The sequence below is a fragment of the Sphingopyxis sp. LC363 genome (genome assembly GCF_000756385.1).
Taxonomy (GTDB): domain Bacteria; phylum Pseudomonadota; class Alphaproteobacteria; order Sphingomonadales; family Sphingomonadaceae; genus Sphingopyxis.
Map to the genome: position 1 here is coordinate 1 of NZ_JNFC01000020.1, position 57,671 is coordinate 57,671.

The following is a 57,671-nucleotide window of genomic DNA, read 5'->3' on the forward strand; positions in this document are numbered from 1 at the left end:
CTCCCCTTCAGGGGAGGGGTTGGGGGTGGGGTCTATCGGCCTTGCGCAAGGCCGATAGACCCCACCCCACTACGACTAGGCAGCAAGCTGCCAAGTCTGCGTTGCCCCTCCCCTGAAGGGGAGGGGCCAAATTGCCGCAACGTCCGCTCCCCACCCCTATGCCGCCGGTCACACCGGGCGCGGGGCCCGGGCGCGGATGAAGTTTTCGAGGGCGACGAAGAGCATCTCGCGCGCGTCGCTGTCGAGCATCTCGGCAGTCAGCCAGTCGAAATGGACGCGGTCGCGGCGCGACGATGCGTCGACCATCGCGGCGAGCAGCGCTTCGTCGAAGCTGACCCGCGGGCAGCAGGGCGGGGCGACGGCGAAGGGTTCGGGCCAGACATGGCCGATCGCCTCGACGACGAGGCGATAGCGGCGCGCCGCGAGGATATTGCCCCAGCGGCGTTCGAGTTCGGGCATCGGGTCGCGCTCGCTGCGGCGGCAGAGGATGCAATAGCGCAGCGCAAGCACCGCCTGCGCGGCTTCGACCGTAAGGTCGCGCACCAGCGGCTGTTCGGTGAGTTGGCGGATCAGCTCGCTGCTTTGCATGAGGTTCGTTTCTCCCGGCCCTTGCAGTTCCCCGGTCCGCTTCGCCTCTTGGGGAAAAAGATGCCGGCCGCTTTGGTGCAGCTTGAAGTTGCAGCGGCCGGCAGGAGGGGACTGCCTCACCTTGCTATTGCGAATTATTCGCAAATACAAGCGAAAAAAGAGGCGCCCGAAAGCGCCCCTGAAAACCGTGGTTTTTTGTTTCGTCATCCCGGCGAAAGCCGGGATCTCGACCTAGCATCATAACGCACCGGCGAGATCGTGTTTCAGAGTCGCGTGCCTCTGAACGCCCTTCGCCGGGATGACGGATTCGGTTCAGTCGTCGCCCGCGGGCTTCGACTGGAGCTGGATATAATTTTCGATGCCCATGCGCTCGATCATCTCGAACTGCTTTTCGAGCTCGTCGACATGATGTTCCTCGCTTTCGAGGATGTCGGCGAAGAGGTCGCGGCTGACATAGTCGCGCACGCTTTCACAGTGCGCAATGGCGTCCTTGAGCAGCGGGATCGCTTCTTCCTCGACCGCGAGGTCGGCCTTGAGGATCTCCTCGACCGTTTCGCCGACGCGCAGGCGGCCGAGCAACTGGAAATTGGGGAGGCCGCCAAGGAAGAGAATGCGGTCGGCGAGCTTGTCGGCGTGCTTCATCTCGTCGATCGACTCTTCGCGCTCGAACGCGGCGAGGCGCGCGACGCCCCAATTGTCGAGCATCCGGTAATGCAGCCAGTATTGGTTGATCGCGGTCAGCTCGTTCTTGAGCGCCTCGTTGAGGAAATCGATGACTTTTTCGTCGCCCTTCATGGTGTCTATCCTGTCATTTTATCTTGGAATGGAGTGGGCGCATTATACGCGCCCCGGCCCCATCAGGCCAAGGTCAAAAATGGCGGAAAACCAAGAAAAATCAGGCAGTCGCGGCGGCGTCGCTGATGATATTGCGAGCGAATGACAGGCATTGTCCGCACTTGGGTTTGCGACCCAATTGCGCATAGGCCGCCTTCGCGCACCGCAATTGACCGCTCCGCGCGACATCGCGCAGCTGGCTTTCCCTAATTGCGTTGCAGACACAGACGACCATGTGCGAATCCTTCTCAACAATGCTGATTTAGGGATAGTGCGAAGGATTCGCAACAGGAAAGATGCGATTGGTTCGCAATCCGGACAGCCGCATTTTTGGCGCCGCGACCGCCGCCCACCCCCTTGCCCCCGAAGTGATTCGCGGGCATAGGCGCGCCCATCTTCCCCCGCCCTTCCAGCAAAGGTCCGCCCCGATGAAAGTGAATGTCTATGTGACGCTCAAGCCGGGGGTGCTCGACCCGCAGGGCAAGGCGATCCATCATGCGCTCGAAGGGCTGGGTTTCGGCGGGGTATCGGACGTGCGCGCGGGCCGTTTCATCGAGCTCGACGTCGCCGACGGCACGAGCGACGCCGATCTCGACGCCATGTGCGCCAAGCTGCTCGCCAATACGGTGATCGAAAACTACCGCATCGAACGGCCGTAAAGGAGCAGGCCCATGAAGACCGCCGTCATCGTCTTTCCGGGTTCGAACTGCGACCGCGACATGGCGGTCGCGCTCGAGGCTGTCACGGGCAAGGCGCCCGCGATGGTCTGGCACCGCGAGAGCGAATTGCCGGACGGGGTCGACTTCATCGCGCTGCCCGGCGGCTTTTCCTATGGCGATTATCTGCGTTCGGGCGCGATGGCGGCGCGGTCGCCGATCCTGCGCGCGGTGGCGGACGCCGCGGGGCGCGGCGTGCCGGTGCTCGGCGTGTGCAATGGCTTTCAGGTGCTGACCGAGGCGCTGCTGCTGCCCGGCGCGCTGATGCGCAATGCGGGGCTCAACTTCGTCTGCCGCACCGTGCCGCTGACGGTCGAGAACAGCCAGTCGCTGTTCACCGCGGGCTATCGGGCGGGCGAGGAAATCGACATCCCCGTCGCGCATCACGACGGCAATTATTTCGCCGACGCGGCGACGCTCGACCGGATCGAGGGCGAGGGGCGCGTGGCGTTTCGTTACGCCGACGGCGTCAACGGATCGGCGCGGGGTATCGCGGGCGTGCTCAACGATGCGGGCAATGTGCTCGGCATGATGCCGCACCCCGAACGCGCGATCGACCGCGCGCATGGCGGCATCGACGGGCTACGCCTGTTCGAGGCGGCGCTCGGCGTTATCGCCTAGATCGGCTGCGCCGCGCTGCGGCTGCAGCCAGCGCCCGACGAGCAGCAGCACCGTCGGCCAGAACATCGTGTTCCAGATGTCGTGCCAGTGCGCCGCGTCGGGCTGGATCGCCGAACGGCTGTATTCGGCGGTCAGGTCGAGCCATTCGCCGCCGCAGGCCATGACGAGCACCGCGAGCCACGCCGCGACCCATCCGCCGCGGCCGCGCCACGCGAGGCGCACCGCGAGGAACAGCGCCATGCCGAAATAGATGTGCAGCGCATCCTTGCCGAGGCCGGTCGCCGCGATCACCGACAGCTTGCGGGCTTCGAACAGCGACGCGATTTCGATCAGGGTCATGCGCGGTCAGACTTTGGCGCCAAAGGGGTTGAAGTCGGTGCCTTCGTCGAACACGTCGACACCTTCGCGGCGCTTCAACGCGCCGACGACGACATAGGTTGCGGGGGTCAGCACGGCTTCCCACGCGACTTTCATCGCCCAGTTGGTGGTGAGGACGAGGAACACCTGTTCGGTTTCCCAGATGCCGAGAAAGGCGATGGGGTAGAAGATCAGGCTGTCGACGCCCTGGCCGAAAATCGTCGAGCCGATCGTGCGCATCCACAGGTGGCGCCCTTCGGTCGCGAGCTTCATCCGCGCGAGGACATAGGAGTTGACGAACTCGCCCGCCCAGAAAGCGACCATGGATGCGAGCACGATGCGCCAGGCGGCGCCGAACACGCTTTCATAGGTTTGCTGGCAGACCGCGCCGGGGCCCGCCGCCTCGACGCCCGATTTCAGCGCCAGCGTCTCGGTCCCGCTGCACCACCAGTCGGCGGCAGGCGGCATTGCGAGCACGATCCAGCTCATCACCGCCATGAACAGAAGCGCGGCGAAACCCGTCCAGATCACCCGGCGCGCGCGCGCATAGCCATAAACCTCGGTCAGCACGTCGCCAATGACATAGCTGATCGGAAAGAAGAGGATGCCCGCGCCGAAGGTCAGCCCGCCAACCATCGACAGTTTCGACGCGCCGATGATGTTCGAGAGCAGCAGCACCGCGACGAACGCGGCCATGACGAGGTCGTAATAGCGAAAATGCCGGATGCTTCCGGCGCTGACATGCGCGGGTTCGGCGGGGGGCGCGACGGAATCGGTCATCGGCCGCTGCTTAACCTGCTTTGCGGCGGACGCAAACCGCGCTATTCGCGGCGCCGCACAGCCGTGCCGCGCGCCCGTAGCTCAGCTGGATAGAGCACCCGCCTTCTAAGCGGGTGGCCGCAGGTTCGAATCCTGCCGGGCGCGCCAACATCCTTCGACGATTGTCGGGACAATTTTGCCCTGTCTTTACGATACGGTGCGCACGCTTTCGCGCAGAATATCTTATGCCGGCGGCGCGGCGAAGGGTTCGAGCGTGCCGAACCAGGCAACCAGCGCGAGGATGGCGAGCGCCGCCGACGCTTCGACGATCAGGCTCCTGCGCAGGGCCGAAAGCACGGCTTCGGGGTTGGCATCTGCGGCGGTCGCGGCGGTCGCGAGCGCCGGCGTCAGCCGCCAGCGATTGGCGCCCGCGAGCGCGAGCATCAGCGCGAACAGCGCGAGCTTGGCAAGGAGCAACTGCCCATAGGCCGACCCGAGCGACCGGCCGAGATTCTGGACGCCGACGATCATCTGGCCGTTGATGAGGCCGGTCGCGGCGACGACGAGGACGCATATCGTTCCGACGCGCGAAAACCGGTCGAGACTCCGCAGCGCGATCCGGAGCCCGTCCGGCCGTTCGCGAAGGCGGTGCGGCGCGATCAGGAGAAGGAAGGCCCCGATCGCGCCGAGCCACACCGCGGCCGCGATCAGGTGCAGGATGTCGCTGATCCGGTGCACGGTGCCTGCGGCGCCCCCGGTCGCGCCCGCGTGCCCGGACCAGACGAGCGTCGCGGTGGCCACCGAGCCGGCGGTCGCGAGCGCCGCGGCCGCGGCCGTCGGCCAGCGCGTCATCCGGAGCGCGACGGCGAGCGCGAGCAGGAGCGCGGCGCTCCGGCAGAGCCAGGCCATCCCGACATCGGTCTCGCGCACCAGATCCAGCAAAGGCCGAAGCTCCAGCGAGAGGAGCCCCACGCCCTGCATCGAAGCCGCGAGCACGGCCATTCCGAGGGTGGAGAGAAGCAGCCCGGCGGCGCACAGCCATCGCTCCGCACGCCAGATCGCGGCCATCGCGGTCCGTGGTTCGAGACGTTCGCTTGATGTCAGCGCATAGAGCGGGAATGCGGCAAGACCGGCAACCAGCATCAGGTCCGCGTAAAGTGCGAACCTGATGCCGATCAGAACAGGGTCGGCCACCGCCCTATTTTACCGTGAAGCTGAACTCGCTGCCCATGCGGTGCGTATCGGCGCCCGCCGCCGACCATTTGACCTTGTAGGTGCCGGGGACGAGCGCGCGTTTCGGGGTGAGCGTCATCGACTTGCCGTCCTTGCCCATCGCGGATCCGATCGCGATCTTCATCGGCGGGGGGTCGGTCATCCCCGGCATCGCGGTCATCACCAGTTCGGCGCGCACCGTCGATGCGATCAGCTTTTCGCTGAATTTGAGCTGCACCGACGTCACTTTCGCGACCTTGGCGTTGGCGGCGGGGGTCGATGCGACCAGCTTGGCATGCGCCAGCGCCGCGGCGGGCGACAGCGCCAGCGCGGCCGCGGCGAAAAGCGCGAGAGGGGAGAGAGGGAATTTGTGCATAAAAAGCTCCAACAGCATGTCTGTGCTGCTAATACGCATCGCAGGGCGCCGTCCCTCGTACGAAAAGGTCGCGGCCCGAACGGGATAGGATGAGGGGTGATGCGCGCCGCTGCGTATGATCCCGATGAAAGGACCGGAGCAACGGTGATGGACGACGAATTTCGGAAACTGCACGCGGCCGCAATGCCGTCGGCGCTCGACGCGCTCGACGACCGCGTCCTCGCCGCGCTCGCCGTCCGGAAACGCGAAGCCGCAGCGACGCGCCGGCTGATGGCGGTCGCCGCGCTGGTATCGCTCGGCGGCGGAATGGTCGGGGGCAGCATTTTCGTGCCGACCGCGGTCGAGGCAAAGCCGCTGATGCCGCTGATTCCCGCGAGCCCGCTCGCGCCGTCGACGATATTGGACGCGCGCTGATGACGTCTGCACGCCGGCTCGCGATCGTCGGGCTCATCGCTTTTCTCGCCGCGATCGCGGGCGTCTTCCTCGGCCGCCTGCTCGTCGACGCGCCGAAGCAGGACGAGACCGAATTGCACGCGCTGCTGCACCGCGAACTGACGCTGTCGGCGGACCAGGAAAAGCGCATCCACGCGATCGAGGCGAAATTCGCCGCGCGCCGCACCGCGCTCGAGCTCGAGATGCGCGCCGCCAATATCCGGCTCGCGCAGGCGATCGAGGCCGAGCACGGCTATGGCCCGCGGGTCACCAAGGCGATCGACGAGACGCATGAAGTGATGGGCGAACTTCAGAAGGAAACATTGCAGCATCTTTTTGCGATGCGCGCGGTTCTCGACCGCGAACAGGCGGCGATGTTCGACAAGGTTGTGGTCAAGGCGCTGACCGCCGATGCGAGGTGACGCCCGACCTGTCGCAATGCCCCGACCGCGACCTCGCGGCGCTCGCCCTGTCGGGGCGGCAGGACGCCTATCGCGAATTTCTGGTGCGCTACAAGGCGCCGGTCTTCCGCTTGATCCGGGGTCATGTCGGCGACGAGGGCGAGGCGATGGACCTGACGCAGGAGGCCTTTGTCGCGGGGTTCGCCGCGCTCGCCCGTTATGATGGCGAGCGGCCCTTTCGCACATGGATTTCGCGCATTGCGCTCAACAAATGCCGCGACTGGGGCCGTCGCCGCGCGGTCCGCGCCTTCTTCACGCGCGCGTTGCCGCTCGAAAGCGCTTATGACGTCGCCGGCGACAGCCCGCCGCTCGACGTCGATGCGGCCGACCGCGCCGAACTGGCGCGGGTGCAGCTCGCGATCGCGGACCTGCCGGCCAATCTGCGCGAGGTGGTCGTGCTGCGCGGAGTCGAGGAATATAGCCAGGCCGAGACGGCCGAACTGCTGAACGTCAGCGAAAAGACCGTCGAAACGAGGCTCTATCGCGCGCGCGCCAAACTCCGCGCGATATTGGGGACGGCGGGGAGGTGAGGGGCGCGCCGCCGCGGCGCGTATGGGGTTCGAAGCATTTGGAAAAATGAGAAGGCGGATATGACAATCGATCGGCGGCGTTTCATCGGTGCGGCAGCGGGGGGAGGGGCGACGGCCGCGCTGGCCGCTTGGTTCCCTGCCTGGGCGCAGCCGGTTTCGGCCGGTATCGCCGCGCCCCTTCCGACCGTGTCGGGCAACGACATCACGCTGCGCATCGCGCGCCAGACGATGCGCATCGACGGCAAGCTCAGCCGGGCGATCGGGATCAACGGCACCGTTCCCGCGCCGCTGGTCCGGCTGAAGGAGGGGCAACAGGCGCGCCTGACGGTTGTCAACGATCTGGACGAGGACAGTTCGATCCACTGGCACGGGCTGATCCTGCCCTTTCACATGGACGGGGTGCCGGGGGTCAGCTTTCCCGGGATCAAGCCGGGCAAGCGCTTCGTCTACGAGTTTCCCGTCGTCCAGTCGGGCACCTATTGGTATCACAGCCATTCGGGGCTGCAGGAACAGCTTGGCCATTATGGTCCGATCGTGATCGATCCGAAGGATGCCGATCCGGTCGCCTATGACCGCGAACATGTGATCGTGCTGTCCGACCACAGCCAGCTCGCGCCCGAAGAAATCTTTCGCAAGATGAAGGTCAATCCGGGGCATTTCAACATGCAGCGCCAGACGCTGTCGGGGCTGCTCGCCGGCAAGGACCAGACGCTCAAGGACCGCGTCGAATGGGGCCGGATGCGGATGGATCCGACCGACATCGCCGACGTCAACGGTTCGACATACACTTTCCTCGTCAACGGCCATGGACCGCGCGACAACTGGACCGCGTTGTTCGCGCCCGGCGAGCGCGTGCGGCTGCGCATTATCAATGCGTCGGCGATGTCGATCTTCAACGTCCGCATTCCGGGGCTCCGTATGACCGTCGTGCAGGCCGACGGGCTCAACGTCCGGCCGGTCGCGATCGACGAATTCCAGATCGGCGTGGCCGAAACCTATGACGTCGTCGTCACCCCGGCCGAGGACCGCGCCTATACATTCGTCGCCGAAGCGAACGACCGGTCGGGCATGGCGCGCGCGACGCTCGCGCCGCGTGCGGGCATGGCCGCGCCGGTTCCGGCGCTGCGCCCGCGCCCGCTCGCGACGATGAAGGACATGGGGATGGGGGGGATGGGCGACATGCCGGGCGGCGGCGACGCGACCTGCGCACCCGAACATGCCGCGATGGGGCACTGCACCCCCGCCGGCGCCGCGCCCGCCACCGATCATGCCGCAATGGGGCATGGCGCGGGCGGCATGGAGCACAGCATGCGCGATTTCAGCGTCGCGCCGCAGGTCAAGCGCGACCCCAGCGTCCAGTCGATTTCGCCGATGCCGGTCGACCGGATGGCCGAACCTGGGCAGGGGCTGGAGGATGTGGGGCACGAGGTGCTGACCTATCATCACCTCGCCGCGCTCGACCGCAATCCCGACGTGCGCGCGCCCGGACGCGCGCTCGACATCCACCTGACCGGCAATATGGAACGCTTCATGTGGTCGTTCGACGGCGTGAAGATGTCCGACCATCACGAACCCATCCCCTTTATCGAGGGCGAGCGGGTGCGCGTGAACCTGATCAACGATTCGATGATGAGCCACCCCATCCACCTGCACGGCCATTTCTTTGAACTGGTGACGGGCAAGGGCGATCACGCGCCGCGCAAGCATACGGTGATCGTCCAGCCGGGCGGAATCGCGACATTCGACTTTACCGCCGACGCGCTCGGCGACTGGGCGTTCCACTGCCATCTTCTCTATCACATGCACGCCGGCATGATGCGCGTCGTCAGCGTCCGCCCGAAGGGAGAGGCGGCATGAGGCGCGCGTCGATGCTGCTCGCCGGCCTGTCGGCCCTCGCGCTCGCCGGTCCCGCCGTCGCGCAGTCGGACCCCCATGCGGGGCATGGTGCGCCGCAACCGTCCATGCAGGAAGCTCCGGCGCCCGAAGCAGAGAAGCAGGGCATGAACGGCGGCTGCACCGCCGAACATGCGGCGATGGGCCATTGCACCATGGCCGACGACGACCCCGATCATGGCGCGCACGGCGACCATGCCGAGCCAGCCGGGCCTGCCCCGGCCGAAGCCGATCCCCATGCCGGCCATGCGATGGCGCCGGCCGCGCAAGCCGCGGCGGGCGATCCCGCCTGTCCGCCCGAACATGCCGCCATGGGGCATTGCACGCCCGACGTCGCACCGCCGCCGCAGTCCCCCGGCGGTGCGACGGGCACCGACCTGCCGCCGGGCGACGCGCCAGCGCCGCCGCCGCCGGACGACTGGTATGCCGACCGCGTCTTTTCCAAGGCCGCGATGGATCATTCGCGGCACGAGATGATGAGGGAGAACGGCGGTCAGACCTTCGGCTTCGTCACCGCCGACCTCGAATATCAGGCGCGCAAGGGCCGTGACGGCTTCAGCTGGGAGGGAGAGGCCTGGTACGGCGGCGACATCGACCGGCTGACGATCAAGAGCGAAGGCGAAAGCGCGATCGGCGAAGGGCTGGAGGAGGGCGAGGCGCAATTGCTCTACAGCCGCGCCATCGGCCCCTATTTCAATGCGCAGGCCGGTGTCCGCCATGATTTCGGCCCCGGTCCCGACCGGAGCTATGCCACCGTCGCGATCGAAGGGCTCGCCCCCTATTGGTTCGAGGTGGGCGGCGCGCTTTTCCTGTCGGACAAGGGCGACCTTCTTGCCCGGATCGAGGGCGAATATGACCAGCGCATCACGCAGCGGCTGGTGCTCCAGCCCGCCGTCGAAGCGAATTTCGCGCTGCAGGACGTGCCCGCGAACGGCATCGGATCGGGCCTGTCGGACGTCGAGCTGGGCCTCCGCCTGCGCTATGAGATCGTCCGCGAATTCGCGCCCTATATCGGCGTCGAATGGACGCGCCAGTTCGGCGACACCGCCCGCTTCGCGCGCGCGGCGGGCGAGGATCCCAGCAGTGTCGCGCTTGTCATGGGGGTGCGCGCCTGGTTCTAGGGTCAGGACCCATTAATTCCACGTTCGAGGTTTGAAGCGATTTTGCTCAGGGCGAGAAGGAAAGGCGGAGGAATATGAATATATTTCAAGGCTTTTCGACGAAGCCATGGGCAAAATCGGTCAAATCCCGAAGGGACGTCGAAATGGCTTCGATCTCAGGTTCGCGCGGGCTTACGGGTAGCGATGCTACCCGCTGCGCCCGCCCAAGCCCGATATCTTCGCCATTTCGACGCCTCGATCGCGGAATTAATGGGTCCTGACCCTAGGGTCAGGACCCCAGGGTCCCGACCCTGAGCGCCTCCCCCGGGGCACGCTCCGGACAAGCCAATCGACAAGCCGGTTCGCCGCCGCGACTCGGGGGTTTCCGCCTGCGGGCGCCCCGGCGCTTGCGTGCTGCATCGCCCCCTTCCCGACAAGCTCGCGTAATTTAATTGCGCCGATTTCCCGTGCGGGCAAAAAAATCGTGCGACTTTGAGGGGTGGGGCTTTCGCCTGCGTATATCGACTGGCAATGCGTCCTGCGAAAGCGTCAATAAGATATTGAAATAAAAACGAAATTTCCGTTGACCTGTATATACAATTGATGCTTTCTGCCGCCATGCACAAAACCAGATGGGGGTTTGCCATGACGATCAGGACAGTTTTGCTCGCCAGCGCCGCGCTCGCCGCCGGCCTTTCCACGCCCGCCTTCGCGCAGGCCGAAGCGCCGGCCGACGGCGGCGCCGAAAGCGCGGCGAGCCCCGACGACATCGTCGTCACCGGGTCGCGCATCCGGCGGCAGGACCTTGCGGGCGTCGGGCCCGCGACCGTCGTCTCGGCCGAACAGATCGAGAATACCGGCCTCGTGAATATCGAAACCGTGTTGCAGCGGTTGCCCGCCAACGCGGGCTTCGCGGGCAACCAGACCTCGGCCTATTGGGCGAACAACGGTTATGGCACGGCGCAGGTCAACCTTCGCGGCCTCGGCATCAAGCGCACGCTGGTGCTGCTGAACGGCCGCCGCCTCGTCGCGGGCGGCACCGGGGCGAACTCCTCGCCCGACCTCAACATGATCCCGGTCGCGGCGCTCGCGCGCACCGACGTGCTCAAGGACGGCGCCTCGGCGATCTACGGCGCCGACGCGATGGCGGGCGTGGTCAACCTCGTGACCCGCACCGACTATGAAGGTCTGGGCCTGAGCGTGCGCCAGGGCATCACCGAAAGGGGCGACGGGTCCGACTTTACCGCCGATCTCCTGTGGGGCGTCCGGGGTGATCGCGGCGGCTTCATGGCCGCGGTCACCTATCAAAAGACGCGGGCGGTCAACATGGCGACGCGCGCGCCCTGTTCGCTTGCCGAAACGACCCCGGGCGCGCTGAGCTGCGTCAACAGCGCCTCGACGATCGGCGGGCGCGCCGTGCTCCCGAACGGGCAGCAGATCAATTTCAACCAGCAGCCCGGCGGCGACGGCGATTTCTTCGAGCCCTACAGCCCCGCCAAGCATAATTTCAATTCGAACCCGTTCCTCAACGCGGTGAGCCCGGTCGAGCGCGTCAGCACGGCCTTCTTCGCCGACTATGACCTCAGCGACAATATCGAGGCGTTCGGCGAGTTCCTCTATACCTTCCGCAAGTCGAACCAGATCGCGACCCCGGGAACGCTGCGCAACCTGTCGATCGCCGCGAGCAACCCCACCAACCCGACGGGCGAGAATATCGTGCTCATCCAGCGCCGCCTCGCCGAACCGGGGCCGCGCCAGTTTTTTCAGGAAACCGACACCTGGCAGGGCACGTTCGGGCTGCGCGGGAAATTGTCGAACGATTGGGCGTGGGAAGTCGCGGGCGCGTTCGGGCGCAACACGGCGGTCGACGGCTCGACCAATATCGCCAATCTCGAGCGCGTCGCCAATACGCTCGACACGAGCAAGTGCAGCCTGGCGGCGGGCGCCTCGATCCCGTGTGCCGATTATCTGGGCTTCGGCGATCTGACGCCCGAGGTTCTCGACTATATCCTCTTCACCTCGCGCGATCGCGGCGGCAACGAGCTGGCGACGGTCACCGCCGATTTGAACGGCAACCTGTTCAACCTGCCCGCCGGCCCGGTGTCGTTCGCGACCGGGCTTGTCTACCGCAAGGAAAAGGGCTGGCGCGACCCCGATCCCCTGACCGTGCTCGGCATCGCCAACACCAACCAGCAGGATCCGATCTCGGGTTCGACCACGGCGAAGGAGGCCTATCTCGAGCTGTCGGTCCCGATCCTCGCCGACACGCCCTTTTTCGAAGCGCTGACCGCGGGCGGTGCGGTGCGGTTTTCCGATTATGACCTGTTCGGCAGCGACTGGAACTACAAGGCGAGCCTCGACTGGATGATCAGCGACAGCTTCCGCCTGCGCGGCACCTATGGCACGGGCTTCCGCATCCCGAACGTGCCCGAACTTTACGGCGGCGTTTCGGAAGGCAATCTGACGACGACCGATCCCTGCTCGCGCTATTCGACCAGCGGCGATGCGACGCTGATCGCCAATTGCCAGGCCTCGGGGGTGCCCGCCAATTACGTCCAGCTCGGCACGACGATCCTGACGACGGTCGGCGGCAACGAGAATCTGAAGCCCGAAAGCTCGACGACCTGGACCGTCGGGACGGTCATCTCGCCCAAGAGCATCGTGCCCGGCCTGTCGCTGACCGCCGACTGGTTCGACATCAAGATCAAGGACGCGATCCGCGCGATTCCCGGCTCGACCAAATTGTCGATCTGTTACGCGAGCCAGAATCTGTCGCATCCCTTCTGCGACGATTTCACGCGCAGCACGCTGACCGGCGAAGTGACCTTCCTCTCCGCGCAGCCGATCAACACCGGCCGCGAGGAAATGAACGGGCTCGATCTGGGGCTCGTCTATGCCGGTGGCATCGGCAGCGTGAACCTCTCGCTCGACGTCAACCTGACCTACCTCAACAAATATGTCGTGCTGCCCTTCCCCGGCGGCGCCCCGATCGATTTCGACGGTTTCATCGGCGGCGGCAACGGCGGCTATGCGAAGTGGCGCGGTTATGGCGTGCTGACGGCCGAGAAGGACGGGGTCAGCGCGACCTGGTCGACGCAGTGGATCGGCAAGGCGACCGATTTCAACGCCGCGCCCGGCGAGATCGGCTATCGCACCCCGAATGTCTTCTATCACAATCTCCAGCTCGCCTACGAGATCGACGAGAAGACGCGTTTCCAGCTCGGCGTCGACAATTTGTTCGATCGCAAGGCGCCCTATATCCAGAGCTTCACCGATGCGAACACCGACACGATGACCTATGATCTGCTCGGCCGGCGCTTCTATGTCGGCTTCCGTACCGCCTTTTAAAGGGGCAGGGGAGCATGGCAATTCGTTGGCCGCTGGTCGTTCGCCGGACGCATAAATGGCTGGCCCTCGTGGTCGGGGTCCAGGCTTTGCTCTGGACGCTGACCGGCTTTTACATGGTGGCGGTGCATATCGACATCATCCACGGCGACGATCTGGTGCGCGCGCCGGTTGCCCAGCCGTTCGACCTCGACGGGCTTGCCGCGCCGTCGAAGATCGTCGCGGCGGCGCCGGGCGTCTCGGAAATGCGCCTCCAGCGGTTTTCCGGCCGGCCGGTCTGGCGCGCCGAGACGCCCGACGGCGCGCGCCTGTTCGATGCGCGCACCGGAGCGCCGCTGCCCGCGCTGACCGAGACGCAGGTGCGCGAACAGGCGCGGCGCATCTATACGGGCGACGGCAAGATCGTTTCGGTTCGGCTGCTGACCGAGGCGCCCCAGGAAATGCAGGCGCGCAAGCTACCCTATTGGCAGGTCGTTTTCGAAGGCTGGAACCGGCCGACGCTCTATCTGTCGCCGGCGACGGGCGAGCTCATCTCGCGCCGCCACGCGCTGTGGCGTGTCTTTGACTTCGCGTGGATGCTGCACATCATGGATTATGACGAGCGCACCGACGTCAACAATCCGCTGCTTCGCGTCGCGACCTGGAGCACCTTTGCCATGGCGGCGACCGGCGCCTGGCTGCTGATCTGGTCCTTCCCGCGCCGCAAGAGGAAAAAGGCATGAAAAAGCTTCGCCTGTCGCCGCTGCTGTTCCGGCGCATCCACAAATGGGTCGGGCTGATCCTCGGCCTTCAATTCCTCCTCTGGGCGCTCAGCGGTTCGGTGATGGCGCTGCTCGACAAGGACAAGGTCGGCGGCCACGGCGGCGGCATGTCGCATTCGCACCCCTTGCCGCCGGGCGAATATTATGATGTCGCCGCCTTGCCCGACGGCGAGCCGGTGACGGGAGTGGTGCTGCGCGATCTCGGCGCGCGGCCGGTCTATGAGGTCGAGAGCGCGAAGGGCACCCGCCTTGTCGATGCGACGACGGGCGAGGATATCCGCGTCGATCAGGACATGGCGCGCGCGGTCGCGATGATGATGAACGAGGCGCCGGTCCGCAAGGTGAGCGCGATCGCCAAGCCCAATCTCGAATCGCGCGACCATGAAGGCGCGATGTGGCGTGTCGATTTCGCCGATGCCGAAAACAGCAGCGCTTATGTCACGCTCGATACCGCGCGCTTCCTCGTGATGCGCGGCGACACCTGGCGCACCTGGGACTTCTTCTGGATGCTCCACAATATGGACTATCTGAACCGCAAGAGCTTTAACCACCCGCTGATCATCCTCGTCGGCTTCGGCGCGCTCTGGCTGTCGGGGACGGGCTTTTACCTGCTGTTCAAAAGCTTCAGCCGCGCCGATTTTCGCTGGCTTCGCCGCCGCCGCAAGCCCGTGGTGACGCGCAGCACGTCCTGACGCGTCAGTCGTCGACCGAGAAGGCGGCCGAAAGCTCGAAACGCGTGCCGGGATGGGAAAGCCAGGCGTGCGACACCAGCCGCCCGCGGCTCCAGGTTCGCCGGGTCATTCGCAGGACCGGCTCATTCTCGTCGAGGCCGAGCATGCCGCGGGTGCGCGCGTCGGGCATCGTCGCGCAAACGCGGTGCTCGACCCGTTCGAGCGGCGCGGTGCGCGTCAGATACTCGTTCGGCGTCATCTGCGTAAAATCGATCCGGCCGTAGTCGGGCGCCACCGAGGCGAGGACGAAGCGTTCCTCGAGCTGAATCGGGAACTCGGCTTCGTGGTGGACGATGATCGAGTGGAAGATTTTCGTGCCCACCGGCACCTCCAGCAACACGGCGGTTTCGGCGCCCGCCTTTTCCTCGATATTCTGGATGACCCTTGCGCGGTAGTCATGGCCGCGCCCGCGGATTTCCTCGGCGATGTTCCGGATTTCGATCATATGTCCGATCGGCTTCGGTTCGGCGATGAACGAGCCGCTGCCGGCGCGGCGGACAATGATGCCCGCGGCCTGCAACTCGCGGAGCGCGCGGTTTGCCGTCATGCGCGAAACGTCGAACTGTCCGACCAGATCGGCCTCCGACGGCACGCGGTCGCCCGGTTTCAAGCGCCCGTCGCGGATGGCATCATGGATGCTTTGCTTGATCGCCGCGTAGCGCGGAGGGGTGTCCGGGGAAGCGCGGCCGGAAGACCGCCTGGTGTTGTTCGAGCTTCGTCGAGGCATAAGATCCATCACCCGTCTATACAGGTGAAACCATCCCGATTCCAATCGTTCCAATCGCTTCGCCGTCAAGATTGGCGTTGCCGCCGCGCGCGTTACCCGACTTCCGGGGCGCTATCGCTCGCGCGCCGCCGTCGTGCGGATCTCGTCGATCGGGCTCAGCAGATAGGAGGCGAGCGAGCGTCGGCCGGTGCGGATGTCGGCGGTAACCGCCATGCCGGGGGTGAGAGGAATCGCCCTGCCATCGCGCACGATCGTCGCGCGGTCCAGCGTCACCCGCGCCGTGTAGATCAGTCCGCGCTTTTCGTCCTGTACCGCGTCCGAGCTGATATGCTCGAGCTTGCCCGGTACCGCGCCGTAGCGCGTGAAGGGAAAGGCCTCTACCTTGAGCGCGACGGGCTGGCCGGCGGCGATGAAGCCGACATCCTTGTTGGCGATCGTCACCTCGGCGATCAGCTTCCCGCGCGCGGGCACGATCACCATGATCGGTTTGGCCGCTTCGACGACGCCGCCGACGGTGTGGACCGCCAGCTGCGTGACCGTGCCGTCGACCGGGCTGACCAGCCGCTGGAGGCTGCTGCGTTTCGCCGCCTTGGTCAGCTCCTCCTTGCGCAGCCGTGCGTCGCTTTCGGCCCTCGCAAGGTCGGCGAGGATACGGGCGCGGGCCTCTGCGGCGGACTGGCTGAAACTGCCGCCCGCCGCGGCGATCTGCGCGTCGGCCTTGCGGGCGGTGGCGAGGGCGGCGTCGCGGTCGCGCGCCGCGGCGATGCGCTGACGGCGCATCTCTATCACGCGCAGCTTCGAGACATAGCCCTTCTCCAGCAGCTTCTCGTTGGCGGCGATCTGCTCGTCGAGCAGGGGGAGGGTTTCGTCGAGCTTGTCCGCCTGAATCTGCGCTTCGGCCCGGCTCGCGCGCGCGGCCCGGGTGTCGGCGGCGCGCGTCTGGCTGCCCGCCCGGATCTCGGCGAGCTGGGCGCGGGCGAGCGCGACCTGGGTGTCGGCGACCTCGGAGGAGGTTCCGGCGGGCGGCGTGAAGCGCAGGCCCCGGCCGTCGAGCGCGGAGAGGATGGCGCGAAGCCGCGCGGCGTCGAGTTCGGCGGTCTCGAGCGCCTTGCGGGCTTGCGCCGCGTCGGCATCGGAGACGGTGGGATCGAGTTCGACCAGCGGCTGGCCCGCGCGCACCGTCTGCCCGTCGCGGACCAATATCGCGTGGACGATCCCCGCCGCGCCGGGCTGGATCAGCTTGACGTCGTCGGCGGGAACCAGCTTGCCCGGCGCCGAGGCGACGACGTCGACCCGGCCCAGCACGAGCCAGAGCAGCGCGGCCGCCAGCAGCCCGAGCAAGAGCCAGGCGGTGACCCGCGCGGTCGGCGACACCGGGCGCTCGACCACCTCCAGCGCGGCGGGAAGGAAGTCGGTCTCTTCGGTGCGCAGAACCGCGCGCGAGCGCACGCGTTCATTGTCGAGCGCGTCGCGGACGGCGGTCCAGTGGCGGGGGGTCGCGTTCATGCCGCCCCCCCCGCCTGGACGCCGATCTGGCGGTGATGGAGCGCCGCATAGCGCCCGCCGAGGCGGAGCAGCTCGTCGTGCGTGCCGCTCTCGACGATGCGCCCCTTGTCGAGCGTCAGGATGCGGTCGCACTGGCGGATCGCCGAAAGGCGGTGCGCGATGATCAGCACGGTGCGGCCCGCGGCGATCGCCTTCAGATTGCGCTGGACGATCTCCTCGCTCTCGGCATCGAGCGCGGAGGTCGCCTCGTCGAGGATCAGGATGCGCGGATTGGTGATCAGCGCGCGAGCGATGGCGAGGCGCTGGCGCTGGCCGCCCGAGAAGTTGACGCCGCGCTCTTCGACGATCGTGTCATATCCGTGCGGGAGCGCGAGGATGAAATCATGCGCGCCCGCGAGCCGCGCGGCGGTCATCACCCGCTCGATCGGCATCGCGGGATCGGCGAGCGCGATATTCTCGCGGATCGAGCGGTTGAACAGGATATTCTCCTGCAGCACCACGCCGATCTGGCGGCGCAGCCAGGCGGGGTCGATCTGGGCGATGTCGGCGCCGTCGACAAGCACCCGGCCGCTGGCGGGCAGATAGAGGCGCTGGAGCAATTTGGTGAGCGTCGATTTGCCCGAGCCCGAGGCGCCGGCAATGCCGAGCTTGGCGCCGGCGGGCAGGTCGATGTCGATGTCGTCGAGCGTCCAGGGACCGTCGGCGGCATAGCGGAAACGGACATTTTCGAAACGGATATGGCCGGCGAGCGCGGGCAGTGCGGTCCGCGATCCGGCACCGGGCTCGCCGCCGGTGTTGAGGATGTCGCCCATCCGCGCGATCGAGAGGCGGACCTGCTGGAAGTCCTGCCAGAGCTGCGCCATGCGGATGACCGGGCCCGAGACGCGCTGCGCGAACATGTTGAACGCGACCAGCCCGCCGATCGTCAGTGCGCCCGCGATCACCTGTTGCGCGCCGAAAAACAGGATCGCGGCGAGGCTGAGTTTCGAGATGAGCTGGACCGCCTGGCTGCCCGAATTGCCGAGGTTGATCACGCGCTGGTTGGCGGCGCTGTAGGCGGCGAGCTGGCGTTCCCAGCGCTCCTGCCATTGCGGCTCGACCGCGGCGGCCTTGAGGGTCTGCATGCCCGAGACGCTTTCGACGAGCAGCGCGTTGTTCGCGGCGCCGCGCGCGAATTTTTCGTCGAGCCGGCGGCGCAGCGGCCCGGTGACGAGCAGCGACACGATCACATAGGCGGGGAGCGTCAGCGCGACGATGACAAAGAGGAGCGGCGAATAGAGCCACATCGCGACGAGGAAGACGATCGTGAACAGCGGATCGATCAGGACGGTGAGCGAGGCATTGGTCATGAACTCGCGCACCGTTTCCAGCTCGCGGACGCGGGTGACGGTGTCGCCGACGCGGCGATTCTCGAAATAGGCGAGCGGCAGGCGGAGCAGGTGGCGGAAGAGGCGGCTGCCCAGTTCGACGTCGAGTTTCTGGCTGGTCTCCGAATAGAGCCGGGTGCGCAGCCAGCCGAAGGCGACTTCCCAGAGCGAGACGATCACCAGACCGATGCTGAGCACCTGGAGGGTGGCGAGGCTGTTGTGGGCGAGCACCTTGTCGACGACGTTCTGGAAGAAGAGCGGCGCCGCGAGCCCGAGCAGGTTGAGCGCGAGGGTGATCAGCAGCACCTCGCCGATCAGCTTTCGATATTTGACGATCTGGGGGACGAACCAGGTCATGTCGAAGGCGGGCGCGGCGACCTGCGCGGCATCGCGCGTCGCGACGAGGAGCAAGGCGCCCGACCAGCGGGCTTCCAGCGCGCTGCGATCCCAGCGCTCGATCTCGGCGCCGGGGCGCTGGACGGCCACGGCGTCCTCGCCGACGCGGCCGATCACGAACCAGCCCTCGGGCCCGCCGGCCAGCACCGGCATGGGAAGGCGCTGCAATCGCTCGAAATCGCCGGTGGTGGCGCGGGCGCGGACGCCTTCGATGCGCTTTGCCAGGCGTAACAGGTCGGATTCGGTGACGGGGTTGGCATGACCCAGATCGTGGCGCAGCTCGACGGGGTCGGCGGCGATGCGGTGCATGGCGAGGATCAGCGCGAAGGCGGCGAGCCCGTTGTCCGCGGGCGGCTGCGACGTCCCGGGGGACAGGTCCTGCTGCACGGTGGGTCTCCGATCGGATTCTTGAGGCGGTGATAATCTGCGGGGTGCGGCAAGCTGAATCGTCCGGCACGGTCCTTGGTAGCGGCCAAATCCCGGCGAGCGAAGGCGCCGAGCCTCCGGTCGTCGGAGCAAAGGGGCGATTCGCCTTTCGCAGGCGCAGCATATGGTTGACCCGGATGCCGTCGCGGGCTGTCTGCTCGCGATTGCGGGGGGTCGCTTTTCAAGCTTGTGACGGGAGCCCTGCCATGCCGACCCTCTACATCTCTCCCACCGGCAGCGGCTCGGGCGACGGCTCCAGCGCGGCGAACGCCGCGACGCTGGAGGATCTGCCGCAACTGATCGCGGCGGCCGGGCCGGGCGGCGAGGTGCTGCTGCTCGCCGACCAGGGCGCTTATACCGCGCCGGCCGGCGCGCTGGCGATCGTCGCGGGCGGGACGGCGAGCGCGCCGGTGACGGTCCGCGGCGTCGACAGCGCGGGCAATGCGATGGCGGCGACGATCACCGGCACGCGGAGCGAGCCCTTCGACCCGGCCATGCCGCCGGGCGAGGAGATATTCCGGCTGCTCGACGGCGCGGACAATCTGCGCTTCAGCGATCTGGCTTTCCAGAATGTCGGCACGGCCTTTCGCGTCGGCGCGGACGTCGGCAACCTGGCGATCGAGCATGTCGAGGCGACGAACGTCGCCCGCTTCTTCGACAATATGGTCTCGGGCGCCAACGCCAGCGCGACGATCACCGGCCTCACGATCCGCGACGTCGCCGTGAACGGCTATTCCAAGGGCGCGATCCGCATCCAGTACAACAGCAATGACATTCTGATCGAGGATGTGCGCGGCGACAGCCGGTTTCAGGACGGCGACAATTTCGCGATCGGCGTGCATCTCACCGACACCGTGCACGATGTGACGATCGATCGCGTCGCGATGCGCAACGCGCTCGACACGGTGAACGACTATCGCAACGGCGATGGGTTTGCGACCGAGCGCGGCACCTATGACATCACGCTGCGCGACGTGATCGCCACGGGCAACAGCGACGGCGGGCTCGACCTCAAGAGCGACAATATCGTGATCGACGGCGCGATCGTTTCGGGCAACGGCCGCAATATCCGGCTGTGGGGCACGGGCGCTGTGCTGAGCAATATCGTCAGCCTCGACGCGGGCGCGCCGCTGGCGGGCGGCAACCGCGAGCATATCTGGCTGGCCGAAGGTGCGAGCGCGACGATCGACGGGGCGTTTTTTTCCGACCCGGGCTCGCCGACCCTGTTCAACCTCGCCGAGCGGAACGGCCAGCTGGCGGTCGAGGATTTCGGATTCGTCACCGGATCCGGCACGACCCAGTCGGTGCGCGGCTCCGGATCGGTGCTGACGCTGACCGGCGAGCGTATCGCGGTGACGGCGGGGACCGCGGGCGACGACCTGCTGGCGGGCACTGCCGCCGCCGATGCGCTGGCGGGGGGCGCCGGGCGCGACATGCTGAGCGGCGGGGCGGGCGATGATCTGCTCGCGGGCGGCGCGGGCGACGACATGCTGGTCGGCGATTCGGGCGACGACCGCGTCGAAGGCGGCGCCGGGCGCGACATCATGGTCGGCGGCGCGGGGAGCGACCTGCTGAGCTATGTGGGCAGCGCCGCGGGCGTGCGGATCGACCTGTTGCGCCTCGCCGCCGGTGGCGGCGATGCCGAAGGCGATCTGTTCGACGGGTTCGAGGGGGTCGAAGGATCGGCCTTTGCCGATGTCCTTGCGGGCGACGCGGGCGCGAACCGGCTGTTCGGCGGCGCGGGCGACGACGCGCTTTCGGGCGGATCGGGCGACGACATGCTCGACGGCGGCGCGGGCGCGGACCTGCTCGACGGCGGCGCCGGGTTCGATTGCGTCGATTATGGCAGCAGCGCCGCGGCGGTGGTCGTCGATCTCGCCAATGGCGCGGCGAGCGGCGGCGAGGCGGCGGGCGACCGGCTGGAGAGCATCGAGGCGGTGCGCGGGTCGGGCTTTGCCGATACGCTGTCGGGGGGCGACGGCGCGGACTGGATCGAGGGCGGCGCGGGCGACGACCGCATCGACGGGCGCGGCGGCGACGACCTGCTTCTCGGCGGGGCGGGTGCCGATACGCTGATCGGCGGCGCGGGGATCGACCGCGCGGATTATTCGGCGAGCGGCGGGGCGGTCACCATCGACCTTGTCGCGGGCACGGGAAGCGGCGGCGATGCCGAGGGCGACCGGATCGAGGGGATCGAGCAACTGATCGGTTCGGGTTTCGGCGATGTGCTCACCGGCGACGGTTTCGACAATATATTGACCGGCGGCGGAGGCGCGGACCAGCTGACCGGCGGCGCCGGAATTGACACCGCCGATTATTCGGCGAGCGATGCAGCGGTGACCGCGGTGCTGGGCGGCACCGGCAGCGGCGGCGATGCCGAGGGCGACGTGCTGGGGGGAATCGAGAATCTGGTCGGCGGCGCGTTTGACGACGTGTTGGTCGGCGACGGCGCGGTCAATGTCCTGTCGGGCGGTGCCGGCGACGACCGGCTGGCCGGTGATGGCGGGGCGGACCGGCTCGACGGCGGAGCGGGGTTCGACGTGGCCGACTTTTCGGCCAGCGCGAACATGGTGACGGCGGACCTTGCGGCGGGCACGGTTTCGGGCGGGGTCAGCCTGACCGCGATCGAGGGCCTGACCGGATCGGCGTTCGACGATGCGCTGAACGGCGACGCCGGCGACAACCTGCTGATCGGCGGCCGGGGTGCGGACTTGCTCGACGGGCGCGACGGCTTCGACACCGCCGACTATTCGGGTTCGGCCGCGTCGGTGCGAGTCGACCTTGCCTTGTCGGTACAGGGCGGCACCGGCGATGCGGCGGGCGACCGGCTGGTAAGCATCGAGGCGCTGGTGGGTTCGGCGTTCGACGATTCGCTGACAGGCGTGGATGGCGCCGAAGCGCTGTATGGCGGCGCGGGAGCGGACCGGCTCGAAGGGCGCGGCGGCGACGACCGGCTCGAGGGCGGGGCGGGCGCCGATATGCTGATCGGCGGCGCCGGTATCGACACGGTCGACTATAGCGCCAATGCAAGCGCCGTCTCGATCAACCTCCAGACCGGCGCGAGCGGCGGCGGCGATGCCGAGGGCGACCGGTTCGACGGGGTCGAGCATTTCATCGGCACCGGCTTCGCCGATACGATCATCGGCGACGGGGCGGACCAGATACTGGTCGGCGGCGCGGCGGGCGACCGGCTGGACGGCGCGGGCGGTTTCGACGTCCTGGTCTATTCGGGCAGCGCGGCGGGGGTGAAGGTCAACCTCGCGACCAATATCCTGTCGGGCGGCGACGCGCAGGGTGACAGCATTTCCGGAATCGAGGGGGTGGTGGGCAGCGCCTTCGCCGACACGTTGACGGGCGATGCGAATGCGAACCGGATCGAGGGCGGCGGCGGCAACGACACGCTCGACGGCGGCGCGGGCGCGGACGTGATGATCGGCGGCGAGGGCAATGATTCCTATATCGTCGACGACGCCGGCGACCAGGTGGTCGAGGCGGTCGGCGGCGGGATCGACATCGCGCGCACCAGCCTGTCCTCGCTGACACTCGCCGACGGGGTCGAGGATCTGAGCTATGTCGGTAGCGGCGGCTTCTCCGGCACCGGTAACGCGCTCGATAACAGCCTCTATGGCAAGGCGCTGAACGACGCGCTCTACGGTCTCGACGGCGACGACAAGCTGGTGGGCGGCGCGGGCGCGGACCTGCTCGACGGCGGGGCCGGGCGCGACCAGGTCGATTATACCAAATCCGCCGCGATCACCGTGAATCTGGTCACCAACGTCAATCACGGCGGCGAGGCGGAAGGTGACCGGCTGGCCGGCATCGAGATCGTGATCGGTTCCAACTATGCCGACAGCATCACCGGCAGCGACGACCCGCTGGCGGGCGACACGCTGTACGGCCGCGGCGGCGGCGATGTGCTGGTCGGCGGCGCGGGCGACGACCAGCTCGACGGCGGCAGCGGCAACGATGTGCTGCGCGGCGGCGCCGGCAACGACCTCTATGTCGTTTACGAGGCCGGCGACCAGGTGATCGAGGCGGCCGGCGAAGGCCGCGACCGCATCCGGACCGCGGCGCGCAGCTACACGCTCGGCGCCAATATCGAGGAGCTGGTCTATACCGGGACGATCGGCGCGGCGATGACCGGCAATGCGCTCGACAATTTCGTCGTCGGCGGCGGCGGCGAGGATCAGCTGGCCGGGGGCGACGGCGCGGACGTGCTGCGCGGCGGCGCGGGCGGCGATCTGCTCGACGGCGGCGCGGGATCGGATACCGTCGAATATGCCGGCTCGCTCGGCGGTGTGCTGGTCAACCTGCGCAGCCAGACCGCGACCGGCGGCGATGCCACCGGCGACCGGCTGATCGCTATCGAAAATGCCGAGGGTTCGGCCTTTGCGGATGTGCTGCTCGGCAGCGCCGGGGCCAATGTGCTGACCGGCGGCGAAGGCGACGACGCACTCTCCGGCGATGCCGGCAACGACACGCTGCGTGGCGGGGCGGGCGTCGACCGGCTCGATGGCGGCAAGAACGAGGATGCGCTCTACGGCGACGACGATGACGATACGCTGTACGGCGGGCAGCAGACCGACCGGCTCTATGGCGGCGCGGGCAACGACCTTCTGGTCGGCGATACCGAATGGATTTCTTCGTTGGCGGCGCGGGATACGCTCGATGGCGGCGAGGGCGACGACGTGCTGGTCGGCGACGGGATGAGCATGACGGCAAGCGGCGTTGGCGGCGTGGATACGCTGATCGGCGGGCTCGGCGACGACGTGCTGTACGGCGACGCAATGACCATGGCGGTCGGAGCGCGCGGGGGCAATGACAAGCTGACCGGCGGCGGCGGGAGTGACCGATTCGTCTTCGCCGCCGGTTCGGGCGCCGACGAGATCACCGATTTCACGCGCGGCGGCGCCGAGGCCGACCGGATCGATCTCAGCGCCTTCGACATCGCCTATGAGGCGCTGCGCTTTACCGTCGGCAGCGCGGGGGTGACGGTCCAGCTTGGCGGCACCGATACGATCTTCGTGCGCGGGGTGACTGCGCTCGATCAGGCGGACTTCGTCTTCGGCTGAGCATCGCACCGTTCGGCCGAGGGAACCCGCACAGCCCTCTCCCGCGAAGGGCGGGGGAGAGTCAGCCGAAGACGAAATCGTCGGGCGAAAACGCCTGCGCGCCGCGAACGAAGATGCTGTCCGCGCCCATCGTGATGCGGACGCCGTCCGCGCTCGCCGTGAAGCCGAGCTGTTCATAGGCGATGTCGAAGGCGCTGAGGTCGATATGGTCCGCTCCGGAGGCGAAGTCGCTGATCTCGTCGGCGCCCGAACCCGGCGCGAAGACGAACCAGTCGGCGCCCGCGCCGCCCGCCAGCAGATCGTCGCCGCCGCCGCCTATCAGGTGATCGGGACCGTCGCCGCCATAGAGCTTGTCGTCGCCGCCGGCCACCGTCGCGGCCGACTCGCGTCCGTCGCCATAGAGCCAGTCGTTGCCGTCGCCCCCCTCCAGCGTGTCGGCCCCGCCGCGGGCGCTGTCCGTCATCGCGTCGCCGTCGCCGATCAATATATCGTTGCCCGCGCCGCCGGTCAGCCGGTCGTTGCCTCCCCTGCCGCTGCCATAGATATTGGTGGCATCGCCGATCAGCAGATCGGCATCGTCGCCGCCGTCGAGCCGGTCGTTGGCGCCCCGGCTGCTCAGCCATTCCTGGTCGCCGATCAGCCGGTCCGCGCCCGTGCCGCCGAAAAGCGCGTCGGATTGCCAGCCGCCGAGCAGCATGTCGGCGCCCGACTGGCCCTGAAGCAGGTCCTCGCCATTACTGCCGACGAGCCAATCGTCTCCCGAATTGCCGGCGATGTCGTCATTGCCGTCGAGCCCGCCCAGAGTGTCGTTGCCCGCGCCCCCGATCAGGCTGTTGGCGAGCGCGTTGCCATTGCCGATGAAATCGGCGGCGCCGCGGCGGATCAGTTGTTCGATATGACCGGCGAGCGTGTAGCCCTCCAGCGTCGTCTCCACCCGATCGAACCCGGCGTCGGCGGTCTCGGTGATCCGGTCACCGGTGTCGTCGACAAGGAAAATATCGTCACCGGCCGTGCCCTGCAGCGCATCGGCCGTCGCGGTGTCGGGCAGGGGAAGCAGCGCGATAAAGTCGGTCGCTCCGGGCGAGGCGTCGCCGCGGTCGACGGTCAGCGTTTCGCGGATCGTCTCGATGCCGCTGAGGCCGGGAAGCGAATCGCGGGTGAGCAAAGTCGCGAGTTCGGACAGGGTGATCTCGACGCCCTGCAGGATGAGCCGCCCCTGCGAGGAGATCACCTTGGTGCGCGACCCGGCATCCTCGAAGCGGCCGCCGATCACGGTGACATTTGCGGCGTCATCGAGCCAGAGCTGGTTCTGTTCGGAAATGCCGCCGCGCAGCACCGGATTGCGGCCCGTCGAGTCGATCAGCGTCGCCTCGCCCCAGAGCCGGTAGTTGCGGCCGTTCTCCTCGCCGAGCGCGCGGAGGACCAGAGTGGCATTCGACTTGAGGTCGTAGCCACCATCGCTGTTGCCGCGCGCGACCGTGTCGATCAAACGCACGTCATAGACGCCGCGCTCGGTCGCGAAGCCGTCCCCGTTGAAATAGGCGCCGGCGGTGCTCTGGATATTCTCCATCACCACGCGGCTGAGCGTGACGTTGTGGACGGTGTCGTCGAGATGGATTCCCGCAGGCAGGTCGTCGCCCGTCTGTCCCGCCATGTCCGCGCTGACATTGTCGATCACGACATTGTTGGTGTCGTACTGGAGGCGGATCGCGACCCTGGAGAAACCCTGCACATCGACGTCGCGGATCGTCAGCCCGCTGATCGTCGCGGTGCCTGAGGGCGCGCTGGCATAATCTTCGAAGAAGCGGCGGACGTTGTTCGCATCGACATCCTCGATATGGAGATTGGCGAGATCGGCGGGGACGCGGAAGGCGGTGCCGACATTGTCGATCCGCAAGTCGCGAAATTCGAGATTGTCGGCGCCTGTGCCGAGCTTGAACAATTCGTTGCCTGCGGCGTCTCCCGCCTGCCAGTCGGCCGGGCGCGAGCCGGTGAACTGCGCCGCCATCGCATTGCCGTCCGAATCGATGCCGCGCACCACCACCGGCTCGCCCTCGGCCCCGCCGCGCGTGATGCCGAGGATGCCGGTGACGTTGTAATCGCCCTGGTCGGCGAGCAGCAGCACTTCGCCTCCCGGCCCCGCGCGTCCGATCAGCGTGTTGAGCGAGCCGATCGACGCCGCGTTGTTGATATCGCTACCGCTTTGGTCGCCGGATCCGGCGGGTGAGATATACAGGCTTGGCATGACGAACGACCCCTTGCTGTTACGTCGAGGTTAACCTCGACCCATCCGACATGCTGCACAGCACCATGGTTAAGCCAGCGTTATCCTGATCATCGGAGCGGTTATTGCGATGGGTCGCGGGGACTTCCGGGCCGATTGCAAGCTGTCTCGCCTGGTCGGGAAATTCGCCCCGGCGCATTCTCGTCCGGCGCCTGAGTCGTTGACATGAAAGGACTTTCGCGCCGCCGGGCCGATTCGAAAGCGGCATGATCGCACCGGTGCCGGCCAACCCGCGAGCGGCCGAAACCGAAATGGCGCGTGCGGCGTCCATCGCCGTTCGTTGAACCACAAGTGTAACATAGCTCTCCTACGGGCGCCGCATGGCTGTGTTATCTCCGCAACGCATCGAGTGGCTCGCGCGCAAGATTCTTCCGCACGAAGCCGAGCTCCGCACCTGGCTCCGGCGCCGTCCGCTTGTCGGACTCGACGTCGACGATGTCGTTCAGGAATCCTATGTTATCCTGGCCGGTCTCGGATCGGTAGATCACATCCGCAACCCGCGAACCTATTTGTTCGAGGTCGCCAAATCGGTCGTCCTGATGTCGTTGCGGCGCTCGCGCGTCGTTTCGTTCAGCACCCTCGCCGACATCGAAGGACTCGAAATATCCTGCGATGCGCCGGGACCCGAAAGCATCGCGGCGGGGCGTCAGGAACTGTCGCGCGTCGCGGCGTTGATCGCCGAACTCCCGCCCAAATGCCGCGAGGTGTTCACGCTGCGCAAGGTTCACGAACTCTCGCAGCGCGAGGTCGCCCGCAAGATGGGAATTTCGGAGAATACGGTCGAAAAGCACATGGGCAAGGCGATCCGCCTTCTATCAACTGCAATCGCCTATGGCGGAAAGTCCGCGATCGCGGCATCTGATGCACATGATCGAGACTTCGCCCGACCCGAGCCGCAGGGAAACCGCCTCGCAAATTGACGAAGCGGCCGCCGCATGGGCCGCCAGAACCGACCGCGGACCGCTCGCTCCCGACGATCAGGCGGCGCTCGACGCCTGGTTGCATGGCGACAGCCGCCGTATCGGCGCCTATGCACGCGCGCTCGCCGTCAACGCGCATTTCGATCGCGCTGCCGCCTTGGGCACGAATTTCTCGCCCGCCGATTTCGAGGACGCGACGAAGCCCGCGCCGCAGGTGGCGCGGCGGAAATTCATTCTGGCAAGCGGCGGCGCGCTCGCGGCGTCGGTCGTCGCGCTGGCGGGCTATGGCCTGCTGGCGGCGCGGTCGACGATCAGGACGGGCAAGGGCGACATGCGCCGCGTCACCCTGGCCGAAGGATCGGCGATTACGCTCAACACCGATAGCCGCATCGAACCGCGGATCGAGGACAAGCCGCGCGAGGTCGATCTGGTTGAAGGCGAAGTCCTGTTCGACGTCGCGCGCGACCGGCAACGGCCCTTCATCGTGCGGGCGGGACATGCCCGCATTCGCGTTCTCGGCACGAGCTTCACGGTTCGGCGTTTCGACGACGATGCGGTCGAGGTCACCGTCTTCGAAGGCCTGGTCGAAGTGGGAGGCGCCGGCGAAAGCCAAAAACAACTGCTTCGCGCGGGCCAGCGGACGCGCCTCCTCGCCGGTGGGGGCTTTCGCACCGAGCATCTGGCGCCGGCCGTGCTCGAACGGTCGGTGGGTTGGCGCCGCGGACTTCTCGACCTCGAAGGCATGACGCTCGACCAGGCGGCCGCCGAATATGCCCGCTATTCCGACCATCGCATCGAGATCGGCGACCGGACGGTCGGCGCGATGAAGGTGGCGGGCGTCTATTCGACGAGCGATCCGATCGGCTTTGCCGAGGCGGCCGCGCTCAGTCTGGGTATCCGCGCCGAGCCGACATCCGACGGAGTAAGGCTCGCCCTTCCATAGCGATCGAAGTTTTTTTCCGTCGGCGATGGCGGAAAGATCGCTGCACGTCATCCAGCCCCCGAACCATGGCTGAAGCAACAAGCTCGGGGGCGTTAACATGAATTTGAGGTCGGTATTGAGCAGCGGCGTCGCCGTTGCCGCACTCGCAATTTCGTCGCCGGCGGCGGCGCAGACGATCAGCTTCGACATTCCGTCGCAGAGCCTTCCGGCGGCGATCTCGGCCTTCGGACGCCAGGCGGGGCTTCAGATCGTGGCGCCCGCCGCCGGCTTCGAACATGTCAAGTCGCGGCCGATCGTCGGAAAGATGACGTCGCGCGACGCACTGCGCAAGCTGCTGGTGAGCACGGGCCTCGAAATCGTATCGGACGCGGGCGGCGTCGTCGTCCTGCGCGCCCGGGCCGCGGCGAACGGTTCGGCAAGCCCGGCCGGATCGAGCCCGGCCCGGTCCGGCGAACAGCGCGCCGCGGGCGAGGGCATCGTCACCGGCCGCGTGCTCGACCCCGCGACGGGCGAATATCTGCGCAACGCGATCGTCAGCGTCGAGACCGCCGATGGCCGCCGCCGCTCGACCAATTCGGGCGAGCGCGGCGAATATCGGATGGTCGACGTCCCGGCGGGCCCGGCGAGCATCGCCATCAGCTATACGGGTTACAGCGATCATGTCGAAACGATCGACGTCGCCGCCGGCGCCACGACACGCCACGACGTCGAGCTGGTCCGCCCGGGGGCGGAGGGCGCGCAGGATATCGTCGTGGTCGCCAGCGTCCTCGAAGGCGATGCGCGCGCGATCATGAACCAGCGCGAATCGATGGATATCAAGAATAATCTGTCGGCCGAATCCTATGGCGATATCGCCGACGGCAACCCGGCCGAATTCCTGAAATTCATGCCGGGCGTCGACACCGACGGCACGAACGGCACCGCGATCAGCGTTTCGCTGCGCGGCATGCCGTCGGACTATACGCAGGTGACGCTCAACGGCACCAGCATGGCCTCGGCCGATGCCAATACCGGCGCGGGTTCGGCGCGCGTGTTCAGTTTCGAAGGCGTCTCGCTCGCCGGTATCGATTCGATCGAGATTTCGAAAACGATCAGCGCCGACGTCGATGCCAATGCGCCAGCGGGAACGATCAACATCCGCACCAAGCGCGCCTTCGACCGCAAGCGCCGGCTGTTCAGCGTGCAGTTGAGCGGCGCGACGAGCGCCGATCTGTGGGAGGGGCGCAATACCGGGCCGCAGGAAGGCGGCTTCGATGCGCCGCTGTTGCCGAATGGCGAGGTCCAGTTTTCGGACAGCTTTTTCGGCCGCCGGCTGGGGGTGATGGCGAGCTTCGGCTTTACCAACACTTATGTCGAACGCGAGGAAATCACCAACAGCCGCAACTATGTGCCCACCGCGATCAGCCCCGACCCGCTCGCAACCACCGTGATCGCGGCGCAGAGCCAGTTTCGCAAGACGTCGCGGATGGCGGGCGCGCTCAACCTCGACTTCAGGGCCAGCGACGAGCTGATCCTGTCGCTCGCGAGCAACCTCAACCGGGGCAGGGTCCATCAGCAGGAGCTCACGCCGACCTTCACCACCGGCGCGCGAACCGTCGGCGTGACGGGCGATGCGGGACTGGATTTCACGACGCAGCAAGGCGCAGCGGCGAACAGCTTCCGGGCGGCGAGCGCGGTCCAGTACAAGATCAACAAGGGCTTTTCGCTGACCCCCGGTTTCGAATGGACGCGCGGCGGCCTCAGGCTCGACGGCTATCTGTCGTGGTCGCGCGCCAAGAGCCGTTACGACAGCCCGTCGAAGGGCGCGGTGAACGCCTTGCTCAGCACGGTCAATTCGACGGGGAATTTCTCGGCCGAACGCAGCGGGCTTACCGAAGCCGATTGGGACATCCGGCAAGTCAGCGGCCCCGACTGGACCGATTCCGATTCCTTCACCCTGTCCGGCACGCCGAGGATCCGGCTCAACAACGGCAACACATCCGAGGTCGATTTCAAGACGGCGGCGATGAATCTGACCTATGATACGTCGGTGGGCGGGATCGAGGCTTCGTTCAAGACGGGCTTCAAGGTCCAGCGGTCCGAGTATGCGTTTTCGAACCGCTCGGCCGAAAATGAATATTCCTATGTCGGTCCGATGAGCAACGCCGAGTTTCTTCGCGCCATCGGCTCGTTCACCGATCTTTCGTCTTATTCCGACAGCGGCCTGAAGCTGAGTTCGCTCTCCGGAAGCGAAAAGCTGTACATGCCGAGCCTGTACAAGGTCTGGGACTTGTATCAGGCCAACCCCGATCATTGGCAGCGCAGCTTTACCGCGGCGAACTGGTACAGCGCCAACGTCGCCAGCGACGCGCATTTCCGGGAGACCAACGCCGCCGTCTACGGCATGGCCACGATCACGCCGTTCGAAAGCCTGCGGCTGCGCGGCGGTCTGCGCTGGGAACAGACCCGCACCGCGGCGCGCGAATTCGATGCGCTGACCGCGGAGGAGGTCCGCGCGGCGGGGTTCGATGTCTCCGACAGCAGCGGGCGGGCCACGACGATCGAGGGGCTCGAATATCAATATCTCTCGCGGCCGAAGATCTATCGCAAAGGCAAATATGACTATTTCTTTCCGAGCGCGTCGCTGAAATATTCGCTCGGCCGCAACACCGACCTGCAGCTCGGCTACAGCAACACGATCCTGCGGCCGCCCGTGAGCCAGCTGGCCGGCGTCTGGTCGGTGAACGATCTCGACCGGATCATCCGGGCGCCCAACCCCAACCTCGAACCCGCGGTCTCGGACAATTTTTCGGCGCGGCTCGCGCATTATTTCGAACCCGTCGGCCTGGTCGCGATCAACCTTTATATGAACCGCACGAAGGGGCTGTTCCAGGAGCAGGAGCTGACCGCCGAGGAGTTCGGTTATACCGGCACCCAATATGCCGATTACACCTTCATCACCACGACGACGGTGGGCGGCGATGCGGTCAACATCAAGGGCGTCGAGTTCGAGTTCAACCACGCGCTGACCTATCTGCCCGCGCCGTTCGACGGCCTGTCGGTCCGCGGTTCCTATATGTATAACGACCCGGATATCCCGATCGTCCGCGTCGCCGATCATGTCGGCAGCTTCTCCCTCTCCTACAAGAAGGGACCGGTGAAGCTGTATCTCAACAGCGTGTGGACGGGCGAAAAATATCGCAGCACGACGCCGTCGTGGTTCGAGGAACGCATCGACATGAATCTGTCGGGCAGCGTCGCCTTCCATCGCGGCTGGGAAGCCTTTTTCTCGATTCGCAACCTGCTGAACGAACCGGTGAACATCATCGTGCCCGGCAGTCTCGCCGAAAGCGGCCCACTGGGCGATCACAGCGCGATCTATGTCCACAATGGCCGCAGCGGCGTGGTCGGCGTCCGGGCGCGCTTCTAGCCGCTGCGAAGGAGGCATCCATGGTCCGCTATCGAAACATGCTGAAGGCGGGGTTGGCGTTGCTCGCCGCGCTTGCCGGTCCTGCCAGCGCCGCAGCGGCGGAGGCACCCCGGCGGACGTGCGGCGAATTCAGGGTCGCGATGATTCCCGATACGCAGAACTATGTCGATTACCGGCATCAGAAATGGTCGGGTTTCCCCTTCGATGCGGTCGAACAATTCTATGGGCAGATGCGCTGGGTGGCCGAAAATTCCGCAGGGGCGGGCGGCGATATCGTGTTCGCGACCCATGTCGGCGACGTCTGGCAGCATTATTCCGAATGGATGGACCCGGCGCACGCCGCGCGTGGCTTCAAATGGATTCCGAACGGCGGTTCGGAAGTCGCGATGTCGCCCAAGGTCCATACAAGGGGATTCGAGATACCAGTGGCGGTGCAGGCCTACCAGCTCGTGGCGGGCAAGCTGCCCTTTTCGGTGGTGCCGGGCAATCACGACTTCGACGCGCTCTGGACAGATCCCGCGCATCCGCCGCAGCCCGAGCAAAAAAAGGCGGGGGTGCGCCATGTCGGGGGGCTGACCGGTTTCCGATCGGCCTTTTCGGACAAATCGGCATTCTTTGCGGGGCAGCCCTGGTACGTCGGATCGCATGACGGCGGCGCCGACAGCGCGCAGGTCTTTCGCGCGGGACAGTGCCGCTTTCTGCATATCGGCCTGCAATATCATGCCCCCGACGCCTCGCTCGCGTGGGCGCGCGCGATGATCGACCGCTTTCCGGGGTTGCCGACCATCGTGTCGACGCACGATTATCTGGGGCGCGACGGACGGCGCAATCTGAAGTCGAACCCCCGCAACAGCATACTCGACCCGCTCGACAATGATCCGGAGATGATGTGGGACGAGTTCATCAACCGTCACGACCAGATTTTCCTGGTGCTGAGCGGTCATGTCGGCGGCCAGGGTTTCAGCATCGACACGAACCGGTCGGGCGGTAAGGTCTATCAGATGATGGCCGACTATCAGGGACGGGGCCAGACGGCGAAAGACGCCGGCGCCGAAGGCAGCGATGTCGGCGATGGCTGGCTGCGGCTCCTGACGTTCCGCCTCGACACTGCGAAGCCGAGTATCGACGTCCGGACCTTTTCGACCCACTATGGGAAATATGCGTCGGAGCTTCCCGAATATGCGGGGTGGTACAAGGCGCACGACGGGCAGGACGATCTGTCCGACGCCGATTATCTGAAGCGCGACGAATTCACGATCGAACTGGACGATTTCCACCGGCGCTTCGGCGCGCCGGATGCCGCGCCGCCAAAGCGCGGTTCCTGACCGCTTCCTTTCATTCTGTCCCGGAGAATCTCATGGATCGCCGTAACCTCATCAAATCCGCCGGTTCGCTCGCCATCTTCGCGGGCTTGTCCGTCCGGCCCGTTTTCGCGCGACCGATCGAGGGTTACCCGTTCACGCTCGGCGTCGCCTCGGGCGATCCCCACCCCGACGGCTTTGTCCTGTGGACCCGCCTTGCCCCCAATCCGCTCGAGCCCGGCAGCGGCATGCCGATGGCGACGGTTCCCGTGCAATGGCAGGTGGCGAAGGACGAGCGTTTCGCGCAGATCGTGCAATCGGGCGAGGCGATGGCGCGGCCCGAACTCGGCCATTCGGTTCATGCCGAGGTCCGGGGGCTCGAACCCGCGCGCCGCTATTGGTATCGCTTCGTGGTGGAAGGCGAAGCGAGCCCCGTCGGCACCGTGCGCTCGGCGCCGGCGGCGGGCGCCGCGGTCGACCGGCTCCGCATCGGCGTTGCCGGCTGCCAGAATTATGAGAGCGGCTATTTCACCGCCTATCGCTATTTGAGCGAAGAGCCCGATCTCGACGCCATCTTCCACTATGGCGACTATATCTACGAAGGCCGGTCGGGGCGCAGTTGTCCGAAGACGGGGGAGGGGGAGCGATCCTGTTTCCGCAGCCATGCCGGCGACGAAATCTATTCGCTCGACGATTATCGCCGACGCCACGCGCAGTACAAGATGGACGAAGACCTTCAGTCGGCGCACCGCGCCGCGGCCTTCCTGTCCACCTGGGACGATCATGAGGTCGACAATAATTGGGCGGACGATCGCGACGAAAACGGCACGCCGCCCGAAGCATTCGTGCTGCGCCGCTTCGCCGCGATGCAGGCGTGGTACGAAAATATGCCCGTCCGGCGCGCGCTGTTCCCGACGCCCGCGGGCCTGCGCATGCACCGGCGGCTCGATTACGGCCGGCTGCTGCGTATCCATCTGCTCGACACGCGCCAGTATCGCGCCGATCAGCGCTGCGGTCCCGGGGAAGCGGCGCACTGTCGTCCCGCCGGCGATCGCGGTCCCTCGCAAATGCTGGGCGCCGAACAGGAGGCGTGGCTGAAGGACGGGCTGGGGGGCGACTTCGGTTGGAACCTGCTTGCCCAGCAGGTGATGATGATGCCGTTCGTCTATCCCGAAAGCCGCGCCCAAGGGCCCACCAACCTCGATTCCTGGAGCGGCTATTCCGACGCCCGGGGGCGGCTGGTCGACGCGATCGCCGAACGAAAGCTCACCAACGTCATCGTATCCACCGGCGACGTCCACAAACATCATGCGGGCATCGTTCCGCTGCGCGAAGGCGAACTCGACGGACCCGCCGCGGCGACGGAATATGTGGCGAGCTCGATTGCGTCGGGCGGCGACGGCGCGGACATCCCCGCGGGCTGGGAGAAGGTTCCCGAGCAAAACCCCCATACGAAATTGCTGAACGACCGCCGGGGGTATCAGCTTTTCACGATCGGGAAGGACAGCTGGCGGACCGATGTGGTCGGCGTGACCAAGGTCAGCGATCGGAGCGGCGCCAAGCAGAAGATCGCGACGCTGGTGACGCTTCCGCAACAGCCCGGAATCCACCGCGAATAATTTCCGCAGAGAGCCGCCGCCTATTCGGGCGAAGTCGCCGGGCTGCGCGCCGGCAGCTCGATCTGGTGGCCATCGGGATCGGTCAGGACGGCGATCCGCATCCCGGCATAATCGACCGGACCGATCGCGGTTTGGGCGCCGCGGCCGACGACTTCGACGGCGACCGGACGCCGCTCGACCGGTTCGACTATAAGGGCGGCGATGGGCCAGAAACGTCAGGATTTGCTCAGGGCGGGTTCGCGGCGCGGAGCTGCCAAGGGGAGAAAGGCGTCGGCCGCAAACTGCTCGGCGATTTCGGCCAGCACCGAAATGGCAAGGGTCGCGGGATCGCGCGTCGACGGGATGAGGCCCACCGGCGATCGGAGCGATGCGATCGCTTCGGCCGCCACGCCGGCGGCTTCGAGCATGATCTTGCGATCGGCATGCGTCCGGCGGCTGCCGAGTGCGCCGACGTAAAAGCGGGACTGTTCCAATGCCCAGGGTATCAGCTCTTCTTCCCAGTCGCGGTCGTGGAAAAGGAAAAGAAATGCGGTCCAGGGGTCGGAGCCGATGTCCGGGCGCCAGCCTCGATAGGGGAGAAGCGCCGCGTCGACCGCGGCCGCGCCAAGGACAGCGATGTCGCGCGCATAGGGCGAGAAGGCGGCGGTGGCGGCGCCCGAGGCCGCAGCCAGTATCGCTGCCGCCGTCAGTTCTTCGCCCTGCCCGAACGCCAGGATGCGGAGCCGCGGCACATAGGTGACGACGAAGTCGTCGCCGCGCCAGCCGGTCGGCGCGCTCGCCTCGGCAAGGCGGAGCCCCGCGGGCGCGAGCGCAAACGCTGCCGGCTTTCGTGCGCTGAGGAGCGCGATGGCCGTCTCGATCGCCGCGGGATCGGGCTGCGGCGCGAACAGAAGGTCGATGCCCCCGCCGCAGGGCAGCCGGATGTCGAGATAGGGCGAGCCGAGGCCGAACCGCACGAGGCGCGGGGCACCCGCCGCGAGCGCGTCGAGGGCTTCGGCGACGACGGCCGCCTCGATGCAGCCGCCCGAGAATGAACCGGCATAATCGCCGTTCGCCGCGATGGCCATCTGTGCGCCGAGCGCGCGCGGGGACGAACCTTCGATGCCGGTGAGCGTCGCGAGGACGCAGGCGTCGCCGGACTCGCCCCGGCGGCGCAGAAAGTGCAATATGTCGAGCGAAGATGTCGCCAAGCCGGTCATGGCGATCGACCCGCCGGGTTGCCCGGCCGCCGCGCAATGGGAGACAATGCCGTGATCGAAGCCGATCGCATCGCCGCCGTCCTGCTGGCGGCCGGCCGTTCCGAGCGCTTCGGACGCGACAAGCTGTTTGCGCGGGTTCGCGGCGAACCGGTCGCGGTCATCGCAGCGAAAAACCTTGTCGCGATCGGGCCCGGCCGCCTGATCGCCGTCTGCCGCGCGGGAAGCGAGGTCGCCGCAATCCTGTCGGCCCTGGGATTCGAAATCATTGTCAATGCCGAGCCCGCGCGCGGACTGTCATCCTCGCTCGCCCTCGGGATCGAGCGGGCCGACCTGTCGGGCGCCGATGCGGCGCTGGTGGCGCTCGGCGACATGCCGTTCGTCGGACAGGAGCATATCAAGTCGCTGCTGGCGGCATTCGACCCCGCCAAAGCGTCGATCGTCGCATCGGGACGCGACGGCACCGCCATGCCGCCGGCGCTTTTCGCACGTTCGCACTTCGAGGCGCTTCGAAACATCGAAGGCGACCGCGGGGGCCGCGCATTGCTCGCCGGTGCCCTGCTCGTCGCCGGGGATCCGCTCGAGCTTGCCGACATCGACCGTCCCGAAGACCTGCGCTGAGCGGGATGGTGACTCACGCGAGGTCCGGAAGTTTGTCGATCAGCTTGTCGAGCGTGACCGGGTAGTTCCGCACGCGAACGCCCGTCGCATGATAGACGGCGTTCGCGACCGCGGCGGCGACGCCGCAGATGCCGAGCTCGCCGACGCCCTTGGCCTTCATCGGCGACGTCGTCGGATCGACCTCGTCGAGGAAGATCACCTCCTGATGCGGAATGTCGGCGTGGACGGGGACTTCGTAGCCGGCGAGGTCATGATTGACGAAGAAGCCGAACCTCTTGTCGACGGCCAGTTCCTCCATCAGCGCCGCGCCCGCGCCCATCGTCATCGCGCCGATAACCTGACTGCGCGCGGCCTTGGGGTTGAGGATGCGCCCGGCAGCGCAGACCGCGAGCATACGGCGCACCCGTATCTCGCCCGTCATCGCGTCCACCCCGACTTCGCAGAAATGCGCGCCGAAGGTCGACTGCTGATATGTCTGGGCGAGGTCGCCATATTCCATCATATCCTCGGCGACGAGGTCGCCGTCGGCCGCGGCCTTGGCGAGCGCGACGCTCTTTCCCCCGGCGCGGACCTTGCCGTTTTCGAAGACCGCGGCCGCGGGGTCGAGACCGAGCTTTTCGGCGACCGCCGTGCGCAGCTTTGCGCATGCGGCATAGACACCGGCGGTCGAACTGTTCGCACCCCACTGGCCGCCCGAGCCCGCCGAGACTGGAAAGGCCGAATCGCCGAGGCGAACCTCGACACGGTCGAGCGGGACACCAAGCATCTCGGCGGCGGTCTGCGCGATGATCGTGTAGCTGCCGGTTCCGATGTCGGTCATGTCGGTTTCGACAGTTACCGTCCCATTGCGGTCGAGGCGGACGCGTGCCGCGGATTTTTCGTTGAGATTGTTGCGGAACGCCGCGGCGACGCCCATGCCGACGAGCCAGCGCCCGTCGCGCGTGGCGCCGGGTTTCGCCTTGCGGCCGTTCCAGCCGAATTTCTCGGCGCCGATTTCGAGGCACTCGTTGAGGCGGCGCTGCGAAAAGCGCCGCTCGGGTTTTTCGGGATCGACCTGCGTGTCGTTGAGCACGCGGAACGCGATCGGATCGAGGCCGAGCTTTTCCGCCATTTCGTCGATCGCGATTTCCAGCGCCATCAGTCCGGGCGCTTCGCCGGGCGCGCGCATCGCATTGCCTTCGGGAAGGTCGAGCGTCGCGAGGCGCATCGCGGTCATCCGATTCGGCGCGGCATAGAGGAGGCGCGTTTGCGCGACGGCGGTTTCGGGGCTGCCGCCCTTGAGGTCGCCCGACCAGCTTTCGTGGCCGATCGCGGTGAGCTTTCCGTCGGTCGTCGCGCCGAGGCGGATGCGCTGAATCGTCGCGGGGCGGTGGGTGGTGTTATTGGTCATGAGCGGCCGCGGCAGCGCGACCTTCACCGGACGACCGGCGGCTTTGGCGCCGAGCGCGGCGAGCAACGCGTCGGAGCGGATGAACAATTTTCCGCCGAAGCCGCCACCGATATAGGGCGAGACCAGCCGGACATTCTCCTTGGGAATGCCCAGCGTCTTCGCCATGTCGCCGACCGACCAGGCGATCATCTGGTTCGACGTCCATAGCGTCAGCTTGTCGCCGTCCCAGCTCGCGATCGACGCGTGCGGTTCCATCATCGCATGGCTGTGGTCGGGCGTCGTGTAGCGCGCGTCGAGCTTGACCGGCGCGCTTGCAAAGGCCGCATCGAAATCGCCGAAGCGGGTGTCCGCCTCGGTGCCGAAGGCCGGCGGCGGCTTGACCGCACCGTCCATCGATTTCGCGAGGTCGAAATTGCCCTTCGCGCGATCATATTGGACGCGAACGAGCGCGGCGGCCGCGCGCGCCTGCTCGAAGCTTTCGGCCACGACGAGCGCGATCGCCTGGTGATAATGTTCGATGTCGGGACCGCCGAGAAGATGCGCGGTATTGAAGTTGCCCTTGCCGAGCTTGCCGGCGTTCGCGGCGGTGACGACGGCGAGGACGCCGGGCGCGGCTTTTGCGGCGGCGGTGTCGATCGAGGTGATGCGGCCCTTTGCGATCGCCGAGCCGACGACATAGCCATAGGCCTGGTTGGGCACGACGTCGTGCCGTTCATAGGCATAGGGTGCGGTGCCGCTCGTCTTGAGCGGGCCGTCGATGCGGTTCGTCGGCTTGCCGACGACCTTCAGCCGGTCGATCGGATTGTCGGTTGCGGGCGTGTCGAACTTCATGGGCTCAACCCTTTGCTTGCGCCAGCACCGCAGCGAGCGTTCGCTCGACCAGCGGCAGCTTGTAGGCATTTTCGTGGCTCGTCTTCGCGCCGGCAAGGAGCGCCGAGGCGGCCGCCTTGGCGCCGCGCGGCAATTCGGCATCGGCCGCCGCGACGCGCCAGGGCTTGTACCCGACCCCGCCGAGCGCAACATGCCCGCTGCCGTCGCGCCGGATCACCGCGCCGACCGAGATCAGCGCGAAGGCGTAAGAGGCGCGGTCGCGGACCTTGTGATAGATGTGGGTGCCGCCGGGCGGTTTCGGCAGCGTCACCGCGGTGATCAGCTCGCCGGGCGCGAGCACCGTTTCGAGATGCGGCGTGCTGCCGGGCGCGCGATAGAAATCGGCGAGCGCGATGCTGCGCGCCTTGCCTGCCGCGTCGACCGTTTCGACCGCAGCGTCGAGCGCCTGCATCGCGACCGCCATGTCGCTGGGGTGGATGGCGATGCACGCCTCGCTCGCGCCGATCACGGCATGCAGGCGGCTGAAACCGCCGATCGCGGCGCAGCCGCTGCCGGGCTTGCGCTTGTTGCACGGCTGGTTGGTGTCGTAAAAATAGGGACAGCGCGTGCGCTGGAGCAAATTGCCCGCGGTCGTCGCCTTGTTGCGGAGCTGGCCCGAAGCCCCGGCGACGAGCGCGCGCGCGAGGAGGCCATAGTCGCGCCGGATGCGCGCGTCCGAGGCGAGGTCGGTGTTGCGCACCATCGCGCCGATCCGCAGTCCGCCGTCGTTCGTCGCCTCGATCCTGTCGAAGCCGAGGCGGCTCACGTCGATCAGATGCGCCGGCGTCTCGATCTCGAGCTTCATCAGGTCGAGCAGGTTGGTGCCGCCGGCGATGAAGCGCGCGCCCGGGGTGCGCGCGAAGGCGGCGGTTGCCGCCGCGGGCGTCTCTGCACGCTCATAGGTGAAGCTTTTCATGCCTTCACTCCCGCGACATCGGTGATCGCATCGATGATGTTCGAATAGGCGCCGCAGCGGCAGATGTTGCCGCTCATCCGTTCGCGCAGTTCGCTTGCCGTGACCTTGGGCGCTTCGCTCAGGTCCATCGTGACATGACTCGGTATGCCTGCTTCGATTTCGTCCAGGACCGCGACCGCCGAACAGATCTGTCCCGGGGTGCAATAGCCGCATTGATAGCCGTCGTGGACGACGAAGGCTTGCTGCATCGGATGGAGCTTGCCCGGAAGGCCCAGCCCCTCGATCGTCGTGATCTTGTCGCCGTCATGCTGAACGGCGAGCGAAAGGCAGCTGTTGATCCGGCGACCGTCGGCGATGACGGTGCAGGCCCCGCATTGCCCATGATCGCACCCCTTCTTCGTGCCCGTCAGGCGAAGATGTTCGCGAAGCGCGTCGAGCAGCGTCGTGCGCGTGTCGAGTTCGAGGTCGTGCGCCTTGCCATTGACCTCGAAGCGCACGCGTGCGGTCGGCGGTCCGTTGGCCGGGCGCCCCGATTCCTGTGTCGCGGCGGCGGCGGGATCGGATACCGCGGCGGTAGCGACCGAGATTGCGCCGCCCGCGAGCAGCCCGCGCCGGGAGATGGAAATGTCGTGCGGTATTGCCATGCGCTGTCCCAATCATCTTTTCTCCGCGCGACGGCTTCGTCGGCGGTTGTCCTTACAAATGAATGCAAAAGGGGACGATGCGTTGCCGCGCCCCCTGACGATTTTGGATCGAAACCGAAACTAGCATAACCCATGGGTCCGCCGCAACGGGCGACGATCGGCCGAGCCCGCGTCGAGGACGCTCGCGTTTGGAAGGCCCGTCGTCGCTCAGCGAAGTGTTCTGCGAGCGATATCGACCGAGCGTGACCGTGGTCACAACGCCGCCGCGCGCCCTGTTCTAGCGCGAACGGGATGACAATAACCCAAGAGATTCTGTATGTTGGGTCAAAACAGGGAAATGCAGCGCCATGGCCAGCCGCCGACTTCGCTTTTTCGCTCTTCTCCTCGCGGCGCCGCTGTGGACGACCGCGCCGACGGGGTTCGCGCAGGAAGCACCGCCACCCGCCAAACTCGACGGCGACGAGCAGAAGCTGCTCGACCTCCTCAACCGCGGCATGGATCTCGAACGCGCCGGCAAACGACGCGACGCGGAGGCGGTCTACCGGCGCTGGACCGGGGAAGCGACGAAGCGCTACGGCGCCGACAATCTGATCACCAGCATGGGCTATCGGCTGCTCGCGGGCGTGCTGGAGGATGAGGGGCGGCTGAAGGAGGCCGAGCCTTTCCTGAAGCAGCTGCTCGCGATCAACCGGGCGTCGCTCGGTGAAAGCGATGACGAGACGTTGCTCGCCTACGCCCGCCTCTCGGCCAATTATATGGCGCAGGGTCGCCCCGTCGAAGCGATCCCGCTGCGCCGCGCGATCCTCGTGGCGCGCCTTGCAAGCAATGGCAAGCACCACCCCAAGTCGATCATCGCGACCAGCAATCTGGCGCGCGCCATGGCCGAAAGCGGCGACATGAAGGGCGCCGAGCCGCTGTACCGCGAAGCGGTCGAATCAAGCCTCGCGGTCCATGGCGAAAATCACCGCGAGACCGCGGCGAATTACGGCAATCTCGCGACCGTCCTAAGCACCCTCGGGCGCTTCGACGAGGCGGCGCCGATCTTCGCCAAGGTGCTGGCGATCGAGGAAGCGCTGCCCGACGGCAAAGCCGCCGACATCGCGCTCAGCCATTACAATGTTTCGGCGAATTTCTCCGAAATCGGGCGCTATGACGAGGCGTCGGCAGCGGCGAACAAGGCGCTCGACCTTTGGCGCGCGGCCAAGGGCGACGAAAGCGCCGAGGCGGCGCTCGGCTATACCGCGGTCGCCAACAGCCTGCGGTTGCAGGGACGCTATGCGGAAGCCGACGCCGCCTACCGCAAGGCGCTCGCGATCCGGCTCAAGGCGCTTGGCGAGACCCACCCGCTGACCGGCGAAGCCCATAGCAATGTCGCGCTGATCATGGAAAACCGTGGGCTGCCGCCCTCGGCGATCGAACCCCTGCTGCGCAAGGCGCTCGACATCACGCGGCAGGCGTTCGGCGAAAGCAGCCATCGCACCGCCATCATGTACGGCAATGTCGCGCATAATCTGGTCCAGCAGGGCCGCTTCGACGAAGCCGAGCCGATGTACCGGCGCAGCATCGAAATCCAGAAGAGCGTGGCGGGCGCGGACCATCCCTCCTATGCGACGCAGCTGATCAACCTGGCCTATAATCTCGGCCCCGAAGCCGCCGAACCGTTGATGCGCGAGGCGCTCGGCATTTTCCGCGCCAAGTTCGGCGACGACAATCCCGAGACCGCGCATGCCTATGCCAGCCTCGGCACAACGCTCAGCCTGCTCGGCCGGCACGCCGAGGGCGCCGAGATGGCGATCAAGGCGCTCGCTATCCGCCGCCGGTTGCTCGGCGAGGATCATCCGCTCACCGCCGATGGCTATGCCAGCGTCGCCGCGGCGCTCGTTCGCCGCAGCGGCCTCGACCGTGCCGGCGACGAGGCGGCCGAGCCCTATTATCGTCAGGCGCTGGCCATCCGCCAGCGCAGCCTCGGCGAAGCGCATATCGAGACCGCGCACGCCTATAGCGGTCTTGCCGCGAGTCTGCTCCGGCAGGGCAAGGCGGCCGAAGCCGAGGCGGCAGCGGCCAAGGCGGTCGCGATCGTGCGGCGTCTGAACGACCGGACCGCGGCGGGCGGCAACGCCGTCGTCCTGTCGGCGCTCGACCGGCAACAGGTCGACCCCAACCGCGATACCTTCACCACCTATATGAATGCGGCGTTCGGCCTGATGAGCGATACGCCCGACGCGGCCGGACAGTCGCGGCTCCAGGACCTCGCCTTTCAGGCGGCGCAGGATGCGAACAGCTCGGCTTCGGGGCGCGCGGTGCTGCAATCCGCCGCGCGCAGTGCCGCGAAGACGCCGCAAATGGCCGAGGCGGTGCGCCGCGAGCAGGATTTGGCCGCGCGCGCGAACGTCATCGACAAGAATCTGCTCCGCGCGCTCGGCAACCGGAAATCCGTCGAGGCCGCACGGCTGCGCGGCGAACTCGACGGGGTGCAGGCCGAACTCGCCGACATCGGCGCGCTGATCGACAAGAAATATCCGTCGTACCGCCAGCTCGTGTCGCCGCGTCCCGTCGGACTTGCCGAAGCGCAGAAGGCGCTGCGGCCCGGCGAAGCCTTGCTGATGATGACCGAGGCGGCGAACACCTTTCACCTCTTCGTCGTCACCCCCGACGCCGTCGGCTGGAGCCGGCCGGCAGAGGAGATCGACGTCATCCTGAAACAGATTTCCGACCTGCGCTGCGACGTCGACTTCGCGACCTGTTCGGCGGCGCGCAAGGCCGAACTCGACGCGCTGCCGATGACGACGCGCGAGCTCGAGGGGCATCGCCGCTTCGACCTCGACACCGCGCACGCGCTCTACAAGGAGCTGATCGCACCGGTCGAGCCGCTGCTGAAGGACACGCGGCGCCTCTATGTCGCGAGTTCGGGCAAGCTTGGCGATCTGCCGCTCGCTATGCTGTCGTCGACCCCCTTGCCCGAAGGCGCCGACCTGGCCGATCCCGACACGCTTGCCCGCGCGGGCTGGCTTGCCGATCGCTATGCCTTCACCAGCCTGCCGTCGGTCGCGGCGCTGATGCTGCCCGTCGAAGGACGGACCGGCCGCGGCAAGAATTTCCGCGGCTATGGCGCGCCCGTGCTGCTCGGCGGCGACACGGGTTCGCGCGCCGCGGCGGGGATCGGCGTCTTCGACGGGGTGTCGGCCGCGGGCTCGCCGCTCGCCGATCCCGACGCGCTCCGCAAGCTCGCCCCCTTGCCGGGGACGAAGGTCGAACTCGCGGCGATGGCCGAGCTGTTCGGCGCCGCGCCCGCCAGCCTGACGCTCGACCGCGATGCCACCGAGGCGGCGCTGCGCGGCGATCCGGCGCTACCGACGAGCGACATCGTCGCGATCGCCACGCACGGCCTGCTTCCCGATCCCGAGCTGGGTTTCGGCGAGCCGGGGCTGGTGCTCACCCCGCCGGGCGTCGCGAGCGATACCGACGACGGCTTGCTCACCGCGACCGAGGCGGCGCGGCTAACGCTGTCGGCCGACTGGGTGATCCTGTCGGCGTGCAACACCGCGTCGGTCGAAAATTCGGGCGGCGGCGACAGCCTGTCGGCGCTCGCGCGCGGTTTCCTCTACGCGGGCGCCGACGCCCTGCTCGCGAGCCACTGGCGCGTATCGGATCAGGCGACCGCGGTGCTCACGGTCGAAACGCTCACCGCGCGCCGCGCGAACCCCGGAACCTCGCGCGCCGAGGCGCTGCAGATGGGCATGAAGGCGGTGCGCAGCGGCAAGCGCGCCGACGGCTCGGCGGTCGCGGGCTGGAAAGCCGGCTGGGCGCATCCCGCCGCCTGGGCCGCTTTCACCAACATCGCCAACCGCGACGACTAGAGTGAATCGACGATCGGCCCCCGCGGTCTTAAGAACGGCTGTTTTCGGTCCTTTCGGTGCGCGCTTGCCGCCGGGCCAGCCGCCTCCTTATTGCGGCCGGACCGTATCGCAGGACAAATAGACCGGATTGCCGACAAGCAGCAGCTTGCCCTCGGCGCTGCGAACATTGACGGCGGCCCAGCCGCAAGCCTGTTCGGCTTTCAACACCAGTGTCAGCCGGGCATCGTCCGACGCGACCGGTTGACGCGCGCCGGCCGGCCGGCCGTTGAGGATCAGTTCGGCGAACGACCCCGCAGCGTCCGTAACATGCGCCCGGATCGTCGTGGGGCGGCGTCCCGGCAATATCTCCCCCATCGCGGCACGGCGTCCGTCGGCCGCGGCTTCGACTTCCAGGAGCCGCGTGCGCGTTCCCTCGACATCGATGAACACATTGCCGTCGCGGATGCCGTTCAGGATCGCCGGCATCGAGAGCGCGCGCGCATGAACGACCGTTCGCGGCCGGCCCATCGGCGCCGGGCCGGGCGGCGGATTGCCCGGCGCGACGTCGGGATCGTGATTGTCGCTGGCCGCAATGCCGGTCAGCCGGTGCCCTTCGTTCAGCCGCGCATACCAGAAGCCGAGCCCGGCGAAGGGGCCCTCGGTCATCGTGCCGTTGATCGCCTCGATCGCGGCGACCTTGCCATAATCGGTGTCGGGCCAGGTCCAGCCGCAGCCCATGCACTGCTCACCCGATGGGAGGGCGGGATGATTGAGCGACAGGATCGCCCCCGACGCTGCGGCGTCGCGCTGCAAGGCGTCGACATCGGGCACGCCGGCCGTTCCGACGCGAAAATCGACGAAACGGGCTGGGCCGAAAATATTGGCGTGACCGCCGAACGTCGTCACCTCGATACCGGGGATCAGCAGCATCGTGTCGAAATAGGGCTGGAGTTCGCGCAGGCCGCCGAAATGCGCGGTGGTGTTGTGGTCGGTGACCGCAATGAAATCGAGCCCCGCATCGGCGGCGGCGAGGACGGTACGGAACAGCGGACACGGCACTTTTCGGCCGCCGCGGCTTTGGCAGCTGCCGTCGCTGTGTGCATCGTGCATGTGAAGGTCGCCGCGATACCAGCCCGGCGCGGTTTTGATCGGTGGATCGGCGATCGCGGCGCTGGCGCGCGACTGCCCTGCGCGATCGAAGAAGACATTGACCGAATAGGCCGCCCGGCTGTCCTTTCGCGCATTGGGAACGCCCAGCAAAACGCGCCAGCGCCCGGACGGCAGCGCCCCGGCAAGATAGCCGGGCGTTGCATCGCTCGGCGCGATAGTGAAGCGGTCGCGCGTGCCGCCGCTCCAGCCACGGAAACGCGCCGGATCCCAGACCCCCATGTCGACGACCGTCCGGTTCGCCTTGTCATAGGTCAGCGTCACGGTGATCCGTTCGGTGCCCTCGGGCACGTCGAACGGCACTTCGCGATAGGTCTGATGATCGGCGCCGGTGATCTCGCCCGCAACCGTGACGTCCGGCTGCGACGATTCGGCCGCCGCCGCTACGCCGGCGAGCGCCAGCGCAGCGGCAAACAGGGTTGCCCGGGTCCACATCAGAAGCGGAAGTCCACCGCGAAGCGGAAATTGCGGCCGACGATCGGACGTCCGATGAACAACAGGTCGTTGGCCTGTCCGCTGGTGAGCTCGCCCGCGCGCGGATTGCCTTCGGTCAGGCCGATCTCGTTGGTGAGATTGTCGCCATAGGCCCAAAGCGTGATCTGGTCGGTGACGCGGAAGCGGACGCTGGCGTTGAGGACCGTATAGGCCGGCAGCTTCGATATGTTCGCCGCGTCGGCAAAGCGCTTCGTATAATGTTCGACGTCGAGCTGGGCGCGCAGCCGGTCATCGAGCAGCGTCACCGCGGGCGTCGCGCGCAGCGCCATCTTCGGGACGCGGATCAGCTGATTGCCCGTATAGTCGCGCGGCACCAGCGTCTGTTGTCCGTCAACCGTCGTGAGCTCGTCGTAGCGCAGGTTGCGGAAGGTCGGGTCCTGCCAGGTCGCGTTGAGCGTGAAATCGAACCAGGGCGCCGGCCGCACCGTGCCCTCGAACTCGATGCCATAGGCGCGCGTGTCGGTGTAGACCGTTTGCGACACATAGCCGTTGGTGTCGGGGTCGAACCGCGTGTTGCCGATCCCGTAGGAGTTGAAGTCGGTGAGGAAGCCGGTGAGATAAACGCTGGCGAAGCGCGACTGGTATTTGAGGCCCGCTTCCCAAAGGTCGATGCCCTGCGTGCGCGGAACGGCGGTCGCGCTGGTGATGAAGTTGCCGACGCTCGGCAGACGAAAAGCCGAAGTGTAGCGCGCGAAGACCCCGGCGCGCGGCGCGAACTGCCAATCGGCACCGACCGTGTAGCCGACCTTGTCGAATTTCTTGTCGAAGGGCGTGAAGACGCCGTTTCCGGTCAACACATTGTTGTCGGCGAGCGTCGCCGCGTTGCCGAGATCGACCGTGCGGCTGCCCTCTTGCGCGCCGCGGGTCTTGACCGTTTCCCAACGGATACCGGCGTCGAGGCGCAGCGAGGGAAGGATTTGCCATTCGTCCGCGGCGTAAAGCGCGAACGTGTCCTGCGTACCGCTGCCGTTCGCGAATTCGGAGCCGTAGCGGACGACGCCGTTTTCGGTTGCGGCGCCGACGACCTGCCCGGCGCCGTTCAGCGCGACGAGGTCGAGGAGGCGCGAATTGTCCGACACGTCCTGCAGCGTCGATGCCGAATAGCGGCGGAAGGTCTCCTCGATCCGCGCGTAATAGAAGCCGATGGCGAAGTCATGCGTCGTGCCGCCCATGTCGAAACTGTGCGCGAGGCGGAGGTCGTTCAGAAATTCGCTCTCGTCGACGGTGACCGGTCGCGCGGCGTTGATGAAGACGTCGCCATTGCCGTTCTGACCGGTGACGTCGAACGCCTCGCCGGTGTCGCTGTAACGCAGCTGGATGCTCGTCGCACCCGGGAAGGCGGCGAGGAGCGACGCGCTATTCTGGTTGAGAAAGGCGGTCGCGGTGCTGATCGAGGCCGGATAGACGCCGTTGCGCACCGTCAGCGAATCGCGATAGCGCGCGCGGTTGCTGAGCTTCCAGCCCGGCGCGAATTCCCATTCGGCGAGCAGGCTGAACTGGTCGAGATTGACGTCGGTGCCGTCGGCATTGTCGAACTGGACCGGGCCGTCGGCGCTGCGCAGCGTCAGGAACGCGGTCGCGCGGCTCGCCGTCGTGCCATAATGCGGGTTGAAGCCGGGAAGGCCGACGATGTCGCCCTTGCGGTCCTTGGTGAGCGGAATGCCGGTGTAGAAGATCGTGCTGTCGTCGATCCGCTTGTACCCGAGCGTGATCCGGCCATCGCCGAAATCATAGCCCAAGTCGGCGCGCACCTGTCCGCCCTGATTGCCGGTGAAACCGGGATCGCGGACGCCGTCTTCCTTGCGATAATAGCCGCCGACGCCGAAGCTCCACCCATTGCCGAGCGGTGCGCCGACCCAGCCGTCGAAGCGGAAGAGGTCGGCGGTCGGGCCATAGAGGATGCGCGCGACACCGGTCATTTCGTCGGTGGCCTGGCGGGTGATGAAATTGACCGCACCGCCGGGCGCGTTCGAATAGAAGATCGACGACGGGCCGCCGCGGACCACCTCGATGCGTTCGATCGATTCGTCGATGCGAAAGGCCTGGTCGGCGTTGAGATAGCCGAGCGAGGGGTCATGCTGTACCGGCAGGCCGTTTTCGAGCAGGGTGATCGATCCAAAGCCGTCGACCGGAATGCCGCGCGCGCGGACGTTGCCGCTGCCTTCGCCGCCCGATGCCTCGACCCAGAAACCGGGGACCGACTTCAGCGCTTCGGTGACGCTCGAGGGCGCGCGCGAACGCAGCGTGTCATTGTCGATCGAAGTGACCGCATAGCTGGTCTCGATGCGTGTGCGGTCGCCGGCGCCGGCGCGGCCGGTCACGACGATCTCCTCGCCCTGCGATTCGGCCGCGGCGGCGGAGGTGTCATCGGCATCCGACTGCGCCAGCGCGACGCTGCTTGTGCTCGCAAAAAGGACAAATAGGCTGGCGGAGGCAAGACCTCTGATCGTCATTCTGAAACCCCTGGATTGGATTGCCGCCGATTGCGGTCGGCACGTCCGCTAGGCGCGCAGGGTTGCGTTTCGATGGCCGCGATACGACGCGGCCATGACAATCATGATGCACCGACGTGACACGCCGCGGGCAGCGACGGAGATCGGGGCTTCGGCTTGCATAGCCGGCCAGCCTGGAACAGATTCTTTCGCGCTGCCATAATGTTGCGACAAGGTCGTGATGCTCCTGCCCTGCGCAAACCGGGGCGTCGCGTTGGAAAGCTGTCGACAGGTCCATCCATGATCGCTTCGCTCCGGACGATCATCTCGTCGGCGCCCGGCGAGCAAGGCTTGGTCGAGGGCGAAGGCGCGAGAAACTGGGGCCAGCGTTTCAATGCGGGCTTCACCCATCTCCTGCTCGATCCGACGGGCGCGACGGGCAAGGCTTATAACGCAAAGACCACCCCCGACATGCGGGTGATCGATGGCGAGGGACGGATCATCTACGCCGGCGGCATCGATGACAAGCCGACCAGCAAGGTCGAGGATCTGGACGACGCGGAGAATTTCGTGGGCGCGGCGCTCGACGATCATGCCGCGGGGCGGCCGGTGACAACGGCGTTTGCGCAGCCTATGGCTGTTCGATCAAATATGCCGACGGTGCGGAGGCGGCTCCCGCCAAGGGCTGATCGGGGCGGTCAGGCGAAAAAATGGCCGCGCCGCGGATCGAGCCGGGCTTCAGACCGGATCGCTTTGATCGAGAATATCGGACCAATCGCGCGCCGCGTCCCCCAGCGGGACGAGGTGCCGGTAGATGCGCTCGCCGAGCGGCGTCGGGACATATCCGCGCGCCGATCGCGTCACGAATCCGGCTTGCTTCAACTCGCCGAGGCGCTGGTTGAGCACCGAGGGGGAGATCGTCTCGCACCGGTCCTGAAGCTCGCGGAACGTCATCGCCCCGCCTTCGCTGAGCGTCCAGAGCACCCCCATCGCCCAGCGGCGGCCGAGCAGATCGAACAGCGCCATGATCGGCGCCCCGGAGCGCGACCCGCGAACGGGTTGGCCGGGTTTGGGCAGTTTCGCCATGGGTTTCTCCTGAGCGGGCACGGTCCTGTGCGAGTGCGGATGATCGTTGCTCCGCTGGTAGCGCGCTAGCATTTTGATCGCTAGCCCGGCTGCGGAAGAAGCGGTGGCGGTCTTCGGGAATGTCCTTGCTATCGATTCGATAGCGCGCTATGAAATCCGTAGCAACGATTTTGGACATTCGCCATGAAACCTTTTCTCTATTCGGGAACGAAGAATGCCTCGAGCTGGGCGATGCGCGCGTGGCTCGCGCTGCGCGAGGCGGGGATCGACTTTGACGAAGAGGTCGTCGATATCCGGCGGCCGCAACGGTTCGCCAATCTGGAACGGATCGGGGTCTTCTCGCCCCCGGCCATGGTTCCGGTGCTGGTCGTCGATCAAATGGCGATCTTCGATTCGGTCGCGATCATGGAATATGCGAACGAGGTGGCGGACGGGGCGTTGCTCCCCGCCGACCGCGTGGCGCGCGCCCGGGCGCGATCGCTTGTGGCCTGGCAGCATTCGGGGCTGTCGGGCATTTGCGCGCGGATCTCGTTCGAAAGCGCTTTCTATCCGCTCAAGCGTTCGCTGACCGACGCCGAGCGCGCCGAATGCCGACGCCTGTTCGACTGCCTCGATCAGGCGCTCGAGCAGAGCGGCGGGCCTTATCTGTTCGGGGCGCTGAGCCTTGCGGACCTGATGCTCATGCCGACGGTGGTGCGCCTGGCGCGTCACGACCTCGACTTCGCACGCTGGCCCCTTTCGCGAAATTGGACGACGGCGCTGCTCGAGCGTGCCTCCGTTGCCGAATGGATGCGCGAGGCCGATGCGCTTCCCCATATCTGGTTCGACGACTATCTGGTGCCCGGCGATGCCATCCGGATGGTTCCGGCTGCGGCCTGAGGCGATGGTGCGGGGATCATTGGCCCCAATGAATTCAAGAGGAGGATTGATCGTGGCGACCCGGCATGATTTTACGAGCCGTATCGAGTGGACGGGCAATCGCGGCGACGGAACGCGCAGCTATCGCGGCTACGATCGCAGCTGGAGCGTGACCACGCCGGGCCAGCCCGTCATCCACTGTTCGAACGATCCGCGGCTGGGCGGAAACCCGGCGCTGCCCAATCCCGAGGACATGCTGCTGTCGGCGCTCGCCGCCTGCCACATGCTCTGGTATCTTCATCTGGCCAGCGCGGCGGGGATTGTCGTGCAATGCTATCGGGACACGCCCATCGGAGCGGCCGAAAGCACGCCCGACGGCGCCGGCCGCTTCGTTCGCGCGATCCTCAAACCGCATATCGTCGTCGAGCGGGGCAGCGATCTGGCGCGCGCGGATGCGATCCACCATGAAATCCACAAGGTCTGCTTTATCGCGCGCTCGGTGAATTTCCCCGTGTCCTATGAGGCGAGTTATGCGACCGCCGAATGACGGGCGCGATCCAATCGGCCAAAGCGCGCCAGCCCTGACTTCACTGTCTATTGCGTCGCAGTTGCAATTAGTTTAGGCGGCCCCCGTTCATCGCAGGGATATCCGGGGGCATCATGGTTCGTTCGTTTCGTCCAGTCTTCAAATTCGCGCTGCTCGCCGCCAGCGTCCTTTCGGTTCCGGCCTTTGCGCAGGAAACCGCGCCGGAGCAGGAAGAGGGCGGGGCGAGCGGCCGCAAGGACGATACGATCGTCGTCTATGGCAGCGGCATCGACCGCAATAGTGCCGCCACCGGGCTCGACCTGACGCCGCGCGAGACGCCGCAGTCGATCACGATCATCACGCGCGAGCAGATCGACGACCAGGGGGCGTCGACGGTCGCCGACGTGCTCGAATATACCACCGGGCTTTCGGTGAAGCGCGTCGATCGCGGCCGTAACCTGCTGTCGGCGCGCGGCTTCGACATCACCGCCTTCCAGCTCGACGGCCTGCCCTTTGCGACGGGCAATGTCGGGCTCGAGGAGACCAGCACCGCCATCTATGACCGGGTCGAGGTCGTCCGCGGTGCGACCGGCCTGCTGCAGGGCGCGGGCGAGCCTTCGGCGTCGATCAACATGGTCCGCAAGCGCGCCGACGCCCGCGAGCTGACCGGCGAAGTGAATTTCGAAGCGGGTTCTTGGAATCATGTTTCGGGGCTGATCGACATCGGCGCGCCGCTGACCGCCGACGGATCGGTGCGCGCGCGTTTTGTCGCCGAGGTCTATTCGCAGGATGCCTTTGTCGACCTTGAAAGCAGCAACGGCTTCACCCTTTACGGCACGATCGCTGCCGATCTCGGCCCCGGCACGCGGATCAATGCGGGCGCGAGCTATCAGCGCGACGAGCGCGACGGCGTGATGTGGGCGCAGCTGCCCTATTGGTATGCCGACGGCTCGCGTCCCGACTGGGCGCGTTCGAAGGCCACCGGCGCCGACTGGAACGAATGGGACACCACCGAAAAGGCGGCGTTCGTGTCGCTCGAACAGGATCTGGGCGGCAGCTGGCAATTGCGCGGCGACCTCTCCTATTTCGAACAGGTCGAGGATTCGAAGCTGATCTGGCTGTGGGGCAGCCCCGACCGCGAAACCGGGACGGGAATGGACATATGGCCCTATTGGTATCTTTCCAAGCCCAAGCAATGGAGCGCCAATTTGCAGGTGAAGGGCGATTACCAGCTCTTCGGCCGGCAGCACGAGCTGGTGTTCGGCGCGATGTACAGCCACCAGAAGGGCGGCTGGACCAATCGCGATCCCGACCCCGCGAGCGTCGCCCCGGTTGGCGATTTCCACGCATGGGACGGCAGCTATCCCGAGCCCGTCTGGGGCGAACGCTATCGCATGAGCGGCTTCGGCACGACCGAGCAGACCGCCATCTATGGCGTGACGCGTTTCCAGATCCTCGACCGGCTCAAGCTGATCGCGGGCGGGCGGTTGAGTTCGTGGACGCGCGACGAGGAGGAGGCGCTTTACACGCCCGAACCCTATCGGATCGAGCACAAGGGGGTGTTTACACCCTATGCGGGGTTGATCCTCGACCTAGGTGACTTCCTCTCCGCCTATGCGAGCTATACGAGCATCTTCAACCCGCAGACCGCGCGCGACCGGACCGGCCGCTATCTCGACCCGCTCGAGGGCGACAATTATGAAGCGGGGCTGAAGGCCGACCTGATGGACGGGCGGCTGCGCGCGTCGGCGGCGGTCTTCCGCGTCGAGCAGAGCAATTTCGCCGTTCCAGACATCGATCCCGAAACGGGCGATCCCTATTTCGTGCCCGGCACCACCGACGTCGCCTCGCGCCCCGCCAAGGGCGTGGTGTCGAAGGGCTATGAACTCGAAATGCAGGGCGAGCCGCTTCGGGGCTGGGACATCAGCGTCGGGTGGAGCCATTTCAAGGCGAAGGATCCCGACGGCGTCGACGTGCAGGCGCACCAGCCGCGGCGCGTGTTCCGCATGGCGACCAAATATGAATTCGGCGGCGCGCTGAACGGCTTCAGCCTCGGCGGCTCGCTGCGCTGGGAAAGCCGGCCGCCGCAGACGGCGCCCAATCCCGTGACCGGGCAGGATGAACCGGTTGGGCAAAAGGCCTACGCGCTGGTGAACCTGATGGGCGCTTACGCCCTGACCGAGGCGTGGTCGGTGCAGGTCAATGTCAACAATGTTTTCGACAAGAGCTATTACAACACCAACAGCTGGTTCGGCGGCTTCATCTATGGCGAACCGCGCAATGCACGCGTGACGCTGCGCTACGGGTTTTAAGCGGCATCGAAATCGCGCACGATCGGATAATATAACCTAATAGGTGAAAATATCTTGACATCGTCACGCTGTTATGGCACAAGTGTCGCGATTATGCACTTTACACACCCACGGCTAAGTGATAGATAATGCTCATCAACGGAGCATATCACCATGTCGGTTCTTTCTTCCCCCTACTTCCACGACGAAGCCAAGGCTTTCGAGCATCTGGAAAGCATCGTTTGGGCTGACGGAGTTGTCTGCCCGCATTGCGGTGTAGTGGGTGGCCGCGTCTATGACCTGTCGGGAGTTCGGGGCAAGCCGACCCTGAAAAGCCCCGAAGGCGCGCTGCGTCACGGCCTCAAAAAGTGTGGCGAGTGCCGCAAGCAGTTCACCGTCAAGGTCGGCACCGTCTTTGAACATGCCCGTATGCCGCTGCACAAGATGCTACAGGCCGTTCACCTGATCGCATCGAGCAAGAAGGGTATTTCCGCCCATCAGCTTGGTCGCATCCTTGAGGTCCAGTACAAGACGGCTTGGTTCCTTGCCCACCGTATCCGCGAAGCCATGCGCTCCGGTGACCTTGCTGCCCCGTTCGGTTCGGGCGGTGGCGCTGTTGAGGTTGATGAAACCTATTTCGGCACCAAGGAAGGCCGTCGCGGCGCCAAGGCTGGCACGGCCCACAAGTTCGGCGTTCTGGCGCTGGTGGACCGCGAAACCGGCACCATGCGTTCGTTCACGTTCGACAAGTTCCGCGCCGATGAGGTCCACCCCATCGTCCTGAATAACATCGCCCGCGAAGCCCGTTTGATGACGGACGAAGCCAAGATGTACAAAAAGATCGGTCGCGAGTTTGCCGAGCATGGCACGACCCTTCATGGCGCGCGCCAGTATGTCGATTACAAGGATCGCACGATCCACACCAACACCGTCGAAGGCGCGTTCTCGATTTTCAAGCGCGGCATGAAGGGCGTCTATCAGCATTGCGGCGAGCAGCATCTGCACCGCTATCTGGCGGAATTTGAGTTCCGCTATAACACTCGTCAGGCCAACGGCATTGATGATCGTGGTCGGGCTGCACACGCGATGCGCGGTATCGTTGGGAAAAGGCTTACATATCAACAAGCTGATAAGTAAGCGAAAGCCTTGATTTAGTTGGCTGAATCGACTATATCTTGTGCGGGCCGAAACACGCCTGGTGGCGTGCCTTACCAGCTAAGGAATGGGCGTAAGCCAAGGCCCAATTTCATTTCAGTTTGAACTTCCAAATATCGAAATGAGGCGCAGTGACAGGCGTTTCGGTTGCCATCATTGCGTAGCCAATCTCACGCGCGAACCGCTTAGCGATATTGGATTTGGGGGATTCGAGATTTTTCCTCATGCCGGGATTCCAGTGCCAACTCGCGATCCCTAACAGGAAGTCATTTAGCTGATGCATCTGCGAACAGGACGGATCGCGGTAATCTAATGTATCAAAGGGGAGGTAGTTATAGCGCCCCGATTTCTTAGCAGCGCGGGCGTTCAAAATGCCGCGGATGTGCTGCATATCGAAGCGTGACGACCGCTTTCCGTGAAAGCAGTGTATTTCTGGCGGTTTCCGATATTTCCGGACGTAACACAGGAACAGTTCGCACACGAACTTTTGGAAGCCTGTCTCGTTGTCACCGTCGTTGTAGATTCGATTTTTAACCTGATGATTGTCGAATATGACGGCTGTAAAATCAATAATATGGCTATGTATGAGGTGTACCGCGAAATCGCACAGCCGTTCGTAATCTTGATATTTGCGTTCGGTGATGTTCTTCCATTGCAGTGAATCCCCCGCAAACTCGCTTTGCGACCTTATTAAGTCGATCTGCTGACAGATTCCTTCCACTCTGCTAAGGCTGGTGGACACGGCTCCGAGCACCATATGCCTATGGCCGGTTTGGCCGCTCTCGTCGCTGTAAACGCCGTACTGGCGCGAATAAGCGTGATCTATAGGAAGGCGATACATGAATAGCCGCACGGTTGCGTCCGACGACCAGAAGAGTCAACTCGACAAGTTCAAGAAAGCCGCGCGCGACCTCGAAACCGACGACGACCCCAAGCGCTTCGACGAGCGCCTAGGGAAGCTGGTGAAGCATAAGCCGGTAGAAAGGGCTCCGGACAAACCGTAGCAATACTGCGGGATATAAAGACATATACATGTCTCTGCGATGTTTTTGCGCAACACTTCGTTAACTTTGTTGCGCGCGCTGGCACTCGGGACTCGACTCTGCCAGCGCGGGAACAGATAGTGCACAACTGACAAAGAAAAGGCGGGAGCCTGCCAGCCCCCGCCCGATCATCCGCTACGATCTAGCAATCGCCAGCGGACTAGCTCTAGTGCGAGAGTATCCTACTCTCAAAAGGCGACGGGTCAAGGCGATTGCGGTAAATACCTTAGAAAAGGACCGTAAATTGTCTACCTATCAAGTCACCTGCATCCGGCCCGATGGGGCCGACACTGATCGCCGCATTGACCGCCTTGGCGGTATAGGTCCAGATGGCTCCGGAACGTGGAATGATACCATCGACAAAGTGATCTCCGCTATCGGCAATGGCCATTATTTTTGGGTTCAAGTGAATGGTCGTCGCGTCACCGTGGTGCGTCGTGTTCATCCGACTTCGGGACGGTGGTATCTCCAGACAGAGCCAGACTACTACCCGCATAACAACCTTCTGAACCTTCCCCGCTGCGCGTAACCACCGCGAACGGCGAAGCGAAACACTCTGGCTGCATCGCCCAGCGCAAGGCCTGCTGGGCGGTGTACAACCCCGCGTGTTCAAAGGGGTCCGGAAAGGCGGCAAGCCTCTCCTCTATGCGGCGCAATTCGTCGTCGATGTGCTGCACATTAATTCCTTTCCTACAAATTTCCGGCCTGTCACACCGACCGGATGAACCACGAACCAGATTGGAAAGATCGCGCAGAAGCGGCCAATTACTGGCTGCTAACCGCCCTTGTCGCTGGCGCCTTCGTTGCGGGGCTGATTTCCGCCGTTCCTTATATCGCGGGCGGGTGAGTGGGTTTGCAAACTACATAAACGCCAACGAAATGGCAACCGGCATTTTCTCCATAAATTGCATTGGAAAGGATGGCCCTGCCATGCCGACCCCCTTTTTTGCCGACCTGGTGCGCGAGCTTGCCCAAGAGGGCGGGACCGGACCGCTGACTCCCACGGGCGCGGTGCCGGGTCATCGCCGCTTTGCCGATATCGTTCCGGTGGATACCCCGTTTCATTATGCGATTTCCGGCATCACCCAGACCGCCCAATGGGAAGTCGGCTTCGGCCGGATCGACGGTGGCGGGCGGCTGTTGCGCGATGTGGTCGCAGCGTCGTCGAACGACGGCGAGCATGTCGATTTTTCGCCGGGACTGAAGACGATCGCGCTGACGGTCGGCGCCGGCTGGTTCGCCGACAGCGATGCGGCGCAAGACATGGTCGAAGCCGGGCTGGCGTCATTGACCGGGGCGATTGCCGCCAAGCAGCCGTTGTCGACGACGCATGAGGCGGTCGCGACGGGGGCCATCGACGATATGCTGACGGTGCGGCGAGGCAGCGGGTGGGTGAATATTCCGCTGTCGAGTCTGGCCTTTCGTGGCGACGACGGACGCCATGCGCTGACGGGTCCGCTCGGCGCGCCGAATGGCAGCGCCGCGGCGCCGGCGATCGGCTTTGATACCGATCCCGATTCGGGCCTGTTTCGCGCCGGCGCGGATATATTGGGATTTGCCGCGGGCGGCAGCGAGCGGATGCGGATCGACGGCTCGGGAAATGTCGGCATCGGCTGCACCCCGCTGGGGGTCACGCGGTTGCAGGTCCGGATCGCCAGCGACCGGCGCTTCACGGTGTTCGCGAACGGTATCGACAGCTGTTTTGGCTATATGAACGACGGCGGCAGCTGGGTCGACACCTTGCTGTGCGGCAATCCGTTGCGGCTGGGCGTCGGTGGCAGCGAGCGCGTGCGCCTCGAAGGTTCGGGCGTGTTCCGTCCGGCGGCGGACAACAACCAGACGCTGGGCGCCGCGGCGCAGCGTTGGGCCGTGCTGTACGCCGGCACGGGCACGATCAACACATCGGACGCGCGCGACAAGACATGGCGCGGCGCCGCGACTGCCGCCGAGGTGCGTGCCGCAAAGCGTATCGCCGCCGAACTGGGTTTTTTCCAGTGGCACGACGCGATTGCCGAAAAAGGAGCAGAGGGCGCGCGGCATCATTTCGGTGTTCGTGCGCAGGCGGTGTGGGCGGTTATGGCCGACGAAGGACTGATCGAGCCGATCGCCGAGGGCGGGGCGCCGAGCAGTCGCTATGCCTTTCTATGCCATGACCAATGGGACGAGGAGGCTGACGAAGGCCGCCCCGCGGGCGACCGTTTCGGCATCCGCACCGACCAGCTGGCGCTGTTCCTGATCGCGGCGCAGGACGCGCGCCTCGCGGCGCTGGAGGCCGCGGCATGATCGACGGATCGGCATTGGCCGCGCGCGCGATCGGCGATGTCGCAAGGCGCGATCTCGCGAGCGAGTGGGCCGGGCCCGAGCCGGCGGCGCCGCAGACGGCGCTGCCGCTGGCGCGCGAAGCGCCGCGGCGCGTGACGGTGCGCAGACCCTGACGGGAGGGGGAAGACGATGACGAT

47 protein-coding genes and 1 tRNA gene (1 of these 48 running past the window's edge) are annotated in these 57,671 nt (G+C 66.1%); 28 read left to right on the forward strand and 20 right to left on the reverse strand.

Annotation, left to right across the window (positions count from 1 at the left end):
- Positions 1-168: 168 nt before the first annotated feature.
- From FG95_RS08785 to FG95_RS20175, 3 genes are all read right to left on the reverse strand, one after another.
- Positions 169-588 carry a hypothetical protein gene (locus FG95_RS08785; protein ID WP_037555364.1) on the reverse strand — a complete coding sequence of 140 codons (420 nt, stop codon included), beginning with the start codon at positions 586-588 and terminating at the stop codon, positions 169-171.
- Positions 589-900: 312 nt separating this feature from the next.
- Complete coding sequence (gene bfr, locus FG95_RS08790; protein ID WP_037555365.1) at positions 901-1,383, reverse strand: bacterioferritin; 483 nt, start codon at positions 1,381-1,383, stop codon at positions 901-903.
- Positions 1,384-1,483: 100 nt separating this feature from the next.
- The gene (locus tag FG95_RS20175; protein WP_081933078.1) at positions 1,484-1,657 is read right to left on the reverse strand and encodes a (2Fe-2S)-binding protein; all 174 of its coding nucleotides are present in this window, start codon (positions 1,655-1,657) and stop codon (positions 1,484-1,486) included.
- A 193-nt stretch (positions 1,658-1,850) separates the two neighbouring features.
- Here FG95_RS20175 and purS point away from each other — a divergent pair, with 193 nt between their 5' ends.
- Positions 1,851-2,081, forward strand: coding sequence for a phosphoribosylformylglycinamidine synthase subunit PurS (gene purS, locus FG95_RS08795; protein ID WP_037555366.1), 231 nt, complete (start codon positions 1,851-1,853; stop codon positions 2,079-2,081).
- A gap of 12 nt (positions 2,082-2,093) precedes the next feature.
- The gene (purQ, locus tag FG95_RS08800; RefSeq protein ID WP_037555367.1) at positions 2,094-2,759 is read left to right on the forward strand and encodes a phosphoribosylformylglycinamidine synthase subunit PurQ; all 666 of its coding nucleotides are present in this window, start codon (positions 2,094-2,096) and stop codon (positions 2,757-2,759) included.
- Here purQ and FG95_RS08805 read toward each other — a convergent pair.
- Both FG95_RS08805 and FG95_RS08810 read right to left on the reverse strand, forming a co-directional pair.
- Positions 2,721-3,098 (reverse strand): hypothetical protein, encoded by a 378-nt coding sequence (locus FG95_RS08805; protein ID WP_037555368.1) that lies wholly within the window; start codon positions 3,096-3,098, stop codon positions 2,721-2,723. The genes purQ and FG95_RS08805 overlap by 39 nt on opposite strands.
- 6 nt (positions 3,099-3,104) lie before the next feature.
- Positions 3,105-3,896, reverse strand: coding sequence for a queuosine precursor transporter (locus FG95_RS08810; protein WP_037555369.1), 792 nt, complete (start codon positions 3,894-3,896; stop codon positions 3,105-3,107).
- Positions 3,897-3,966: 70 nt separating this feature from the next.
- On the opposite strand from FG95_RS08810, the gene FG95_RS08815 reads away from it, so the two are divergent.
- Positions 3,967-4,043 (forward strand) — tRNA-Arg (locus FG95_RS08815).
- Positions 4,044-4,118: 75 nt separating this feature from the next.
- Here the strand turns inward: FG95_RS08815 and copD are convergent.
- On the reverse strand, positions 4,119-5,069 hold the full coding sequence (gene copD / locus FG95_RS08820; RefSeq protein WP_037555370.1) for a copper homeostasis membrane protein CopD: 951 nt from the start codon (positions 5,067-5,069) through the stop codon (positions 4,119-4,121).
- 4 nt (positions 5,070-5,073) lie between these two features.
- On the reverse strand, positions 5,074-5,463 hold the full coding sequence (copC, locus tag FG95_RS08825; RefSeq protein WP_037555402.1) for a copper homeostasis periplasmic binding protein CopC: 390 nt from the start codon (positions 5,461-5,463) through the stop codon (positions 5,074-5,076).
- A gap of 99 nt (positions 5,464-5,562) precedes the next feature.
- Here copC and FG95_RS08830 point away from each other — a divergent pair, with 99 nt between their 5' ends.
- From FG95_RS08830 to FG95_RS08865, 8 genes are all read left to right on the forward strand, one after another.
- The gene (locus FG95_RS08830; RefSeq protein WP_037555371.1) at positions 5,563-5,877 is read left to right on the forward strand and encodes a hypothetical protein; all 315 of its coding nucleotides are present in this window, start codon (positions 5,563-5,565) and stop codon (positions 5,875-5,877) included.
- The gene (locus FG95_RS08835) at positions 5,877-6,317 is read left to right on the forward strand and encodes a periplasmic heavy metal sensor (RefSeq protein WP_037555372.1); all 441 of its coding nucleotides are present in this window, start codon (positions 5,877-5,879) and stop codon (positions 6,315-6,317) included. Before FG95_RS08830 ends, FG95_RS08835 begins: the two co-directional genes overlap by 1 nt.
- A complete protein-coding gene (locus tag FG95_RS08840; RefSeq protein ID WP_037555373.1) occupies positions 6,314-6,886 on the forward strand; it encodes an RNA polymerase sigma factor in 573 nt (190 codons plus the stop codon). The genes FG95_RS08835 and FG95_RS08840 overlap by 4 nt, the downstream gene beginning before the upstream one ends.
- A 60-nt stretch (positions 6,887-6,946) precedes the next feature.
- Entirely contained in the window at positions 6,947-8,743 is a 1,797-nt protein-coding gene (locus tag FG95_RS08845) for a copper resistance system multicopper oxidase (protein WP_037555374.1), read from the forward strand.
- A complete protein-coding gene (locus FG95_RS08850; RefSeq protein ID WP_037555375.1) occupies positions 8,740-9,900 on the forward strand; it encodes a copper resistance protein B in 1,161 nt (386 codons plus the stop codon). Before FG95_RS08845 ends, FG95_RS08850 begins: the two co-directional genes overlap by 4 nt.
- A gap of 624 nt (positions 9,901-10,524) precedes the next feature.
- Complete coding sequence (locus tag FG95_RS08855) at positions 10,525-13,227, forward strand: TonB-dependent receptor domain-containing protein (protein WP_037555376.1); 2,703 nt, start codon at positions 10,525-10,527, stop codon at positions 13,225-13,227.
- A gap of 14 nt (positions 13,228-13,241) precedes the next feature.
- Entirely contained in the window at positions 13,242-13,946 is a 705-nt protein-coding gene (locus FG95_RS08860; protein WP_037555377.1) for a PepSY domain-containing protein, read from the forward strand.
- Positions 13,943-14,677 (forward strand): PepSY domain-containing protein, encoded by a 735-nt coding sequence (locus tag FG95_RS08865; protein WP_037555378.1) that lies wholly within the window; start codon positions 13,943-13,945, stop codon positions 14,675-14,677. The genes FG95_RS08860 and FG95_RS08865 overlap by 4 nt, the downstream gene beginning before the upstream one ends.
- A gap of 4 nt (positions 14,678-14,681) precedes the next feature.
- On the opposite strand, the gene hutC is transcribed toward FG95_RS08865, so the two are convergent.
- From hutC to FG95_RS08880, 3 genes are all read right to left on the reverse strand, one after another.
- On the reverse strand, positions 14,682-15,452 hold the full coding sequence (gene hutC / locus FG95_RS08870; RefSeq protein ID WP_327195729.1) for a histidine utilization repressor: 771 nt from the start codon (positions 15,450-15,452) through the stop codon (positions 14,682-14,684).
- A gap of 102 nt (positions 15,453-15,554) precedes the next feature.
- A complete protein-coding gene (locus FG95_RS08875; protein WP_037555379.1) occupies positions 15,555-16,949 on the reverse strand; it encodes an HlyD family type I secretion periplasmic adaptor subunit in 1,395 nt (464 codons plus the stop codon).
- Positions 16,946-19,099 (reverse strand): type I secretion system permease/ATPase, encoded by a 2,154-nt coding sequence (locus tag FG95_RS08880; protein WP_037555380.1) that lies wholly within the window; start codon positions 19,097-19,099, stop codon positions 16,946-16,948. Before FG95_RS08880 ends, FG95_RS08875 begins: the two co-directional genes overlap by 4 nt.
- 245 nt (positions 19,100-19,344) lie before the next feature.
- Here FG95_RS08880 and FG95_RS21225 point away from each other — a divergent pair, with 245 nt between their 5' ends.
- Positions 19,345-24,210, forward strand: a complete 4,866-nt coding sequence (locus FG95_RS21225; RefSeq protein WP_052182234.1) for a beta strand repeat-containing protein — start codon at positions 19,345-19,347, stop codon at positions 24,208-24,210.
- 61 nt (positions 24,211-24,271) lie between these two features.
- Here the strand turns inward: FG95_RS21225 and FG95_RS08890 are convergent, their stop codons facing one another.
- A complete protein-coding gene (locus FG95_RS08890; RefSeq protein ID WP_037555381.1) occupies positions 24,272-26,455 on the reverse strand; it encodes a calcium-binding protein in 2,184 nt (727 codons plus the stop codon).
- A 359-nt stretch (positions 26,456-26,814) separates the two neighbouring features.
- Here FG95_RS08890 and FG95_RS08895 point away from each other — a divergent pair, with 359 nt between their 5' ends.
- The 5 genes from FG95_RS08895 (at position 26,815) to FG95_RS08915 (ending at position 34,686) form a co-directional block, all read left to right on the forward strand.
- Positions 26,815-27,414 carry an RNA polymerase sigma factor gene (locus FG95_RS08895; protein ID WP_052182235.1) on the forward strand — a complete coding sequence of 200 codons (600 nt, stop codon included), beginning with the start codon at positions 26,815-26,817 and terminating at the stop codon, positions 27,412-27,414.
- Positions 27,356-28,357 carry a FecR family protein gene (locus FG95_RS08900; RefSeq protein WP_235211511.1) on the forward strand — a complete coding sequence of 334 codons (1,002 nt, stop codon included), beginning with the start codon at positions 27,356-27,358 and terminating at the stop codon, positions 28,355-28,357. The genes FG95_RS08895 and FG95_RS08900 overlap by 59 nt, the downstream gene beginning before the upstream one ends.
- Positions 28,358-28,472: 115 nt before the next feature.
- The gene (locus FG95_RS08905) at positions 28,473-31,766 is read left to right on the forward strand and encodes a TonB-dependent receptor domain-containing protein (protein ID WP_037555382.1); all 3,294 of its coding nucleotides are present in this window, start codon (positions 28,473-28,475) and stop codon (positions 31,764-31,766) included.
- A 20-nt stretch (positions 31,767-31,786) separates the two neighbouring features.
- Positions 31,787-33,091, forward strand: coding sequence for a hypothetical protein (locus FG95_RS08910; RefSeq protein WP_037555383.1), 1,305 nt, complete (start codon positions 31,787-31,789; stop codon positions 33,089-33,091).
- Positions 33,092-33,123: 32 nt separating this feature from the next.
- The gene (locus tag FG95_RS08915) at positions 33,124-34,686 is read left to right on the forward strand and encodes an alkaline phosphatase D family protein (RefSeq protein WP_037555384.1); all 1,563 of its coding nucleotides are present in this window, start codon (positions 33,124-33,126) and stop codon (positions 34,684-34,686) included.
- Between the two features lie 215 nt (positions 34,687-34,901).
- On the opposite strand, the gene FG95_RS08920 is transcribed toward FG95_RS08915, so the two are convergent.
- A complete protein-coding gene (locus FG95_RS08920; RefSeq protein WP_161786543.1) occupies positions 34,902-35,876 on the reverse strand; it encodes an XdhC family protein in 975 nt (324 codons plus the stop codon).
- Positions 35,877-35,936: 60 nt separating this feature from the next.
- Here FG95_RS08920 and FG95_RS08925 point away from each other — a divergent pair, with 60 nt between their 5' ends.
- Positions 35,937-36,503: a nucleotidyltransferase family protein gene (locus tag FG95_RS08925; RefSeq protein WP_037555385.1), complete on the forward strand. Its 567-nt coding sequence runs from the start codon at positions 35,937-35,939 to the stop codon at positions 36,501-36,503.
- 13 nt (positions 36,504-36,516) lie between these two features.
- Here the strand turns inward: FG95_RS08925 and paoC are convergent, their stop codons facing one another.
- The 3 genes from paoC to paoA are packed head-to-tail and all read right to left on the reverse strand — an operon-like array spanning position 36,517 to position 40,323.
- The gene (paoC, locus tag FG95_RS08930) at positions 36,517-38,724 is read right to left on the reverse strand and encodes an aldehyde oxidoreductase molybdenum-binding subunit PaoC (protein ID WP_037555386.1); all 2,208 of its coding nucleotides are present in this window, start codon (positions 38,722-38,724) and stop codon (positions 36,517-36,519) included.
- Between the two features lie 4 nt (positions 38,725-38,728).
- Positions 38,729-39,679, reverse strand: a complete 951-nt coding sequence (locus FG95_RS08935; protein WP_037555387.1) for an FAD binding domain-containing protein — start codon at positions 39,677-39,679, stop codon at positions 38,729-38,731.
- Entirely contained in the window at positions 39,676-40,323 is a 648-nt protein-coding gene (paoA, locus tag FG95_RS08940) for an aldehyde dehydrogenase iron-sulfur subunit PaoA (protein ID WP_037555388.1), read from the reverse strand. Before paoA ends, FG95_RS08935 begins: the two co-directional genes overlap by 4 nt.
- A 347-nt stretch (positions 40,324-40,670) precedes the next feature.
- Between paoA and FG95_RS08945 the strand changes: the two genes are divergently transcribed.
- Positions 40,671-44,180, forward strand: coding sequence for a CHAT domain-containing tetratricopeptide repeat protein (locus tag FG95_RS08945; protein ID WP_052182239.1), 3,510 nt, complete (start codon positions 40,671-40,673; stop codon positions 44,178-44,180).
- A gap of 87 nt (positions 44,181-44,267) precedes the next feature.
- Here the strand turns inward: FG95_RS08945 and FG95_RS08950 are convergent, their stop codons facing one another.
- The 4 genes from FG95_RS08950 to FG95_RS08965 form a co-directional block, all read right to left on the reverse strand.
- Entirely contained in the window at positions 44,268-45,761 is a 1,494-nt protein-coding gene (locus tag FG95_RS08950) for a CehA/McbA family metallohydrolase (protein ID WP_037555389.1), read from the reverse strand.
- Positions 45,761-48,274 (reverse strand): TonB-dependent receptor, encoded by a 2,514-nt coding sequence (locus FG95_RS08955; RefSeq protein WP_037555390.1) that lies wholly within the window; start codon positions 48,272-48,274, stop codon positions 45,761-45,763. Before FG95_RS08955 ends, FG95_RS08950 begins: the two co-directional genes overlap by 1 nt.
- A 48-nt stretch (positions 48,275-48,322) precedes the next feature.
- Entirely contained in the window at positions 48,323-48,847 is a 525-nt protein-coding gene (locus FG95_RS08960) for a hypothetical protein (protein WP_037555391.1), read from the reverse strand.
- Positions 48,848-48,991: 144 nt separating this feature from the next.
- A complete protein-coding gene (locus tag FG95_RS08965; protein ID WP_037555392.1) occupies positions 48,992-49,339 on the reverse strand; it encodes a winged helix-turn-helix transcriptional regulator in 348 nt (115 codons plus the stop codon).
- Between the two features lie 183 nt (positions 49,340-49,522).
- Between FG95_RS08965 and FG95_RS08970 the strand changes: the two genes are divergently transcribed.
- From FG95_RS08970 to FG95_RS08985, 4 genes are all read left to right on the forward strand, one after another.
- Positions 49,523-50,218 (forward strand): glutathione S-transferase family protein, encoded by a 696-nt coding sequence (locus tag FG95_RS08970; protein WP_052182240.1) that lies wholly within the window; start codon positions 49,523-49,525, stop codon positions 50,216-50,218.
- A 52-nt stretch (positions 50,219-50,270) separates the two neighbouring features.
- Positions 50,271-50,744 (forward strand): OsmC family protein, encoded by a 474-nt coding sequence (locus FG95_RS08975; protein ID WP_037555410.1) that lies wholly within the window; start codon positions 50,271-50,273, stop codon positions 50,742-50,744.
- 113 nt (positions 50,745-50,857) lie between these two features.
- The gene (locus FG95_RS08980) at positions 50,858-53,035 is read left to right on the forward strand and encodes a TonB-dependent siderophore receptor (RefSeq protein ID WP_037555393.1); all 2,178 of its coding nucleotides are present in this window, start codon (positions 50,858-50,860) and stop codon (positions 53,033-53,035) included.
- A 153-nt stretch (positions 53,036-53,188) separates the two neighbouring features.
- Positions 53,189-54,151 carry an IS1595 family transposase gene (locus FG95_RS08985; protein WP_037555394.1) on the forward strand — a complete coding sequence of 321 codons (963 nt, stop codon included), beginning with the start codon at positions 53,189-53,191 and terminating at the stop codon, positions 54,149-54,151.
- 109 nt (positions 54,152-54,260) lie between these two features.
- Here FG95_RS08985 and FG95_RS08990 read toward each other — a convergent pair whose 3' ends face one another.
- The gene (locus FG95_RS08990; RefSeq protein WP_037555395.1) at positions 54,261-55,010 is read right to left on the reverse strand and encodes a DUF3800 domain-containing protein; all 750 of its coding nucleotides are present in this window, start codon (positions 55,008-55,010) and stop codon (positions 54,261-54,263) included.
- Between FG95_RS08990 and FG95_RS20920 the strand changes: the two genes are divergently transcribed.
- The 5 genes from FG95_RS20920 to FG95_RS09005 all read left to right on the forward strand — a co-directional run.
- Positions 55,009-55,173, forward strand: a complete 165-nt coding sequence (locus tag FG95_RS20920; protein ID WP_200880177.1) for a hypothetical protein — start codon at positions 55,009-55,011, stop codon at positions 55,171-55,173. The two genes, FG95_RS08990 and FG95_RS20920, sit on opposite strands and share 2 nt — an antisense overlap.
- Positions 55,174-55,381: 208 nt before the next feature.
- Positions 55,382-55,741, forward strand: a complete 360-nt coding sequence (locus FG95_RS21345; protein ID WP_443027703.1) for a DUF3892 domain-containing protein — start codon at positions 55,382-55,384, stop codon at positions 55,739-55,741.
- Between the two features lie 401 nt (positions 55,742-56,142).
- Complete coding sequence (locus FG95_RS09000) at positions 56,143-57,495, forward strand: tail fiber domain-containing protein (protein ID WP_037555397.1); 1,353 nt, start codon at positions 56,143-56,145, stop codon at positions 57,493-57,495.
- Positions 57,492-57,647 (forward strand): hypothetical protein, encoded by a 156-nt coding sequence (locus FG95_RS20740; RefSeq protein ID WP_161786544.1) that lies wholly within the window; start codon positions 57,492-57,494, stop codon positions 57,645-57,647. The genes FG95_RS09000 and FG95_RS20740 overlap by 4 nt, the downstream gene beginning before the upstream one ends.
- Positions 57,648-57,663: 16 nt before the next feature.
- A protein-coding gene (locus FG95_RS09005; protein ID WP_037555398.1) for a phage fiber-tail adaptor protein crosses the window boundary here: on the forward strand, positions 57,664-57,671 show its beginning. Its footprint extends 274 nt past the window's final position; the window shows 8 of its 282 coding nt (coding positions 1-8); the start codon lies at positions 57,664-57,666; the stop codon falls past the right edge of the window.

Bases quoted from the DNA above. Each gene is read 5' to 3' on its own strand.
- FG95_RS08890 (WP_037555381.1), bottom strand. From the start codon at position 26,455: ATGCCAAGCCTGTATATCTCACCCGCCGGATCCGGCGACCAAAGCGGT.
- FG95_RS08900 (WP_235211511.1), top strand. From the start codon at position 27,356: ATGCACATGATCGAGACTTCGCCCGACCCGAGCCGCAGGGAAACCGCC.
- purS (WP_037555366.1), top strand. From the start codon at position 1,851: ATGAAAGTGAATGTCTATGTGACGCTCAAGCCGGGGGTGCTCGACCCG.
- FG95_RS08785 (WP_037555364.1), bottom strand. From the start codon at position 588: ATGCAAAGCAGCGAGCTGATCCGCCAACTCACCGAACAGCCGCTGGTG.
- FG95_RS08860 (WP_037555377.1), top strand. From the start codon at position 13,242: ATGGCAATTCGTTGGCCGCTGGTCGTTCGCCGGACGCATAAATGGCTG.
- hutC (WP_327195729.1), bottom strand. From the start codon at position 15,452: ATGGATCTTATGCCTCGACGAAGCTCGAACAACACCAGGCGGTCTTCC.
- FG95_RS08835 (WP_037555372.1), top strand. From the start codon at position 5,877: ATGACGTCTGCACGCCGGCTCGCGATCGTCGGGCTCATCGCTTTTCTC.
- bfr (WP_037555365.1), bottom strand. From the start codon at position 1,383: ATGAAGGGCGACGAAAAAGTCATCGATTTCCTCAACGAGGCGCTCAAG.
- FG95_RS08805 (WP_037555368.1), bottom strand. From the start codon at position 3,098: ATGACCCTGATCGAAATCGCGTCGCTGTTCGAAGCCCGCAAGCTGTCG.
- FG95_RS08910 (WP_037555383.1), top strand. From the start codon at position 31,787: ATGGTCCGCTATCGAAACATGCTGAAGGCGGGGTTGGCGTTGCTCGCC.
- paoC (WP_037555386.1), bottom strand. From the start codon at position 38,724: ATGAAGTTCGACACGCCCGCAACCGACAATCCGATCGACCGGCTGAAG.
- FG95_RS08865 (WP_037555378.1), top strand. From the start codon at position 13,943: ATGAAAAAGCTTCGCCTGTCGCCGCTGCTGTTCCGGCGCATCCACAAA.
- FG95_RS20740 (WP_161786544.1), top strand. From the start codon at position 57,492: ATGATCGACGGATCGGCATTGGCCGCGCGCGCGATCGGCGATGTCGCA.
- FG95_RS21225 (WP_052182234.1), top strand. From the start codon at position 19,345: ATGCCGACCCTCTACATCTCTCCCACCGGCAGCGGCTCGGGCGACGGC.
- FG95_RS08830 (WP_037555371.1), top strand. From the start codon at position 5,563: ATGCGCGCCGCTGCGTATGATCCCGATGAAAGGACCGGAGCAACGGTG.
- copC (WP_037555402.1), bottom strand. From the start codon at position 5,463: ATGCACAAATTCCCTCTCTCCCCTCTCGCGCTTTTCGCCGCGGCCGCG.
- FG95_RS20920 (WP_200880177.1), top strand. From the start codon at position 55,009: ATGAATAGCCGCACGGTTGCGTCCGACGACCAGAAGAGTCAACTCGAC.
- FG95_RS20175 (WP_081933078.1), bottom strand. From the start codon at position 1,657: ATGGTCGTCTGTGTCTGCAACGCAATTAGGGAAAGCCAGCTGCGCGAT.
- FG95_RS08945 (WP_052182239.1), top strand. From the start codon at position 40,671: ATGGCCAGCCGCCGACTTCGCTTTTTCGCTCTTCTCCTCGCGGCGCCG.
- paoA (WP_037555388.1), bottom strand. From the start codon at position 40,323: ATGGCAATACCGCACGACATTTCCATCTCCCGGCGCGGGCTGCTCGCG.
- FG95_RS08985 (WP_037555394.1), top strand. From the start codon at position 53,189: ATGTCGGTTCTTTCTTCCCCCTACTTCCACGACGAAGCCAAGGCTTTC.
- FG95_RS08935 (WP_037555387.1), bottom strand. From the start codon at position 39,679: ATGAAAAGCTTCACCTATGAGCGTGCAGAGACGCCCGCGGCGGCAACC.
- FG95_RS08960 (WP_037555391.1), bottom strand. From the start codon at position 48,847: ATGATCGTCGAGCGCCGCGCCCACGAAATTCTCCGCGTCGTCCAGATC.
- FG95_RS08915 (WP_037555384.1), top strand. From the start codon at position 33,124: ATGGATCGCCGTAACCTCATCAAATCCGCCGGTTCGCTCGCCATCTTC.
- FG95_RS08875 (WP_037555379.1), bottom strand. From the start codon at position 16,949: ATGAACGCGACCCCCCGCCACTGGACCGCCGTCCGCGACGCGCTCGAC.
- FG95_RS08990 (WP_037555395.1), bottom strand. From the start codon at position 55,010: ATGTATCGCCTTCCTATAGATCACGCTTATTCGCGCCAGTACGGCGTT.
- FG95_RS08950 (WP_037555389.1), bottom strand. From the start codon at position 45,761: ATGTGGACCCGGGCAACCCTGTTTGCCGCTGCGCTGGCGCTCGCCGGC.
- FG95_RS08845 (WP_037555374.1), top strand. From the start codon at position 6,947: ATGACAATCGATCGGCGGCGTTTCATCGGTGCGGCAGCGGGGGGAGGG.
- FG95_RS08965 (WP_037555392.1), bottom strand. From the start codon at position 49,339: ATGGCGAAACTGCCCAAACCCGGCCAACCCGTTCGCGGGTCGCGCTCC.
- FG95_RS08810 (WP_037555369.1), bottom strand. From the start codon at position 3,896: ATGACCGATTCCGTCGCGCCCCCCGCCGAACCCGCGCATGTCAGCGCC.
- FG95_RS08970 (WP_052182240.1), top strand. From the start codon at position 49,523: ATGAAACCTTTTCTCTATTCGGGAACGAAGAATGCCTCGAGCTGGGCG.
- FG95_RS08980 (WP_037555393.1), top strand. From the start codon at position 50,858: ATGGTTCGTTCGTTTCGTCCAGTCTTCAAATTCGCGCTGCTCGCCGCC.
- FG95_RS08855 (WP_037555376.1), top strand. From the start codon at position 10,525: ATGACGATCAGGACAGTTTTGCTCGCCAGCGCCGCGCTCGCCGCCGGC.
- FG95_RS08895 (WP_052182235.1), top strand. From the start codon at position 26,815: ATGGCTGTGTTATCTCCGCAACGCATCGAGTGGCTCGCGCGCAAGATT.
- FG95_RS08850 (WP_037555375.1), top strand. From the start codon at position 8,740: ATGAGGCGCGCGTCGATGCTGCTCGCCGGCCTGTCGGCCCTCGCGCTC.
- purQ (WP_037555367.1), top strand. From the start codon at position 2,094: ATGAAGACCGCCGTCATCGTCTTTCCGGGTTCGAACTGCGACCGCGAC.
- FG95_RS08955 (WP_037555390.1), bottom strand. From the start codon at position 48,274: ATGACGATCAGAGGTCTTGCCTCCGCCAGCCTATTTGTCCTTTTTGCG.
- FG95_RS09000 (WP_037555397.1), top strand. From the start codon at position 56,143: ATGCCGACCCCCTTTTTTGCCGACCTGGTGCGCGAGCTTGCCCAAGAG.